This window comes from Belliella filtrata (genome assembly GCF_022549775.1).
Taxonomy (GTDB): domain Bacteria; phylum Bacteroidota; class Bacteroidia; order Cytophagales; family Cyclobacteriaceae; genus Belliella; species Belliella filtrata.
Genome location: NZ_JAKZGP010000021.1, coordinates 1 through 57,671, shown reverse-complemented (window position 1 = coordinate 57,671; position 57,671 = coordinate 1). Strand labels below are relative to the sequence as shown.

The window sequence follows — 57,671 nt, the reverse complement described above, 5'->3', positions numbered from 1 at the left end:
TAGCAATCGAGCCAACTAAACTACGACAATTCCATTAAAACTTTAATGAAACCAAAATTAAAATAATGAATATTTACTCAAAATCCTTCATTCTTGTCCTTTTCCTCTTTGTGCATCAGGTAATGGCACAAAAGGACGAGCTGATTCAGCTTACTGATCTTACCAAAATAGTCACTACCTCTTCTCATCAAATCACCCCTGATGGCAAGCATGTAATCTTTGTTAAAAACTTCATAGAAGACAAAGGGAAAGAACAATACGCTTATAAAAGTCAGGTTTTTATCAGCAACCTAGAAGGCGATATTGAAATCCGCCCTTTAACATCTTCTGAATACAATGTATCCTCCTTTGCACTTTCACCAGATGGCAAACACCTAGCATACACCAAAGCAAAAGATGGAAAAGCTCAAATCTGGCTTTTGCCTATGAACGGCGGTGAAAGCTATGTCCTAACTAGTGATAAAAATGGCGCAAGTAATCCTCAATGGTCACCTGACGGCAAAAAAATACTGTACTCAAGTACACTACCACTATGGTCAATCGATGGTAGACCTGAATGGGAACATCAAAGACCTGGTAGATCCTATGGAGATGAACCAAACTACAAAGCAATCAATGCTGGCATAGGCGCAGAAGAGATCAAACCTAATCCTGATGGTAATTTGGAGGAGCTTAGAGCTTGGCTAGCAAAAAATGCTTCTAAAAATGATCCTAAAGTCATCGATAGGTTAAACTTTCTAGGTGAAAGGGACCTGAGTCCTGATTTATATTTTTCTCACTTGGGCGTCTTTGACCTTGAAAAGAAAACATCCGAAGTACTTACTCAGGGTTTCCAAAGTTACTTCGGTGCCACTTGGGCACCTGACGGAAGCTATATTCTTGCGTCCTCATTGAAAAATGAAGAACATCCAGATTTGACATCTCATACCGAAATCTGGAAAATCGATCTTGGTACCAAAGCTTCAGAGGTCTTTTTCAAGCTCGAAAATCACAGAGTTGGTAACCCCAAATTCTCGCCTGATGGGAAGTGGATATTGATCAATGGTCAAAACATAGAGGAACCTAGCTATAACCAAAGCATGATAGGCCTCATCAAACCAGATGGCTCAGGCTTCAAATGGCTAACTGAATCCTTAGATAGAAGCATCTCAAGTGGAGAGTGGACAGCTGACAGTCAGTCTATATTCTTCACAGGTGGAAATCAAGGAGGTAATTCTCTTTGGAAAGTGAACATCAGCAATGGAAAGATTGATCCTATCATTACTGGACCAGTGGGTATCAGTAACTTGAACATCGTGGGTCAAAAAATGGTCTATTCTCTAGTGAAAATCGAAAATCCATCGGAATTCTACACAGCAAACCTTTCGAACAAATCTCCAAAACAAATCAGTAAGTTCAACGAAGATTGGCTAGCCAATAAAAAAATATCCAAACCTACAGCACACCAAATCAAAACCAATGATGGTTTCACCGTTGATTATTGGGTAATGCCTCCCGTAAATCAACAAGAAGGAGTCAAATACCCAACTGTACTACAAATGCACGGAGGCCCATCAGCAATGTGGGGACCAGGTGAAGGATCTATGTGGCATGAGTACCAAGTCATGGCGGCCATGGGATATGGTGTAGTATATGCCAATCCAAGAGGAAGTGGTGGCTATGGAAAAGCATTTCAAAAAGGAAATTACCGAGACTGGGGTGACGGACCATCTTCTGATGTACTCGGATCTTTAGATGATGCCGCTAGTAAGTACGCTTGGATAGATCAAGATCAATATTTCCTTACAGGTGGATCTTATGCTGGCTACCTGACAGCATGGATTGTCGGTCACGATCACAGGTTCAAGGCAGCATTCTCTCAAAGAGGTGTATATGAACTCACTTTCTTCTTAGGAGAAGGCAATGCTTGGAGATTAGTTCCAAATCACTTCGGATATCCATGGGAAGAGGGTGTAAAAGAGATCATGGATTACAACAGTCCTCAAACATACGTTCAAAACATCCAAACTCCCCTACTCATCAAGCATGGTGATGTAGACTACAGAACAGGAGTAAGGCAGTCAGAACTTCTTTACAAAAGCCTAAAGATTCTTGGTAAGCCAGTAGAATATGTGAGATACCCGGAGGAAGGACACGAGCTCTCTAGATCAGGAGCTATACACAGAAGAATTGACAGAATAGGAAGAATCATGGAATTCTTCGAAAGATATGTAAATCACCCGTAATGTAAAAAATGCAGAATATCATGAATAAAAAATTAATTTACCTTTTCCTTGCAATATTCTTCATTTTTGAAGCGCAAGCACAGGAAAATTCAAATCCCAAACCCATGCAATGGAAAGATATCCCTGCATGGAAATCCATTTCTACAGGTTCATTCAAAATGTCACCTAATGGGAAATGGGTAGTCTATGGAATCCTACCTGTCGAAGGTGACGGAGAACTGATCATCCAAAACACCAATGATCCTTCTGATAAAAAATCATTTGCCATAGGGTCTACCAATATGCCAAGTGTTTCTTTTAGTGATGATAGCAGATGGATCGCTTTTAAGGAATACCCTAAGGAAAAAGAGAAAAAAGCTAACAAAGGTAAGCCTCTTCCTGAAAAAGTCATTTTGATTGATCTAAAAGAAGACAAAAAGCAGGAATTTGAAAAAGTAGGAAGCTACTCCTTCAACAATATCGCTTCAACACATTTGGTATTGAACCTTACAAAAGAAGGAAGCAGTGGTGATGCCAAAGGCTCAGACCTACTTTTGGTAGCTTTGAAAACAGGCAAAAAGCAAAACCTGGGCAATGTATCTGAATTTTCATTTAACAAAGCTGGAACTCACCTCGCTTACACTGTTGATGCGGCAAATCAATCCGGTAATGGTGTATATTTGATGAACCTTACAAGCAATTCTACAACTGTACTGGAAAGCGATGAAGCCACTTTTAAGTCAATTAATTGGACAGAAAAAGGGGATGCATTTGCACTTCTCAAAATGGTCAAGGACAAAAAGTACAAGCAGGAGCATGGTAAACTCATTGGGGTAAAGAATATCAACAATCCACAGCTCACCATATACGATCCAGCGAAAGATAGTGTGAACTTCTCCCAATCCTACACCATCAGTGCTAACAGGAGACCTCAATGGTCTGAAGATTTGACTAGAATCTTCTATGGAATTCACCCATTGGTTTTAGCGAAAAAAGAGGACGAAAAAGCTGGAAAAAAATCTGACAACAAAGATTCTTTGAAACTAGCTGAGTCTGAAAAACTTCGAAAAATACTAGCTGACACTACAATCAAGAGTATGGCTGACCTACAAAAAGCCATTGCCAAAAACGATAGCAGTAAAGCTTCACCTTCAGGAAAATCTGACGATCTGACCAAGCCAGATATGGCTATATGGCATTGGCAAGACACCAGACTTCAATCCAGACAGCAGGTTCTTGAGAATCAAGACAAAAACTACAGCTTCTGGGCGATGTATCAAGTAAGTAATGGTAAACACACAGCTCTTCAAGACAGCACCATGAAGGAGCTGACCATTTTACCAAAAGAAAAGTATGCCCTTGGAGCTGACCAATCTGCCTATGAATTGGACATGAACTTGGATGGGCAAAACTATCGAGACTTTTACATTGTAGATTTGAGCACAGGGGAGAAAAGCACATTCCTAGAGAAATTCTACCTCCCTTCATTTGGCTCTTTCCCTAGATCATCAACGGATGGGTCAAAGCTACTTTATGCTTATGATGGACACTTCTACATCTATGATATTGTCAGCAAAACAAAAACTAATATTACTGAGAAAATCGACGTGTCATTTGTCAATGATGAGGATGATCACAATGTGATCAAACCTATGCAAAATGCACTTGGCTGGAGTAACGATAGCAAGTATATCTTATTACGTGACGGATGGGACATTTGGCAAGTCTCTACAGATGGAAAAAGTCAAGCTGTCAACTTAACCCAAAATGGTAAGGAAGAAGGCATTAGATACCAAACAAGATTTATCCTTGATGAAGAAGAAAAAGGATATGACTGGAAAAAGAAACAGTACTTTAGAACTTATGGTGAACATACCAAGAAAAGTGGAATAGCCTCAATCGACCCTGGAAAAGCTGGACTGAAAGCTGGTGCCCAATCCCTTCTATGGGAAGACGCAAATATCAACAGGCTATCAAAAGCAAAATCAGCTGAAACCTTCTATTATACGAAAGAGACATTTAATAAACCGACCTCATTCTATTTGACGAATAGTCAGTTAAGTGAGCACAAACCTTTGACAGAAGGTAAGACAAATGAAGTTGAATATGCTTGGTCTACCGGAGTCAAATTGGTTGATTATGTCTCTGATAAAGGGGCTAAATTGCAAGGAGCACTGTTCTTACCAGCCAACTATGAAGAAGGCAAAAAGTATCCAACTATTGTGTACTACTATGAAAAGCTCTCACAGACACTTCATAACTATAGCACGCCTGGATTCAGCGGTACTGGCTGGAATCCAAACATATACACCAGCAATGGCTATGCGGTGTTTATCCCAGATATCGTATACACGATGGATGATCCTGGCATGTCTGCTGTATGGTGTGTGATTCCAGCTGTAAAAGAGGCGATCAAAACAGGTGTTATTGATGAGAAAAATATCGGAATCCATGGACATTCTTGGGGAGGGTATCAAACTTCCTTCTTAATTACACAAACAGACATGTTCAAAGCAGCAGCAGCGGGTGCTCCATTGACCAACATGATCTCTATGTACGACTTGATCTACTGGAATACTGGAGGAGGAAACATGTCAATATTCGAATCCTCACAAGGTCGATTCACAGGTGGGCCGTGGGAAAACTGGGATTCTTATCAAAGAAACTCTCCAGTATATCATGTGAAAAATGTAAACACACCTTTACTTATGCTTCACAATGATAAAGATGGCGCCGTAGATTTTACTCAAGGAATAGAGTACTACAACGCCTTGAGAAGACTGAAAAAACCAGTAATTATGGTTCAATACAAAGGTGAAAATCATGGTCTATCCAAATTAGAGAATAGAAAAGATTATAGTGTCAGAATGATGGAGTTTTTCGATCACCATCTGAAAGGGAAAGAAGCTCCTGATTGGATATCCAAAGGAGTCGACAAACTTAATCTTGAAGACCACCTTGATGCTAGGGTATTCGGGAATAACTAACATTTAAGAACTTGTAAATATGATTATTTTCATTTTAAACAATACTTTAAACATAATCACTTCAAAAAAATACCTAGAAGTAGGTATTTTTTAGTGAATTTTTTATCTACATATTTGAGATACTTTAAAGAGTAAATCTATAAAGTGTTTAAGTTTTAAGTGGGATCAATGTGATTCATAAAAAAAGTCTTTGCTAGTGGCAAAGACTTTTTTAATTTTTTAATTCCAAACTATGAAGAACTATTGCCAACCTCCACCAAGCGCTCTGTAAAGTTTTATTTTGGCTTGGATCTGGTTTACTTGTAACTCTACCCTATCTATCTCTGCATCTAAGGCTCTTTGTTGTGCGTTTGTGACATCAAGGTAATTTGCATATCCCACAGAAAACATCACATTTGAATTTTCAACCGAACGTTGCTGTACTTCCACTTCATTTTCCTTAAGTTTGAATTGAGCCTCAAATTGTTCAATGGCATTTACCAAGTCTAAAACTTCCAAATAGCTTTTGAAAACAACCTGCTCATAGTCAAGCATGGCAATTTTTTGATTGGCATTTGCTATCTCATATCCCATTCTGATACTATTTCTATTGAAAATAGGTGCAGAAAGTCCACTTCCCAGCTGAAAGACAGTGGATGCGGGATTGAAAAACAACTTCCCAAAGTCAAAAGCATTGAATCCTGCCATACCAAATAAATTGAATGAAGGGAAAAACGCTGCCCTGGCTCCAGCAACATCAGCTTTGCTGGCATGCAACTCCAACTCCGCACTTCTGATATCAGGCCTATTATTGAGCAGTTGAGAAGGAAGGCCTATTTGGATTACTTTATCTCCTATACTAACCTGATCTAGTCTGTCTCTCTGATGATCAAATTCATAAACACCCAATAAACCTGAAAGCATCAATTCATAAGACCGTTGCTCTCTTTTTCTTTGAATCAATTTCCCTTTCGAATTGATTAATAGTGCTTCAAATTGATCAATTGCTAGCTGATTTTCTTTCCCAGCTTCTTTCATCTCTTTGGCAAAATTGAATGCCACTCCTTGAATCTGAATGTTTTTCTCAAGGATCCTCAATTCTTCATCAAGGCCAACAAGCATATAATATACATTGGCAACTTCCGCAATCAACCAAGTTTGCACATGATTTGACATCTCTTCTGATGCCATCAGGCGGGCATAGGCTGCTTTTTTTCGGTTACGGTATTTACCCCATACGTCTAATTCCCAGTTGAATTCCGCACCGACTAGAAAATCCCTGTAAGGATCTGGAATCATTTTATCAGCTGGAACAGTTGGGGATAAATTTGAGTCTGCATTTCCCACTCCATCCATCGTATATTCTCCAAATCGACGTGTTGAAGCTCCTGCTATAGCATTGACTTCAGGTAATCCTCCTGCCTTTGCCATCCTAAAACTTGCTCTTGCTGCCCTGATGCGTTCAAGTGTCTTTAAGTTATCTTGGTTATTTTCTAAGGCTGTTTGTATAAGTCTCTTGAGGTTCTCATCTTCAAAATACTGCTTCCAGTGTACTAAGCCGACATTGTTTAAGCTATCGGAATAGCTCTCAGTAACTTTTTCAAACTTAGTAGGAATGCCTAGATTCTCTTTTGAAGAAGTGATTTTCGCTGGGCTGCATCCTATCATCACACTTAGGATACTCAAACTGAATGCTATTACGCTATATTTAATTTTCATTATAATTCTTTTTGATGATCGATTGTGGTAGGGTTACGTCTAAACTTGGTGGCCATTGTCTCGAATACAACATATAATCCCGGAATCAAGAAGACACCTATCAAAGTCCCTATCAGCATCCCTCCTGCTGCAGCTGTACCAATCGTCCTGTTTCCAATAGCTCCTGCTCCAGAGGCAATGGTAAGCGGAATCAACCCACAAACAAATGCAAAAGATGTCATCAGGATAGGTCTTAATCTTTCTACACCGCCATTGATTGCACTTTGTAAAATAGACAAACCCCTAGCCCTGTTTTGGATGGCAATCTCAATGATTAGAATAGCGTTTTTACCTAGCAATCCTATCAACATCACCAGAGAAACTTGAGCGTAGATATCATTCTCTAAGCCCATCAACTTCAAAAACAAGAATGAGCCAAATATACCTGCCGGCAAAGACAAGATCACAGGTAAAGGCAGGAAGTAACTTTCATATTGTGCTGCTAGCAACAAATACACAAACAACAAACAGATCAAAAATATATAAACAGCCTGATTTCCAGAAGCTATTTGCTCACGAGTGATTCCCGACCAATCCGTATCGAAGCCTCTAGGCAGAGTCTCTGCTGCTACTTCCTCCACTGCTTTGATAGCATCACCAGAAGAATATCCAGGTGCTGCATCACCACTGATCAGGGCTGAGGTGAACATATTGTAGCGGGAGAGCTGTTCTGGACCATAGACTCTCTCCAGGCTGATAAAGTTAGAATATGGCACCATCTGTCCCCTATCATTCTTGGTATACATGCTAAGGATAGATTCTGGAGTAGTTCTATATTCAGGAGCTGCTTGAATCATCACTTTATACATTTGTCCAAACCTGATGAAGTTGGATGAGTAAAAACTCCCCACATAGCTCTGAAGTGTTTCCATAGATTCATTCACAGAAACACCAAGTTTAGCCGCCTTATCATGATCTACATGAATGATATACTGAGGGAAATTTGGTTCAAAATTGGTGAATACCCCTTGAAGTTCTGGCCTTTCATTGAGTGCATCTACAAATGCTTGAGAAGCTTCTGCCATCAATTCCAGACTTCCTCCTGTTCGGTCTTGAAGCCTTAGCTCAAATCCTGAGGCATTACCAAATCCTGGCACTGGTGGTGGAGAGAAAAACTGAACATCAGCACCTTTAATATGAGCTACCCTTTCCTGATATTCTGCAATTAGGTCATTTACATTTTTGTCTCTATCCCCCCAGTTTACAAGATTGATCATCCCCATACCATAAGATGCCCCTGCAGTCTCTGTAAGCAAAGAATATCCAGCTAGGGTAGAAATGGTCTCTACCTCTTCTAATGGCAAAAGACTTGCTTGGACTTGATCCATAACCACACTGGTCCTCTCAACAGTGGCACCCGGAGGTGTAGTCACATTGACATAGATCATCCCTTGATCCTCATTAGGAATAAATCCCCCGGGAACCATTGAAATACCACCTGCTGTCAAGACAAAGAAAAGGATCAAAGCACCAAATGTAACTACCCTCCTTCCAGAGATATTTTTCAAAACCCAAGAATACTTTGTACTCAGGGCATCATATTTTTTATTGAAGTTATAGAAAAATCGCTGCATCAATCCTTTTTTGGGATTATGATCCATATCATTTGGTTTCAACAAGAGTGCGCACAAGGCTGGTGAAAGTGTTAGGGCGTTGATACCAGATATCACGATAGCTATAGCCAAGGTGAGGGAGAATTGCCTATAAAAAATCCCGACAGGTCCCGAAAGAAAACTTACTGGTATAAACACCGCTGACATCACCAATGTGATTGCTACAATGGCACCACCTATCTCTTTCATTGCCTCCAGTGTAGCATCCAAAGCATTTAGCTTGAGGTCATGCATCTTGACGTGAACAGCTTCTACCACAACTATGGCATTATCCACGACAATACCAATAGCCAACACCAGGGCAAACAAAGTCAGCAAGTTGATTGAGAACCCGAACATTTGCATAAAAGCAAAAGTCCCTATCAATGATACTGGCACAGCAATCGCTGGAATCAAGGTAGATCTAAAATCTTGTAAGAAAATAAATACAACAATAGATACCAAGAGAAATGCCTCGATCAAGGTTTTTACAACCTCTGAGATAGAAGCGTCGAGAAACCTAGAAACATCATAAGAATAATTATACTCCATACCTGGTGGAAATGAGCTGTCTTGGAGCTCCTCCATTTTGGATTTGATATTGGCGATCACTTCTCGTGCATTGGAACCGGGACGCTGCTTGATCATGATAGATGCTGAAGGTCTGCCATCCGTCATGGATACCATATTGTAATCTTGAGAATCAAATGCGACTTCAGCAACATCACGTAGCTTCAGCAATGATCCATCAGGCAATGCTTTCAAAGTAATATTCTCGAAATCTGAAACCTGATTAAACTTCCCTGTGTATTTCAATACATATTGAAGAGCCTGTGGATCTCTGTCCGAAGAAATCCCTGATTTACCTGGTGCAGCTTCTACGTTTTGATTCCTTATGGCTTCTGTAACATCTTGAGGGCTTAAGTCATAGGCTACAAGTCTGTCTGGATTCAACCAGACACGCATGGCATAGTCCCTTGATCCCATGATCTGCGCAAAACCTACCCCATCTATCCTCTTGAGCTCGGGCAGAATATTGATATCTGCAAAATTATAAACAAACTTCTCATCTTGGGTAGTATCAGCAGTCATCAAATTCAGGTAAAGAAGCATACTATTTACTTCCTTTTCTGTTTGAACCCCTGCACGAATTACCTCCTCTGGAAGCTCATCTAAAACAGTCGCTACCCTATTTTGCACATTGACAGCTGCTTGATCTGGATCAGTCCCTACTTCAAATACCACATTGATCAAGGTGATACCATCATTAGTATTAACTGATGTCATATAACTCATCCCTGGCACACCATTGATCGCTCGCTCAAGTGGCGTGGCTACGGCCTTGGACAATACCTCCGCATTGGCACCTGTGTACTTTGCAGTCACTGTCACTGATGGTGGTACAATCTCGGGAAATTGAGTTATTGGCAGTGAAGTCAATGCCAACAAACCCAGCAAAGTAATGAACACAGAAATAACGGTCGATAAAATCGGCCTTTTGATAAATAATTCAAACATAGCTCAATACTTTATTAAGATTGTAAAGAATTGATCAATGTATCGTAGGCATCATCCTCGGTTACTTCAAGAGGAATGATCTCCATACCATCTTTGAGTTGCTGAATACCTTCATAGATGATCCTATCTCCTGGCTCAAAACTATCCGAGACATAATACACACCAAATCTTTGAATTGGAACAAAACTCCTTACTCGAACTTTGTTGTTCTTGTCCAAAATATACACGTAGCTATAATCCTGAATTTCAAAAGTGGATTGTTGTGGAATCAAGAACATCCCTTCCAAAGTACTATTCATTTGTATCTTACCACTAGCACCGTGCTTTATCAATTGATCTGGATTCGGAAATCTTACCCTAAAAGCTATAGATCCAGTTCCTTTCTCAAAATCAGCCTCCATGGTTTCCAATTTGCCGGAAAAAGCATATTGCTCACCATCAGATAATATCAAATTCACCGTATCATCAATGATTGTAGCTGTGTCTGCCTCAGCTACAAGCTTGTCACGCATGTATTTGAGATACTCGTTTTCAGTCACCTTATAGTAGGCAAATACCTCTGTGATATCTGTAATATTGGTCAATAAATCTCCCGCTGTAACCAGACTACCCGTTTTATGTGGAATTCTATCAACAATCCCATCAAATGGAGCCTTAATAGTTGTATAAGACAAGCCTGTTTGAGCGTTTTTAAGCATAGACTCTGCTTCTAGTATGGCTGATTGTGATACTGCATTTTTGGCCTTCGCAAGTTCAAGCTCAGACGATGAGATGATTTTTTTGTCCACCAATATCTTCAACCTTTCCACTTCGAGACTGGTTGACTTAGCTTCAGCATTAGCTTGCATAAGTTTGGCATTGGCCGAATTGACCATTTCATTGAACTCATTGGAAGTCAATTTGAACAATGGTTGCCCTTTTTTGACATATTCACCTTCATCGACATATATTCTATCGACAAATCCTTCGACTTTTGCCCTTACTTCTACAAATTGAACTGCCTGCAAATCACACACATAAGTTTTGGGAACTTCGATAGTTTTAGGCTGTAATTCTAATACAGGAACATTTGATAGTGCAATATTGGCTTGGTTTTTACCACTTCCTGATTGACAGGCGGAGATGGCAATAAATGAAAGTAATGAAATACTATAGATTACCTTTTGGAAAATCACAGAAGGATTTGCCAATAGGAAAGCTTTTAAACCTTTTGGTTTCATGATTATATTTATATAAATGGATTAGACTCCCTAATGTAAAAAGGGAAATTTGAATGGTATTAATCGAAATAAAAATCAGACTCTAATCAGGGTGCGTTGGAAGTGATGATCTTATCCAACAAGACATTTAAATATGGTATAATTCCCTCAAATTGAAAGAAAAAAGTTTGTACAAATTCTGTTTTGGGGGCAAGTGTAGGCACAAGGTAATCGAATACCTTGATCAATTCCATACGCTGAACTTTATCTAGCTTTGAGTCTGAAAGATTTCTAACCACTGAAGTGGGAAAATCTACATAATCAAAATCAACTTCATCTACAAACTCGCCAATATATACTGGCTCTTCTTCTACCTCAAAACCATCACATACAGCCAATGAAATGAAAAATACAGCCAACATCACAGCCAATAGCTGAATGTAGATTTTGCACATATTTCTCACTTTAATAATCATGTCGCAAAAGTATGCAATTATTTAGTTAAGTTGAGATTATTTAAACCAAAGGTGATAAAATAATTTTAAGTACAATTTCATGGTTAAATAATCCTTACGACCTTTACTCAAATTTCATGCAAAAATCATAAGATGGAAAAAGACTTAAGAATAATATATATGGGTACACCAGAATTTGCTGTACCATCATTAGAAATTTTGGTTAAAAATGGCTGGAATGTAATTGCTGTCGTCACTGCACCTGACAAACCTAAAGGTCGTGGACAAAAAATGATCCCTTCAGCTGTCAAGTCTTCTGCCACAAGTCTTGGAATCCCTGTGCTACAGCCAACCAATCTTAAATCCCCTGAATTCCTTGATGAACTCAAATCTCTCCAAGCTGATATTCAAGTAGTAGTCGCATTCAGAATGCTTCCCGAGGTCGTTTGGAATATGCCTCCCCATGGCACATTCAACTTACATGCCTCACTATTGCCAAATTACAGAGGTGCAGCCCCTATCAACTGGGCAATCATCAACGGGGAAAAAGAAACTGGAGTAACCACATTTTTCCTCAAACATGAAATCGATACTGGGAGCATCATTTTTCAAGAAAAAGAAGAAATCCATGAAGAAGATAATATTGGTTCCCTTTACGAAAGACTGATGCAAAAAGGTTCTCAATTGGTTCTCAAAACTATAGAAGCTATAGCAACTAAACAGGTTCACCCTACCCCTCAAGACGAATCAAATGCAGTCCATCACGCTCCTAAAATATTCAAAGAGACTTGCGAGATTGACTGGAACAAAGATGCAATTTCCATTCATAACCTCATCAGAGGCCTATCACCATACCCCGCAGCTTGGACAACCTTACACGATAAAGTTTGCAAAATATTTAAAACTTCTGTCAGAGAAAATGAATCCAAAAGCCTGAATACAGGAGCGTTTTCTTCTGATGGAAAAACGTACTTGACCTTTCAAACAGCAAAAGGAAGTATCGATATCCTTGAGCTACAGCTAGAAGGAAAAAAAAGGATGAACATAGAAGACTTTCTAAGAGGTTATAAAATAAACGAATAGAAGTCGCAAAAATAATAAACAAAACACTTAACAATCGTCCATGAAATACCAACATTTATCATAGGTAAATCAAAAAATCATGAACATTGTCAATGAGCTAGTCAGCCAATATGGATATGAAGAAGATAGACTCACATTACGCATGGCCAATGTGAGTCGAAATGGCTCTGCTATCAATCATTTCTCAATATCCAATCAGAAAGTCCAGTAGCAGACGAAAGATGAGCAGAATTACTTCACCTGTCAGAGCGTACGCTACAGCCATACACAAAAGACCAAAAAGCATTTAAACCAATTCAAAGTGATCGAATTTAAAAATTAGCCTTGCTTTTCAAGTTTGGGGAGAAGGTATTTGGATCCATGGACTTGTTTAGAGGTTGGCTTCATGATTCATCTATTCCTTTGGGTGGCACTAGTCCTATTTCTTTACTTGATACTACGTTTGGTATTGACTTGGTCCATGATGAATTAGGAAGGATTCAGCACGGTATTTTTTCATGAGCGTTTATAGGATTACAAGAGCTAAATATGCAGAAGACTTAAGTGGTAAAGGAGACAGCATATATGGTGATCGATGGAATTCCAAAGGAAAACCAGCAATCTACTCAGCAGGATCGATTTCATTAGCCAAGTTGGAGGTTACCGTCCACATGGCAACCCAAAAGATTCCAAAAGACTAGAAACTGATTGCATTAATTATCCCTGATGATGCTGTCATGTACATTTCCCTAGCAGATTTAAAAATAGATTGGGAAAGCACACCTCCATCCCAATTCAGTCAAGATATAGGCGATGAGTTCTTAAATAAGTATACTGACCTGGTACTGGCAGTACCATCATCGGCGATTGTAAATCAGGAAAACAACTTTACCATCAACCCACTACAGCCCAAGATGATTCAGGTGAAAATAGAATCTATTGATCCAATTAGGTTTGAACCACTAATATTAAATTTATAAACTGAATCAAAAATAATTGCTTGAGATAGCATTCTATCTTATCAGACAAATCATAATAAAAAGCTACAAATTCTCCCTCTATAAAATAATTTCAAAGAAATTTTCGCTTAGCATTTTTCTAAATTTCATACCATAACTTTTGCATTTCATACAAATTGATTCTACTTTTATATCTTATTTAAAACCAATTTGTTATGAAAAAACTTCTAGGATCAATTTTTATACTTTCTCTGGTATTTTCTTCATTTACCGCACAAGCACAGCTGGGAAATAGACTTAAGCAAGCAGCATCAAGAGGGATAGGTAACGCTTTAGAAAAGCGAATGGAGAAGGAAATGGAAAATATGGCTCAAAGACAGCTGGAAAAAGCATTTGAAAACATCTATGGACCAGATATGCCTCAAGGTGGTGGGTTCAATATGGAAAAAATTCTCAGTGGACTTTCTTCAGATGTAGAAACAGCGGAGTCATATGCTTTTAGTGGCTACTCGATCATGGAAATCACAGGTGTAGATGAAAAAGGCAAATCTCAAGATCCTTTTAGAATGAAGACCTACATTGATCAAAGCAATCAGACTGTAGCCATGGAGTTTGAAAGTCAGGAGAAGAAAAAATCCTCAAAGACGATCATCATCTATGATATTGCAAGAAATGCAAATATTTTTCTATTGGAAGCTGACGGTCAAAAGAGCAGCATGGCCTATGGTTATGATTTTGAAAGCATCACCGAAGAAGCTGATCTTAGTGAATGGGAAAAAGAACTAGAAGAGAATGATTTCACATTGGTCAAAACTGGCAACTCCAAAAATATCAATGGGTATAACTGCAACGAATACATTGCAGAATCTGAAGAGGGAAAAGCTACCTATTGGATTACAGATAGACCTATCAGTGGAAGTGGATCATTTTGGGGAGAAGGTAATCCACTGATGGGCAACAAAACATATCAGGATAAAAACACCAAATTAGGCAATCTTCCAAATGGACACATGATGGAAATGATTTTTGAAGGTAAAAAAGACCAATCTAAAAGTGAGATCAAAATCATAGAAATCAATGAATCTTCTTCTCAGAAATTTGACATGGAAGCTTATCCAAGTTTATTCAAAACAACGCAGATGTAGTAGAATCTCGATAGTAAATTTTATGCTGTATTTCACTCTGTCCCAAAATGCAAAATGTTCATTCATAAGGTGTTTTGGGACATCCTTTTTTTTTCAAACTCCTGAGTCAGAACAATTGTATCTTCAGACGATATCTAACTGACGACATTGATTTGCTCATTTGATTTTTTTGCAATCGAAAACCTTGGTATCTTGTAATCTTATTTAAGAGATCCACAAAATTGAAAATATCAATAATCGTAGCAAAAGCCGATAACAATGTGATTGGCAAAGACAATCAATTGATTTGGAAGTTATCAGCTGATTTAAAATTATTCAAAAAACATACCACTGGACACCATATCATCATGGGTAGAAAAACCTTTGAGTCCATGGGCAACCCACTTCCGAACAGGACTTCTATTGTAATCACAAGGAATTCAGATTATAGCGTTCCAGACAACCACCATGTGGTAAACTCCCTCGAAAGTGCCATTCAATTATGTATTGGAAAACATTTAGATCAAGTGTACATCATCGGAGGTGCCCAAATATACAAAGAGGCGATTTCTATATGTGATGAAATGCTCATCACTGAAGTAGATGCTAGCCCAGATGGTGACGCATTTTTCCCTGAGTTTAACAAAACCGAATGGAAAATAGTATATGATGAGTACCACAGCAAGGATGAAAAAAATGAAAATAATTTCAGGTTTGCTATCTATGAAAGAATCCATTCTATAGTACAATGAAACAAATCAAAGCAGAGATAATAGCAATCGGAGATGAATTGCTCTATGGGCAGATTGTAGACACCAATAGTCACTGGATCAGTCAAGAACTCACTAAAATCGGCGTGAGGGTAATCCAAAGAACAACCGTAGGTGACCAAAAAGAATCCATCTTAAAAGCATTTGGAGAAGCAGAAAAAAGGGCTGATGTCATCCTTATCACTGGTGGTCTCGGCCCTACCAATGACGATCTTACAAAGCCTTTGCTTGCCTCCTATTTTGGATGTGATATTGCTTTGGTACCTGAAGCACTAGAAGCAGTCAGGACATTTTTCGAAAAGCGAGGTCGAGAACTCACCCCTCTCAATGAGCTACAAGCACATCTACCAACCAAGTGTACTTATGTACCAAATGAAGTAGGAACAGCTCCAGGGATGTGGTTTGAAGAGAATGGAACACAGTGGATGTCAATGCCTGGCGTGCCTCATGAAATGAAAAAACTGATGGAAGACTTTGTTCTTCCAAGAATCAAGGCAAGCCATGATCTACCTATCATTTATCACAAAGTAATCAAAACTGTAGGTATCGGCGAAAGCTGGCTGGCAGACTTGATTAAAAATTGGGAATCTTCATTACCGGAACACATTAAATTGGCCTATTTACCTTCTCTTGGTCAAGTAAAACTAAGGCTCACCGCATTTGGTGAAGATTATGATGAATTGCAAGCTGATGTAGAAACACAAATAAACCTGGTCAAACCACTGATTAATAAATACATATTCGGTTACAACACCGAAACATTGGAAGAAGCAGTGGGAAGACTTTTGAAACAGGCAAATAAAAAAGTAGCTTTGGCTGAGAGTTGTACAGGCGGATACATTTCGCATTTGGTTACCAGCGTACCTGGGAGTAGCAAATACTTTCAGGGAGGAATTATCCCTTACCACAATGAGTTCAAAACTAGCTTACTTTCTGTAGATACAGAGGTACTAAAAAATCAAGGTGCCGTAAGTGAACCTACAGTAATAGCGATGGCAGAAGAAGTAAGAAAAAAATTCAATGCTGACTTTGGTTTAGCAAGCAGTGGCATAGCTGGACCCGGTGGTGGCTGGAAAGAAAAGCCTGTAGGAACGATTTGGATCGCTTGTTCGAGTCGAGAAAAGACAATTACCAAGAAGCTTCAACTGACCCAAGATCGTATGCTGAATATTCAACTGACTGCTATTGCAGCTTTAAATTTACTGAGACAAGTTCTAACCAAGCAAACAGAATAAAAATATTGTATTTTGATTTTGTAATCCATAAAATAAAATTTAATTTTAAATCTCAGAAATAAACCCAATTAAATAATAAACTATGGCAACTGTAGAAATGGTAATGCCCAAAATGGGTGAAAGCATAATAGAAGGCACTATACTTAACTGGCTGAAAAATGAAGGTGATAAAATCGAACAGGATGAATCTGTTCTTGAAGTAGCCACCGACAAAGTAGACACAGAAGTACCCGCTACCCATGAAGGCATTCTTCAGAAAATCCTAGTAAAGGAAGGAGATGTAGTAGCAGTAGGTTCACCTATAGCAATCATAGAAACTCAAGAAGATCAGCCTAAGTCTGAAGAAACCCCTGCTGCGAAAGAAGAGAAAAGTAAAGAGAAAGAAGCATTGGTTTCCAGTGCTCCTGCACATACAGATTCGTTGGTTTCGCAAGACTCAAATACAAACGCAGGAGATGATGGCAGGTTCTACTCCCCTTTGGTACTGAGTATTGCCAAAGAAGAAAAAATATCCAAAGAAGAGCTCTCTAGGATCCCTGGAACTGGTAAAGATGGTAGAGTATCAAAGAATGATATGCTCGCTTACCTCAAAAATAGAAGTATTTCAACGGAAAATGTAGATCCAAAATCTGCTCCAATTCCACCAGTTCAAAAAGTAGTTGTAAGCATCTCCTCTCAGGATGAAATCATTGAGATGGACAGGATGAGAAAGATGATAGCACAAAGAATGCTTGACTCCAAGAGAATTTCACCTCATGTCACATCTTTTGTTGAGGCAGATGTAACCAACATAGTACTCTGGAGAAACAAAGTAAAAGATAGCTATAAGAAAAAAGAAGGTGAAGCGCTTACCTTCACTCCTTTCTTTGTCCAAGCTGTAGCTAAGGCAATTAGAGATTTTCCAATGATCAATATCTCCGTAGACGGAGACAAAATCATAAAGAAAAAAGACATCAACATTGGTATTGCAGTAGCTTTACCTTCAGGAAACTTGATCGTTCCAAACATCAAAAATGCTGATCAGTTTAACTTGACAGGTTTATCAAAAAAGGTAAATGATCTGGCCAATCGTGCAAGGATCAATAAGCTTGCACCAGATGAGCTTGCAAATGGTACTTATACCATTTCTAATGTGGGTTCATTTGGTAACGTAATGGGAACTCCTATCATCATGCAGCCGCAAGTAGCAATACTCGCTGTAGGGGCCATAACAAAAAAACCAGCTGTAGTAGAAACACCTACTGGAGACGTGATAGCTATTCGACACAAGATGTTCCTTTCACACTCATATGATCATAGGGTTGTAGATGGATCACTAGGAGGAATGTTCGTCAAAAGAGTCGCTGACTACTTGGAAGAGTTTGATCTAAATACAGAATTATAACTCAATTCAAATAAACAAAAAGCGATATCAATTGATATCGCTTTTTGTTTTCAGTTCATAGTGCTTCTTGATAGTAAGTGCTATTTCCATCACTTGCACAGGCTTGGTGAGGTAGCCATTCATACCAATACTGATTGCATTGTTGATATCTTCATGAAAGGCATTCGCAGATAAGCCAATGATCGGGATTGTTGACTTTCCTTTCATATTTCTGATTTGTTCTGTCGCTTCCAGACCGTTCATTTTAGGCATTTGAATATCCATAAATATCAAGTCAAAATCTCTATCTTGGACTGCGAGAACTCCTTCTAAGCCATTTTTGGCTATTTCAATATCGTAGCCCAATTCATTCATCAACATTCGCATGAACTTCAAGTTGGTCTCATTATCCTCAACCAGTAAGATAGACATAGGGTGCTCATTTGCCATATTTACCCAATCGAAACTTTCTAATTCACCTTCCTGGTAATCAAGCTTTACTTCATCAGCATGTAGCTGGAATTGATCATGCCATATCGTGCCAAATACATTAAATGAAAAAGTAGAACCAACTCCAAGCTCACTTTCAATCTCTAGCTCTCCCCCCATAAGCATGATCAATTTTTCTGAAATTGCCAGACCTAAACCTGTCCCTTTGTATTCTCTTGTATTGCTATTATCAGCTTGAACGAATGGCATTTTGAGCGCTTCTATCTTATCATCAGATATTCCAATTCCAGAATCTCTGATAGAAAAATTCAGCATTACATTGCGCTCTAGGAAAACTTCGCCTGTCACCGATATTTCAATCTCTCCACCATTTGGTGTAAATTTGATCGCATTGCCTATCAAATTAAAGAGAATCTGTCCGAGTTTCAATTTGTCCATTTGGACATAATTTGGAATAAACTCTTCAAATGAATACCTCAAGTGAATGTCTTTTTCCTTCACCAAGCCATTAAATATATCAACTATTTTTAGTACCTCTTCCTTCAAATCAAACTTTGAAATATCCAGGCTCATCATACCTGCTTCAATTTTAGAATAGTCTAGGATATCATTGATAATTGATGTCAATGCATTACCAGAATCCTTGATCACGCGCAGGTACTTCACTTGCTGTTCATCCAAGGAGGTGCTTTCCATGAGTGAGATTATCCCAAGAAGTCCATTCATTGGTGTCCTGATCTCATGGCTCATATTTGCCAAAAACTCGGTTTTTGCCTTATTCGCTTGTTCAGCTGCCTCCATTGCCTCTTGGAGACCTTTCTCCCAAAGTTTCTGGCCTGTGATATTTCTAGCAAGTGATATCAACCTTTCATCATCCAACTTAAAAAGCCGCATTTCAAAGATCTTCTTACCACTTTGCATCAAAGTTTCAAACTCAAGCGTTACTAATTTCCCAGTACTTATAACAGTCTCAAAACCTTTGTGTAAGAGATTTTCCACCGATTCTGGGAGAACTTCAGCCATTTTTCTTCCCACTATGGTAGACATGGGAACTGTAAACAACACTTGATCTTGTACATAATAATCCAAAATCTCTCCAGCATAATCACAAATGAGGATATTATCAGGAAGACCTTGCATGATAGATGTAAGTCTTTGATTGCTTTTGATTTGTTCTTGCTCAGCCAGATACTTATCTTGAATATCAGTACAGATTCCCACAATCCCTGCGAAATTCATGGCTTTGTCATACACAAGCCTTTCAAACACCCTAGCCCTAATCCATTCACCAGAGCTCTTTTGGAAATTGAATTCAAAAGAAATACTCTCTTTCTTCGCAGCTATTGCAGACTTTATTAAAGCATCCAAACTTTCAAAATCCTCTTGAGAAAAGTAATTTCTATAATTTTGCAAAAAATCATGTTGGTCGTAGCCAAGCACATCTTGTACTTCAGAACTAACTTCGGTCATTACCCTTTGTCCATCTTGAAAATAGATAAACCCTCTCGACTCTTGCAACAAAAGGTTTTGTTGGCGAAACAGCTCAGATATTTTTTCAGTGTTTCTAGTCAGGGTCTGATTTGCAATTTGCGCATTTTTGATAAATCTAAACAATGTTAAAATCACTATCAAAAGCAAAACAACTAAAATCCCTAACAGGTAAATATAGTTTTCAAATACCCCTGAAGTAATTACTGCCTTATCTTGAACAAAAATCACAGATAGGCTATCTGTCAAAGGGTACAAGGTAAATGGGTATTGATGAATCAAGGCTTCTATAGATTTTCTTTGATTCTCGATTTGAATGCTCCCTTGATAGCTCCCTTTGAAGCCTTGACGGATATCATTATCTATCTCCGAATACAACTTGGATTCAAAAGTGAAATTTTCCACAGTCGTATAATCACTTATCCCTAACACCTTCCCATTTGCATAAAGTAACTTTTCGGAGGAAAGTCCAAGATAATAATTCCCTAATCGATTATTGATGAACCTATCTAGGTCTATTATTGCAACTATACTGATACTGTTCACTGAATTACCAAAAACAATATGCCTGGAATTTTCCCAAAATGGACTATCATCATCATGAACAGTTTTGATAAAATTGTTCTTAGCGTCGAAGTGGTAAGAAACAGTTCTATCAGCGTAATTGATAATTAAAGTATCTACAATATTTCGGTGATTATTAAAAACCCTTCGCGTCCTTCCTTCTAAAGCTACCAGTTCTTTTGCCCCTTCTACATGTACCGCTGGGTCTAAGGTATTGACAAAAAACATCAGGTCATCAAAGGTTATAGAAAATTGACTTTGAACATCTTTCGCAGCCAATTCTACTTGCTTACTAAGAAATTGATGCTTAGCCTTCACTTGACTATCTGACAAGGCATCAAAAAAATTATAGGCTAGAAAAATTATTAGAAACACAATGATAAACCCCGCTCCTACAAACCACCTGTATGCTTCGCTGTAATTTTTGGTATGAGATGCTTGTGCTTCTTTTTTCATATAGTTACATCTAAAATTAACCAACCTGTTCTATCCAAAGGGTAAGCTGTCACTAGAATTTTCTCAGTACTTTTTTGTAAGCTATACTGGTCTCCACCCGAAAGCATAAAATGTGAGATCATCCTTCGGACATCTTTATCTTTGCTTTTGAATAGATTATATTCTTCAAGTCGGAAATTATTAGAAGTAATTGTTTGAATATAAGTATGATTTCTCAAAGGAGGTAAATCTAATGCTTCAATGGCTTTGGACTTACCAGCTATTACGGTTCCTTTTTCATCAATAACTACAAGCTTTTTTTCTGTCTTACTTAAGTAATTTTCCAAGATCACATTCACAGAAATATCAAAAGCCATAACCATTTTCAAATCATCCTCTACATAAACTGGGTTTAGCAAAGATATTACCCACCCTTGTCCTACTGGATCTATGTAAATATCCTTAACCCAAACTAATCCTTTTTCAGGGTTATTTAATTCATCAGCTTCATAATAGAAATTATAGGATGTGACATCTAGATTGGGTTCTATCATCGTCGCTACATCATAGGGTGGATAGAGCCTATTGAACTGAACTTTGCTATTGAAATATACTTGAGAGATAACATTGCTTTCTTCGACTACTTTACGAAACTCTTCATCCATATCATTGGTGAGAAGCATCATCTCCCTAACTGCTTTTTCTGAAACATTAGGAAGTTGTGGGAAATAAAGCGTACATAATTCAGGGTCATGGTTTGGCGCAGAATTGGCGTAATGCCCCACTTTGATATACTTATTCTCTAGCTCAGCACGCTTCAAAACATTGTCTTTGTCCTCATAGAGCGCTTGCACCTTTTCACTTAAGCTCAACAACTCCTCTTCCAAAGCCTGAAAATCGAAATCTATCATTGAAATAATAGCGGTAATTTCCAAAGATTTGCTGTCTTTATCAAGGCGATTATCATTTTTACAAGATTGTAAAATAAATAAAACCAGGAAGAGCAAAGGTGTTAAGCATCTCATAAAGCTAAAGTTACATACTTTCTATTTGATTTTGGAGACACTTGCCCATTTCTTTGAATCTCAACTTGACTTGATCAAAGAAATCTCCTTGATAGAAACTTCCTAGATCCTTTTCATCAAGCACATCCATTTCTGAAACTTTAAATGTTTGCTCCATTGGTCCCAGCTCAAATTTGATCAAATACTTATTATTCCAAGAGAATATAGATACTCGAACATCCTCCTTTTGAAACTCATCTACTACCCTCATGCTTGTCTCCTTACTTCTGAACTGTATGTAATCTCAGATTTCAAAGAAGAAGCTACCGAACAATATTTATCTACCGATAAGGCTACCACCTTTGCAAACTCTTCTTCTGTAGCATCTGGAGAAACCAAAACAAAGTTTAAATGAATGCTTTTGTAATACGCTGGAATCCCTTCATTCCGATCTCCTTCAGCCTCCACAAAAAAATCAACGATGGTTTTTCGCTTCTTTTTCATCATCAATACGGCATCCACAGAACCGCAGCCTGCAAGTGCAGACAATAACAGATCCATTGGAGATTGTGCTTTTTTCTCAGCTGGGTCATACATATCTATCTGAACCTTGTTGCCTTGGGCATTGACAGCTTCATATTCATAATCAGACTTCATGTGTACTGTTACGTTCCTTTTGCTCATACTATTTTTCTGTTTTTTAAGACTTTCTTTGGCTTTATTCCCGCTATTGGGATTAGATCTAAGATTTTAGGGACTAGGGATTAGATTTTTGACCTGACGAGATCAATTGGTTGGTTGTATATCATCCTTCATTCCTTCCTCCTTCTTATTCTCTACATATTCCTCCTATACTGTCCACCAACCTCATAAAGGGCATGGGTGATTTGACCAAGAGAGCAATACTTTGCGGCATCCATGAGTTTTTCAAATATGTTTTCATTTTTGATCGCAGCTTCTTGTAATTTAACCAACCATTCAGTAGAAATTGATTCATTTCTTTGTTGAAGGTTCTGTAAAGTAGAGATTTGCGCTTCTTTTTCATCTAATGTTGCTCGAATCACCTCTCCTGGGGTCACTGTAGGAGAACCCTCTGAAGAAAGAAATGTATTCACGCCAATGATAGGATATTCACCTGTATGCTTAAGCATTTCATAATGTAAACTCTCCTCCTGGATCTTCCCTCTTTGGTACATAGTTTCCATTGCTCCCAACACGCCACCACGCTCAGTAATTCTATCAAACTCCTGATAAACCGCCTCTTCGACCAAATCCGTGAGCTCTTCTATGATAAATGCTCCTTGAATTGGGTTTTCATTTTTGGCCAAACCTAGCTCTTTGTTGATAATTAACTGTATCGCCATTGCCCTCCTTACAGATGCTTCAGTAGGTGTGGTGATTGCTTCATCATAAGCATTGGTATGCAATGAATTACAATTGTCATAAATGGCATAAAGTGCCTGCAGGGTAGTACGGATATCATTGAAATCTATCTCTTGAGCATGCAAAGAGCGACCAGATGTCTGAATGTGGTACTTCAACATTTGAGACCTTTCATTGGCATTATATTTCAGCTTCATGGCCTTAGCCCAAATTCTCCTTGCTACCCTACCAATTACAGCATACTCTGGATCTATCCCATTTGAAAAGAAGAATGATAAGTTTGGAGCAAACTTATTGATATCCATACCTCTGGAAACATAATATTCCACGTAAGTGAACCCATTGGAAAGCGTCAAGGCTAATTGGGTGATCGGATTGGCTCCAGCCTCTGCAATATGGTAACCTGAAATGGATACAGAATAGAAATTTCTAATTTGATTTTCGATAAAATATTGCTGCACGTCTCCCATCAGTCTCAAAGAAAACTCTGTGGAGAAAATACAAGTGTTTTGTGCTTGGTCTTCTTTCAAAATATCTGCCTGCACCGTACCTCTTACCTTGGCAATGGTATCGGTTTTGATCTTGGCATATACTTCCTCTGGAAGTACCTCATCACCTGTCACGCCAAGTAGCATAAGTCCTAGCCCATCGTTTCCATCTGGTATGGATCCATGATACTTTGGCCTATCTACACCCTTTTCCGCATACATGGCATCAATCTTTTGATTCACTTCCTCTTCCAGACCTTGTGCTTTGATATAAATCTCACATTGTTGGTCGATCGCAGCATTCATAAAGAAAGCTGTCATCGTAGCTGCAGGACCATTGATTGTCATGGAAACGGATGTCATTGGGTCAGCCAAATTGAAACCTGAATACAATTTCTTGGCATCATCAAGACAGCAAATATTCACACCAGAGTTACCAATTTTACCATATATATCTGGTCTATAGTCAGGATCTTCACCATATAAAGTCACGGAATCAAATGCGGTCGACAATCGCTTTGCCGGCAACCCCTTTGAAACATAATGGAATCGCTTGTTGGTACGCTCTGGCCCACCTTCACCTGCAAACATCCTCGTAGGATCCTCTCCCTCTCTCTTGAAAGGAAACACACCTGAGGTATAAGGAAACTCTCCAGGTACATTTTCTGTCAGCCCCCACTTCAACAAGTCTCCCCATGCTTCGTATTTCGGCAAGGAAACCTTGGGAATACTTGATCCAGAAAGTGATGTACTGAAGGTTTTTACTTTAATCTCTTTATCTCGAACTTTGAATATGTAATACTCGTCCTTGTATTGTTGTGCTTTTGAAGGCCATTCCTCTAGCCATTTTTTGTTTTTAGGATCCAGTTCCAGCGCTACAGATGCATATACCTCCTCCAACTCTTTGATGAGTCTATCTTGGTCAGGTAAAGAAAGACTTTGAATTGTTTCTATGGACTTTTTGATACTAAACAGCTTTTGAGCCACTTCTTTCTGCCCATTGACCCATGCATCATAGCTTCTGTTATTCTCCGCAATCTCAGATAAATAGCGTGTCCTTGAAGGTGGTATAATGTAAACTTTCTCAGACATTTCTCCGGTCACAGCGAAAGTGCTTTGAAGATTTACACCTGTCTTTTCGACCAATTTATTGATAACAGCCTTGTAGAGACTGTTCATGCCTGGATCATTGAATTGAGAAGCAATGGTACCATATACAGGTATATCTTCATCTGCAATCTCCCATAGGTTATGATTTCGCTTATACTGCTTCTTGACATCTCTAAGGGCATCTTGAGCACCTCTTTTGTCAAACTTGTTCAAGGCAATCACATCAGCAAAATCCAACATATCTATCTTTTCCAACTGTGTCGCTGCCCCATACTCAGGCGTCATCACATAGAGAGACATATCAGAGTGCTCAATGATCTCTGTGTCAGATTGACCAATTCCCGATGTTTCCAAAATGATAAGATCAAACTCAGCCGCTTTGACGATATCGACTGCATCTTGCACATATCTTGAAAGTGCCAGATTGGATTGTCTTGTCGCAAGAGATCTCATATAAATATCAGGATGATTGATCGCATTCATCCTGATACGGTCGCCTAGTAATGCTCCACCAGTTTTTCTTTTGGAAGGATCTACAGATATGATTGCCATGGTCTTCCCTTTGAAATCAATCAAAAACCTACGGACCAACTCATCTACCAAGGATGATTTCCCCGCTCCACCTGTACCGGTAATACCTAAAACAGGAGTAGTGCTTTTTTGTGAAAGCTTTCTCACTTCCTCTAGGATAGATTTGGTCTCCTCAGGGAAATTTTCTGCTGCTGAAATCAACCTTCCCAAAGCCTTTTTGTCAGTTTTCTGAAGACTATCTAGCCCCTTATGGTCTTTTCCTACTGGAAAATCAGACTTCTCGATGAGGTCATTGATCATCCCTTGAAGCCCCAGAGACCTCCCATCGTCTGGAGAGTATATTCTAGCTATGCCGTAATCATGCAGTTCTTTGATCTCTTCTGGAAGAATTGTCCCCCCACCTCCACCAAATAGCTTAATGTGTGAAGCTCCTTGCTCTTTGAGCAAATCATACATGTATTTGAAAAACTCAACGTGACCTCCTTGATATGATGTAATTGCAATGGCTTGAACATCTTCTTGGATAGCACATGCGACAATCTCTTGTACTGACCTATTATGGCCCAAATGTATCACCTCACAACCCGTGGACTGGATAATCCTCCTCATGATATTGATAGCTGCATCATGCCCGTCAAAAAGCGAAGCTGCTGTAACTATTCTGATGTGATTCTTTGGTTTATAAATTTCCTTTACGATTGACATAAATCTGCTTTGGGTTTACTTCTTTTCTATTTCTTGCTTTTGAAATGTATTCAAAATCATGTTCATTTTGGCTTGCGAATATAAGAAAAATAGAGGACTCAAACCTTTCATTATAGAAGTGTTTCAGAATAATCTTCTGAAATCAAATCATTTATTTTCCTGACTTTTATCATGCTTTGTCAACTTTAGAGGCCTTTACTTTGTTGCATGAAAGGAATTGATCTTCATGATTCTCAACATCAATTATACCTTCATGCCTGTAGTTAATCCATTTTAAAGCCCATATTATGTATCTATACACCACCGCATCTGAAGCTGTCAAGCATATCAAAAGTCATCAGCGCATATTTATACACGGAAGTGCTGCTACTCCCTCCTACCTTCTCAAGGCCTTGGCAGATAGAAAGGATGAATTGAAACAGGTAGAGGTTGTATCTATCTCTACACTAGGTGCTATGCCCTTAACAGACCCTTCATGTAAGGGAAGTTTTTTCATGAACTCTCTTTTTGTATCTGAAAATGTACGCCAAGCTGTCAACAGTGAGCAAGGTGGTTATGTACCAATTTTCCTTAGTGAAATCGGAAGACTTTTCCGAAATGATATATTACCGATAGATGTGGCAATTTTGAATGTATCCGAACCAGACGCCCATGGATATTGCTCCTTAGGTGTATCCGTGGATATTGCAAAACCAGCTATTGAAACAGCTAAAGTCATCATCGCTCAAGTAAACAAGAGAATGCCTCGAACACATGGTGACGGACACATACATTTCTCAAGATTTGCTGCAGCTGTAGAGGTGGATGAACTTCTCCCTGAAGTGAACTATGGGGACAAAATCGGTGAAAATGAACTCAAAATAGGATCATATATAGCTGAAATGATAGAAGATCGATCAACACTCCAAATGGGAATCGGAGCTATTCCTGATGCAGTGCTCCAAAAACTAACTTCTCATAAAGACCTAGGAATCCATACTGAAATGTTTTCTAATGGGGTGATTGAACTTCTAGCCTCTGGAGCAATCACAAATGCCTACAAGAAGAAACATCCTGGGAAAATTGTTTCCTCTTTTGCTATCGGAAATCAATCCATGTATGAGCAAATACACGACAATCCGATTTTCTCCTTTCACGAGGCGGCTTATGTAAATGATACTGCTGTCATCCGAAAAAATCCTAAAGTTGTGTCTATCAATAGCTGCTTAGAAATGGATCTGACAGGTCAAGTTTGTGCTGACTCGATAGGAAGCTATCATTATTCTGGTGTTGGGGGACAAATGGACTTTATGAGGGGGGCTGCCTTGTCAGAAGGAGGGAAACCTATCATGGCGCTCTCAGCTGCTACCAGAAAAGGCACCAGTAAAATCGTTCCATTTCTCAAACAAGGTGCAGGTGTAGTGACCACGAGAGCACATATGCACTATGTGGTCACAGAATATGGAACTGCTTATCTCTATGGCAAAAATTTAAGACAAAGGGCTTATGCCTTGATGAATATCGCCCATCCTGACCATAGAGAAGAACTGGAAAAAGCCATAATCGAACGATTTGGCAGCTATGTATACCCCATGAGTTAAAAGCAACTTCATAGCTCAAGAGAGCGCAAAGGAAAAACGCTAAGGGCGGAAAGAGAAATTTCACACTAAACTCTTGGCGCTCTTAGCGAAACCTTATAACTCTTCATGGTAAAAAATTTAACTTTCTTCTCAGATCTTTGTACTTAATACTTTATACAAACAACTAGTACCAGCCTGTTGGCTTGGGTTTGCGGAGGACATTTCGGAGTAGCGCACCAGAAAGTGCTGGAAAACTTCCGATGACAAACCCTAATACTCCAGTAGCTACGAAAATAAGAAAACTACCCTCCAATCCCATTAAAGTAGCCATACGCTCTGGTAGGTCTGATTGTGTAGTAGCAGAAATCATAAGTGCTTTGACGAACCATACCAATGCCAAAGCAAGACCGCCTGCAAAAAAGGAACTTAACCCTGAAGAACCTACCAAATACGCAAGTGAAAAAATTATAAACATGATAAATGGAAAGGTAAGCCAAGTGCCTAGCATGATCACAGCAAGAAGGGATAAAACGAATAATATGATGAATTTCATAGGTCTATTTTTTGAATTTTAACCGAGCCTTTATTTTTTAGGATCATACTCAGCAAATCTTAACATTCAGCAATTTTTCAGCGGACTTCATTCAGTATACAAGCTATTTAATTGGACTTGGACTTGAAAGTACTTGTAAATAAAGGGTTTCTAAATGAATCCTGCTTATTGAGCCTGAAGTCAACATATTCACCTTTTGCCCAAGACGCAAGGAAAGTATTATAATACTTACTTCCAGGATTACCAGACTGTCCTCCTGGATAAATACCATGAGCTATTGGTTCTTCAGCCATCTCCACTACCATCCTCCAGCTGGCACCATGTCGCTCTGAAGTTGCATTGAGAATTCCAGCTCCTCCACCAGTTTGAATGTTTTGGTAAGAAAAAGCTTCAAAGGCAGGTACCAAGTGTTTGACAGAGGTATTTTTATAAGTCCCCCAAGTATAATCTCCTTTCACCTTGGCTAACTTCTCAAGCTGAACTACCATAGAATCATAACTTATTTTGAGGTGATCTACCACCGTTTCTCTTTTTGGAGTTGCTCTGATGTCAAATATAGAATCTTTAGCATCTTTTGACATCAACTGAACAGTCTGATAATAATTCGGATACACTACAGGAACCCCTCCTTCATCCAAAATTCCCCATATACTTTTGTACAAATTCCTCCACCACAGGTGGAAAATAGTAGGAGCTGATTGTTGTGGGTTGGTATAAAAATCCCATTGTGAAAGCTCATTCCAATACTTTTGATCAATCATCCGTATATTCACTGAGTCTGACGCAATTAAAGTCATCATCAATGGTGTAGCTTCTGCAGCGAGTAAGTGATAATTGTCAAATTGCAAACCCATCATGTCTTTCACAGTAATCTGGTTCATCTCTTCAAGTCTCTGATTGAGTCTTCTGTTACGATAGTGTTCATAACTGTGGTCAAAGACAAAGTATGGGTATGATTCAGCAACAGGATGTTGGTTTGCTGATGACACAAAACCTCGTTCAGGATTAAGAGTAGCTGCATTATGCTCATTGGGCACAAACCCGGCCCACTCCATCTGAGGATCATTTCCATCCATAAAAAACATGCCTTGACCTTGCCATTTTAAAGGGAATCTCCCTTGAACTTTCATGGCTATATCTCCACTTTTGGAAGCAAACACAAAATTTTGAGCTGGTGAAGTATAGTGATCAAGTGCTGCGATATAATCAGCATGATCTCCCCCTTTGTTCAACATCAAAAAAGTCCTCTGCTCTATAGAAGGCATGTGAGCGGTCCACTTCAGGGCATAATTGACATCTTTCCTTTCAGCACCAAAAGACTGGTCATAAACCACAGGACCATGATGTGTATAGATGACCGTGTCCATTTTGCTAGGCTCACCTTTGATCTTAATCTCCTCTACGCGCATGATAGACTTCACCCATTGGTCATTATAAAGATACTCTGACCTGTCTGAATCTTTGAATGTAATGGCATACCAGTCTCGGGTATCCCGGGTAGCATTGGTGACTCCCCATGCTATATTTTCATTGAAACCAGAAATCACTCCCAATGCACCTGGTAAAGTAGCACCTTTCACACTAAAGTCTGGTGTAGATAGCTGCATGGCATACCAAAGTGAAGGCAGATTCATACTCAAATGAGGATCATTTGCCAAAATGGGATTTCCAGAGGCCGTTTTTGATCCTGATACAGCCCAATTGTTTGACCCAGTCCCTGGAGTAGGTTGAGGTAAAGCTTGAAGCAAAATAGAATCACTAGGATACTGCAAATCCTCAGGCTGCTCCACAGCAATAGGTTCAAAATCCCACAAATGAGTTGATTCGATCACGGGATCACTTTCTTCTGGGAAAAGTGGATAAAGCTTCTCAAACAAGTCTTTACCTAGCATCGCTCTAAGATTAGTGTATTCTAAATCTCGATCTCCCACGAGCATATCTGCCATGTACTTCAAAAGCAATAAGGACTTGTATGGCGACCAAGGCTCAGGCTTATAGTTTAATATCTTGTATTCGATAGGAAGAGTTGCTTCTGCCAATTGATCAATGTACTCATTGACCCCATCTGCATAAGCATTCAAATAAAGAAAAATCTCGGGATCTTCTTGCTCTAGGTAACTTATACCTTGCTCTGCTGCAAAAGGCAAGCCCTTTCGCCGTGTAGTTCTGTCAAGCTCTAGTGCCATAGAACCTACTATTTCTGAAAGCCTTCCAGCGGCTGCTAAAGTTTGGAAATCCATCTGCCACAACCTATGCTGAGCTGTCACATATCCCTGTACTTTATAAAGATCTTCCTCATTGTTCGCATAAATATGAGGAATTAAGAATTCATCATAAACTACCTCTACCTGCTCTTTTAAATTTGAAATGGTCAATTCATCCTGAGCCTGTTGATCTTCCGAATAAGCATTCTGCCAAAACCCATGATAAGGATCGAGCAGTTTCCCTAATGGTGGAATCTTATCTATCTGCATGGAAAGCAACAGTCCTAAGATGATCGTAAGGATAAAAAAGAATGCAAAGCTTATATATTTCATAAATGCGTTATTCTGAGACCTTAAGATAGGTAAAAAAAGTAAATTTATCTTGTGTCTTGACTCATGTATCTTGTTTCTTGAAAATTTAAAGGAGGAAGGAGGTGAAGGAGGAAGGAGGAATTAGGGTTGATATATATGCTAAAGCGATATTATTTGATATTTGCTTGCAGCGATATATGCTTGCTTCGAATATTCGTGAAAAAAGAGACTGTAGCGTCTTGATGTCTTTCGTATCTCGATGCTTGTTTCCTGTTTCTTGCTTTTTGTTTCTAATCCCTGAAATACGCTTGAGCGATATACAGTAGATTTATGCCTGCGGGGATATTTGCTCGTTTATAGAATATTCTTGCAAAAAATTAAGAGTGTCGAGTCTTGGGTCTTGGGTCTTGTCACTCACTTATCGCTTCTCATATTTCTTTTCTCGCATCTCACTTCTAAAACTAAGGCTGTTTACCAAAAAGATATATCAGGCTGACTTGGGAGTGTAGGGAGAAGAGGTTTTCTCCTCTTGGAAACTCTGGGGTGGAATCGGGAGCGAGTTGCCATTGGTAGTTGAGGGAGTTTACAAAATTGATGTTCGAGCTGATAATCAAATTATCAAACTGCCAATCTGCCAAAAGCCTAGCAGAAAGGTCTACCCACCTTCCCTGTTCTGAAGGGTCTAAAAATCTCTTTTGATAAATATCTTGATGTCTATTTAGTCTTTCTAATCTAAGACCAAGCTTCTTAAAGCCCTTTACCCACGCACCTTCTAGGGTTTGCACATTACTACTAGGGCCTATTCCTGGTCCTAGCATTTGCCCTCTGTGGGTAAAACCATGCCTAACCGGAATATGACCTCCCCAATTTTGACCTCCTCCCAAATTTGGATACCTCACTAGAATATTAACTGATTCTTGTTGCTGTAATACTTCACCTCTTATTTGATAATGAGCATCATTTGGTGCATTAATCAGTTTTTGAAATCCAAAAAGATAAGCTCTGGCATGCTCTGGGTTTAGGATGGCTTCTCTCCAATTCCAGGCATGATCTCTTCTTCCATACTCAAAATACAATTCTATTTTAGCTTTAGGGTTTACATACCGAACATATCCAGTCAGCTGCTGGTCTCTACCTGCTTGGTCGAAATCTCCTGAATCTGGGGAATCTCCAACCAATCCTTCTTTTTGTAAACCCATAAAAATAGGGAAGTAATCTCTAATTGAACTACCCAAAGTCTGGCTATATTGCTGATAAACTCTAGATATTCCGATAAAAAACCCTGGCACCCATTTAGGACCATAGACTATATTTATACCATTCATATATCTCCAATCTCTTCGGAGGGTATTGCTAATTGGTGATTCAAAACCTGAACCTTCTAGTTTTCCCATAATAACTTGCCCCTCAAAAGTTCCCAAAAATGTCCTAGCGGGTCTTCTAGTATTAAGTGTCAAATGTTCAAAACCAAAGGCATTGTTTGAAAAAAGTAAAGAATTGAACTGCCCAGGACCCCACCAAATATTCTCTGTAGATGCACCAAATGAAAATGCCCCTGCATTAAGCCTGACACTACTTTGACCTGGTAGAAAGGTGCGATAAGTACCATTGCCAAAACGTTCTAGGTATTCTGTTCCTGTTGATTTTAAAACTCCATAATTATAATCTAAATTTTGAGCAAAAATAAATTCAGGATTAACCTGAAAAGATAAGGGACCTAAACTACCTTGAATTCCTATAGTTGAGAAATTTTGATACCCCTTGGACATGATAAAATTTGAAACCTCTGGATAAGGGGTACTAGAAAAAAAATTACTTGCCAATATTGGATTTAATGATAAAGAAACATGTTTGCTTTTTATAAAATCGTGGAATAATAAATCGTTTATATTATTCAAAATAATTGTATCTGAGTAATTTCTAAAAAAAACTTGAATCCGATTGGTAAAAGAATAATTTGAATTCTTTTCTCCAGAAACCTGAACTCTTCTTAGTTGTTCTTGGAAAACGCTTAAGTTCGAATTCACATCTTGTCCAAATAACAAGCTTATGTAAAAAAAAAGAATTCCAGAAAGAAATATAATCTTCTTCATAAAACTATAGATAACTCAGATAATTTGATTTAACTTTTTCATAACTATGGTAATTATTAATATACGATATTGCATTTAAACCAATTTGCACACATAAGTTATTATCATTTAATAATTCCTCCAGTCTTAATAACAGAGATTGAGTATCATCACATACTATCAGCTCATTACCTGTAAGAAAATTTAAACCGTCTGCTCCAATTCTTGTTGTGACAACACATTTCCCTAAACTCATTGCCTCAAGAATCTTATTTTGAATACCTGCTCCAGAAACCATTGGAGCTATCACTATTTGTGATTTAACTAAAATTTCATAAGGATCATCAACAAAACCAGTTACTTTAACCCCGGGGACACGCTCAAAATTTCTAATTTCCTTTGTGGGATAGGCACCTATAATATTAAACTCTAAATCATTTAACTTACTCTTAAGTTTAGGGTACACTTTATACATAAAATACTTAATCGCACTAATATTTGGCTCATAATTCATTTTACCTAAAAAAGAAAGACTGAACATTTTAACATCAACATCATCTTCTACATTTTTAGTTTTTACAAAGTTTCCAATTACCTTTATTTTGTCATTGCCTATGAATTCTTTATCAACTTGAGAAATAACAATTACTTTATCAAATCTATTAGAAATATCTATCTCATACTTACACACCCTAGTTGATTCAATATTATAAATTAATTTCCAAATTCCAGAAGAACTTTCCTTAGCTTTAGAATAATTTAACCCTATAGAATCAACTAAATCAACTACTTTAACTAGATTAAATCTTTCAAGGTAATTTGTCATTCTAATGTGAAATGAAAATAGAAACTCATATTCATTTTCACCAACTAATTTATCTATATAATCAGCAACTTTTTTGAAATAATAATAATTCACTTGAAGAGGTAAAGTGTTTGATATCAAACCTATAGCTGTATTTAAAAAATATTTAAATTTTGAAAACTCAAAACACTTTATAGTTTTGGTATACTTTTTTAGCTCATCTAATTCTAAAATCTCTCCATCCTTTTCTTTTAAAAAGATTAAATCAATGTTATACTTTTCACTTAAAATTTTTAAAGTATTAAATGTCCTAACTCTATCTCCCCCTATTAGTGGAAAAAGAGGTCTTGATGAAATGACCAGGATTTTTTTCTTAAATATCATCTTCAATTACCTTTTTTAAAGATTTATCTCAATTTATTAGAACTTACATTACTTACACCGCTAAAAAATAATAAAACAAGTATAGTTAAAAATAAAGGAAATGAATAGCTGTCTAATTGTAAAGAAAATGCCAAAAACATACAAAAAACAATTTGCAAACCTACATTTCCCTTTAAACTTTTACTAAGTTTTACTCCAAAATATAAAATATAAGTTCCAAAAAATAAACCAAATTCAGCAAGTATTTTAGTATAAAGATTTTTAGGACTTGTACGTATTTCACCTATGACAATAGGGTGAATTTGAACATTATTCACAACTTGTGGATAATCATTTTGAATAAAATAAGGAAATAAATAATAACTGTTCTCTCCTCCAACACCAAGAAAATAACTTTCCTTAAATATCAAATAACCTATATAGGGATTAATAATTCTCAAAAAAATTGAATCATCAATTGCTATTAACTTAATAAAAATACTACTATCTTTTAGAATACTTATAATGGCGAGAAGTCTATTTTGAGTATATTCTGGCATTAAGCCAAATAAACTATAAAATATTACTAATACTATCCCTATCAGCAACATCATTTTAACAATAGCTCTTTTTCTAAACAAAAAAACAAATAGAACAGGAATTATAACAACAGTCAATAAACCGAACGTTGAGCCGACAGCTAAAAAAAGTAAAATTAAAAAAGGTAACAACCTTTTATAAATCACTCTATATTTACCAGTCGAGAAATAGTAACCTATAATAATTACTGATAACAAATATACTGAAGCATAAGCAGGTTCACTTGAAGTTAACTGTATTCTTTGTGTAATTTTACTAACAAAAAGCAATGATATACTCTTTGAAACTGAACCTAACCCTACAAATGGAAAAAACAATTGAATAAGCCCTAATAAAATCGGGATATAAGAGGAAATCAGAAAATAATTAGAAAATTTCTTCCAAATTTCAGACCTATTCTTTTCGTCTAATGAATTGTAGTAATCAGTAACAAAGAACACAAATAGAAAAATCAACAATAAGTTGTAAAGAAATTTCCAACTACCAATTAAATCTTCTATTATAAAAGCACTGACAAAAAAAGACTGTAGAATTAATAAAAGGACAAAAATTAAGGTTTGGAAAGTATTTATTTTAAGAATGAATTTTGGTTTAAAAAAAAAGAAAAAATATAGTAAAGCTGGATAAATACATAAAGGTTTTATTACTCCACCTGGAGCAAAAGGGAATGAATCAAATGGCAAACATAGAATGAATGAAAACCAAATTCTTTCTCTCAAAATACACTTTTTCAAAAGAGGACTCATCTTCCTTTTTGCAATCTTTTATATGCCTTTAAATACATTAAAGTGATTATTTCATTACTGAAATATTTACTATAATCAAAACAAGCTTTTGACATTCCTAATACTTTATCTTTAGAGAGCGTTGTAATTAAATTCTCTAAATCAAAAATTAAATTATTTGGATCTAATAAAAACCCTGTTCTATTTTGGTGAATAATTTCTTTTAGACCTCCCAATTTAGTTCCTATGACAGGTTTTCCATATGAATAAGACTCTACAACTACTCGACCAAATGGTTCTTTCCATAGAGCAGGATGAATCAAAACATCTACACTGTTGAAAAATTCATCTTTACTTTTAAAACCAACAAAATGTATGTTATCAGAACTTTTACTCTTCAAAAAATCTAAATATCCAATTTTATATTCGACTCCTGCAACGATCAATTCATGATTTATATCATTTGAAAATACTTCAATCAATTCCTCAATTCCTTTCTCGGGTCTTAAGGCACCGAAAAAGCCATATTTTATTTTATCACCACAAGAAGATTTTGCAAGAGACGTTTTGCTCCCAATAGAATTGTATATAACTTTAGTTTCACTTGATGAAAAGTACGATTCATCCAAATGTACACTTTTCATAAATTCACTAATAAAAACAATAGTGTTTACATTCTTTGATTCTATTTTCTTTGGGTAAGTATAAAATTTACAAAATTTACATTGATCATTACAAGACCTACCTGATTTAAACATACTCGATTTTGCACAAATCAAATAAAAGTCTCTAGTGGTATGGACTAGAGGGATTTTCAGCGTTTTTATCAATCTAAATATAGAAACAGAAAAACCTGCAATATTATTAGTGTGTATTATATCTGGATTAATCTCTGAAATTACTCTTTTAACTTTAAAGGATGTAAAAGGGTTATAAATGTCTATTAATCTCCAAAGAATTTTACTAATTGTACTTTGCTTACTCGCTTCAAATCTCCAAAAAACATTTGGTATATATACTTTAATTACATCTATACCCTCCCAGGTATATCTTTGATTTTTCTTGGATGTAGCCAGAACATATACTTGATGCCCATTTTCTTTAAGACCCAATGCTAAACTTTGAACTGAAAACTCTGCTCCTCCCAAGTTATCTGGATGGAAAAGAGTATTTATAAGTAGTATCTTCATCTAAAAAAACATTAAGCTCTTTGATGGTCAGTCAAGTTAAATAAAATTCCAAGTTTGAAAATTGTTCCATAGATTTTTAAAAAATATGCAACGTAACCTGCCTTGATTTTTTGAAAAAAAGTCATGTTTTTAATTTTAAACAATTTCTTCAATGAAAATGGAGGTAAAAACCCAATAATGATTATTTTTAGAAAAGTTAGAATAAATGAATTTTTTTCGATTAATATTTCTCCACCAGCCACTCTTCTTTTCTTTTTCAACATCATTTTCATATTACTTCTAGCTGGATGATTTACTAGTACATCTCTTGCATATTCTACATCAAGTCCATTCCTATGAGCTCGCCATCCCCAATCAATATCCCCTCCTGATAACAAAGATTCGTCAAATAAACCAACTCTTTCAAAGCTACTTTTCCAAGTAATCATATTAGCAGTTACTGAAGTTCCTCTTTCGGCATTGAATTTTTGATCAAAAGAGAAAGCCTTTTCAAACAACTCTATTGAACTTATGTTTTTAGATTCAAAAAATAGTTCAACATGCCCTGCTAGACGCTTATTGGAATCCCTTAATCGCATAAAGGCATTACTGAGCCAGTCTTTATCACATATACAATCTGAGTCAGTGAATGCTAGTATTTTTCCTTTAGAAGCTTTGATAGCAGTATTTCTAGCAGCATAGGAACCCACTTTTTCTTCCTTTAACAATATGCAGTTATAAGGTAATCTTAAATTCTTGGGAGGAAAATCCTCAGGATCGTTATTAACAACTATAATTTCAAAATCATCTAAATTAAAAGACTGTGCCTCCAAAGAATTAAGACAAAGTTGAAGTCTATCCCACTCATGATAAGTAGGAATAATTACGGAAAAAGTAATCATATTCATATTTTAATTAAATAGTTTTCTTTTAACCTGCTTGCGGCATATATTCTAGCTATAGAGGTATTTCTATCTGGGGAATTATTACTCAAAGGTTCTTCAATATTTAAAAACGTATTTTCAAACTGAAGATTCAACCAATTATTTGCAACTGTTGTATTTTCTAATAAACTTTCAAATCCGAAAGCCAACTCAATACCAGAAGTATTATAGAAATATCCATATTTAGAATTTTTTAAAGTAGACCTAAAATTATCAGATTCAGTAACAGTCAAAATCTTTTGAATCAAGTTGGATTCCCACAATTCATGTTTTGGACGACTTACTTTAAGCATAGCTAATGCGTATACATTAAATGCATGATAGCCTACTGACTTAGAGTATAAACCTGATTTGTAAGAAGGAACTGCGTTTTTAGCTCTTGATTTTACTTGACCTAAAAAAGATCTAAGACCTAAATTTAAATATTTATACAAATCTCCCATTGAAGATTCATGATAAATTATGTTGTCTCCATATAATTTAACCTTCGATACAATTTTATCCAGAAAAATATCTACTGCTTCTAAAGCAGCAGGAGTTCTTGAAAGCATTCCTGCAGAAGCAGCAAACCACAGTTGATGATTAAAGGTCCCATCAAAACCTAGTATATCTCCGTTTATTTCGGTTCGATTCCAAAGTCCAATTCTATCATCAAACTTATGAAGAAAAAAAACTTCTTGAGCTAAACTATAGCTTTCTTCATCATCAAAACATATTGATGCTTTAACCAAAGCTTCAATGCACCATGCTTGACCAACTAATCCATTACACGAATCTTTCCCTATTTTATCTCTATGATAAAAAGTTTTAAAAAAGGGTCTACTTTTATCACTTTTTAAGTACTCCATACATTTAAGAGCTGATTTTTTAAAAGTATCATCATTAGTTTTAGAATATAAATCACTTAAAAAAAATAGTACGTGTGCTGTGTTCCTTACTGGAGTTTCTGGATCATTATAAGGTCCATTATGACCAGAAGGGAAAGAACCATCGATATTTTGCATTTTTAAAATTCTGGTTGATGCTTTTAATAATAAATCATTTAATCGGATTTCCATTTTTCAAATTATGTTTAAATTAATTTAAAAAAAATAAAGTCTTATCAAGAATACAATTATCGCGTTTTGAGATAAAAGATAATTAATATTTTAATTTCTACAAATGTAAAGAAAAGATCAGGTGTTAATTATGTGGGAAAATTACTTGTTTTACCCTTTCATTCTTAAGATACCGACAATATTAGCAAACCCCATGGTCCATTTCACTACTTGAGCAACAACTAATAACCTAAAAAAATAGGAGTTAAAAACCTTGCTTTTATTAGAAGTAACTAATCTACGTATATAAAAAGGATTCACTGGTATTATTACAGTTTTAATTGAACTCAAAATTGACGTTCTCATACCCTGTTCTTTCCGAATCAAAGGTTGATGTGTCCCAACCCTCCACTGTTTTCTAATTAATTCTAAAAAATCTCTTGCAGGTTTTCTTACTACAGCATCTTGACAAAATTTTAATTTTAAACCTGCAGAAGTAGATTTAAATGTCCACCTAACGTCAGCTCCAGACCTCACCCCTTCAGGAAATAATCCAATTATTTCAAATACATTCCTTTTTATAAATAAATTGGCTGTTTTTGCAATTCCTTTTGAAATAGATTCTTCCATTTTTATATTCGTCAAAGAATCAAAAATCTTTGCACTAGTAAGTTTTTCTTCAAAATCAAACAACACATTTCCACCGATTATGTCCGATTCGGAATTATTTAGGAATAATAGCCCATTATTAAGCCAATTTGGATCTGGAACACATGTTGCATCAAGTAAAATAATGACTTCTCCAGTGCTTACTTCTATTCCCCTGTTCCTGCAAGAATAGGGGCTATTTAAATTTTTTATTTCTTTTAAATAAATCACTTGATCAAATGATTCATCAATTAATTTTTCGATATTAATATTTGATCCATTATCAACAACAATTGTCTCAATTGAAATATTTGAAACATTCTTTTGATTATAAATCGAATTTAATGTTTTTAACAAATAATAAGAATCATTAAAAACTGGAATCACTATAGATACTTTCAACATTTAGCTTTTATTTTCTTAAACATTTATAATTATTGATTCAGAAGTTTAGGACAAGTTTAAATTTATTTCAGTATCAAATCCCTTCCCTCCTTCTTCATTAGAAAAATTACTACTGTTACTAAAACGCTTATTAATAATTTTAATAGCAAGCTCAATAATATATTTTCAATAACAAAATATTCAAGAGCTAACAAATTAAAAACTAGAATTATACTTATAATCAAGGGATAAAAAAGAGTCTTGTAGAAAGTAGTTAATGATTGATTTAAACCTCTCTTTATTAAATAATAAAAACCTTGAAAAAAATTAATTAAAAATGCACCTATCAAACCATATCCAACTGATTCTAAACTTTGGCCTATAAAAATGCCATAACAAATCCCACTTACCATAAAAATTGCACTTAAGCCTCCTGAATAAAATAGTAAATCCGTTCGATTTATAGCCTGAAAGATTGAACCACTACTTGAAAGAATCATCTGTAAACCTACGGTTAATGCAAGAATTTTAAAAACAGGAATACTTTGCATCCATTGATCACCATATAACAATAGAATTATTTCGGATGCAGAAAAATATAGAAATACAGACAACGGAAATCCTATTGTAGCCAACAATAAAACAACTTTATTATAGGCATTAGAAATTCTGTTTTTATCATAATGGAAATCAGAGAGTACTGGGTGTAATACAGGGGTGATAACGTGAGTTAAATTGCTTACAGGCATCATCATTAGTTGATAAGATTTATCATAAAAACCTAAGGAAGCTGGTGATAAGAATTTTCCAATTAATAAATTATCCAAGTTTCTAGAAAAATAGTTAATAAAATTAAATAAAAATTGAAAAGTAGAAAAACGAAGAATTTTATTGATGGCACTGGTTTTTAAATTAAAAGTAATTTTTATTGGTGATAACCAATAAAAAAAGGCAAATGTGAACATTCCATCAAAAATACTTTTAAAAATTAAAGCATAGTAACTAAAACCTTTAAAGGCAAATAAGACAGCAAAAATTCCGCTAATCAATTGTACAAGTACGTTTATAATCCCTACCTTTTTAAATTTTAATTTTTTTAATAATAAAGCATTTGGAACAATTTTTAAAGCTGAAAAGAAAACAGTAAGTGACATCAGTCTTATCAGGGGTATTAATTCTTTATTACTATAAAATGATGAAATCGGAGTTGCGGTAAAAAAAAATATTAAAGCAAGAATAAATCCAATAATTATCGAAAAAAGAAATATTGACTGCAAATCTTCTTCTTCTAATTTTTTATTTTGAATCACAGCAGGCCCTATACCTGCATTTGTTAAAATATTAAAAAAAGAAATTATTACTGTTATTAATGCAACTACACCAAACTCTTCTGGTGATAGGAGTCTTGCTAGAATAGCTCCAATGACTATAGATATAATTACAGTAGAATACTTTGAAATTCCTGTATACAATACTCCAGAAGTAACTGATTTATAAATTGAACTCACCTATTTATATTAAAACTGTTCCATGAAATCCCTAAGCATTGATTAAGTGACTTGTTGATAAACTTAATCATTCTCTAAAATCGAAACTGCTACTATATTTATTAAAATTACTTATGTATTTACGCCTACTTGCGCATAACCGAACAATTGATAGAATATTGTACTATTTCACACCTTCGGATGACCTTGAGCTGTTGTCTGTGGACGAGTATTCGCATGATACAATGCCTCTTTTTTTAACGTGCAGCATTGCGGATACTAATAAAAACTATTTTACGTTTTCAGTAATGGAATAATCTGATTTAAATATGCTTCTTTGGAAAAATGTTTTTCAAATAACAAATATCCCGCATTACCAATATCGTTAAGCAAATTTCTTTCTTTTGAAAGCATAATGACTTTTTCTGCAATTTTTAATGCTTCCGACTCACAAAATATTATGTTCTCTAAATCGGTAAAATACTCATTCAATGCAGATGTCCTTTGTGAAATTACAGGTAAACCCATTGAAATCGATTCAACAACTTTATTTACCATAACAGTTTTTGCTTTAAAACTATCACCAAAATTACCAAATGCAATATCACAATTATCGATCAGGAAATTTTCAAGTGATTTATCTGCAAAGTTTTTATAATAATCAAAAAAAACATGCGACTCCAAACCAAGATTTATTAATTGATTTTTATATGGTAAAGCTTTTTCCGTTGAATTCCCAAATAAGTAAAGCTTAAAGTCAATATTAGCCAGCTTTAAATATTTAGCCGCTTCAATGATTTTATCTAAGCCATGCAAAGGTAAAAATGTCCCCCACCAACAAAGCGTTATAGTTGAGCTTTTTAAGTTTGCATATGGAAGTTTTGATCTCAGTCTATAATTTGTTGCTAAAGGGATTATTAATGTTTTGTCATAAGCAGTTTGTCTTTCAATTAGATTCAAATAATATTCCCTCTCAGAAGAGTTTAAAAATACAATTTGATTACATACGTCAATTAAATTTTGATCAAGTTTTAATAATTTAGAAGCTTTCAAAGAATTTTCCAATACTATTTTTCTATCATTGACGTAAGTATCTAACATTGATATATAAAATTCTCCAATTACCTTCTTTCTTAACATTTTAGATATGAATTTTTCAACACCTATAAGATTACCCATAGGTAAAATATAGATTATATCTGAAATGACTAATTTATGTAAACTTAAAAACTTATCAAATATCCTGAATATCCTAAACAAAAGTCTTTTGAAAAAACTTTTGTTTGTCGTCATCAAAAATCTCGGATCTGAATGGTGGAAAACATATTCAGGAGAAGCCATTAGAAATTCAAACAATGCTCGTGCTCTAAATGATACAAATGCATCACCAATTAAATAAATTCTTTTATACAAAGCCATATTACGAATCAACCCAATTAATCATATTATTTATACCCTCTGATTTAACAACCTTAGGTGTCCAGCCAATCATATTCTTAGCCTTAGAGATATCAGCAACAAAAACTCGTTGGTCACTTTCTCTAGGAGGTAATTGGTTATATTTCATTTTTATATCCAATTTTCTTTCTAATAATTGGAACAATTCTAATAAAGATGATGAATTATCTATACCTCCTCCGATATTAAAAGCTTGCCCTTTGGTAATTTCAATATTTTCTGCGGCTTTCAAATAAAGAGAGACGCAATCACTTGCATAAAGTAGGTCTCTTACTTGTTTACCGTTACCCGAAATTGTAAAAGGTTCTTTAGCAATTCCATTTTTAATTTCAATTGCTTTTTGAACAAACCAGCCTAACCACCCTTGATCAAAAGTAGCAAACTGACGTCCACCAAACATTGAGGAATGTCGAAATACAACTGTTTTCAATCCATAAATACGTGCAAAGTCTAACATATATTGATCAGCACTGCCTTTTGAAGTCCCGTAAGGCGAGTGGAAATCCAAATTCACATTTTCATCGAAGCCATTAGGTTTATCTACACATTCATAGCGGGTTTCAGTTTCACGATATTCAAATTGCTCCAAATCACCATAAACCTTATTTGTTGATGAATAAACAATTGTACTTTCTGGAGAAAACAAACGTACAGCATTCAGTAGGTTAAAACTACCAACCACATTAACTTCAAAGTCCATCCTTGGATTATTTATTGAAGTAGTCATCGCAACTTGACCTGCAAGATGATAAATAACATCTGGTTTATGTCTCTTAATAATTCTTTCGACATCGTTAAAATTTCGAATATCACTATGAATAAATTCAAATTCACCTTTTGTTCGAAGCCATTCTAAGTTTTGGTAACTTCCAAAACGGTATAAATTATCAAATACGACGAGATCATGACCTTGCATTATTATTTCGCTGGCTATATTGGATCCTAAAAAACCGCACCCTCCAGTAATTAAATATTTCATTTTTCTTGCTTTATAATATTAGTTATTCCTTGTTCTAAGTTGATCATTGGAGACCATCCTAAATTCAATAATTTTTTTATATTAACTTCAACCTTCATCATTTCTCCTTCCCTATAAGGAATACTTCCGAAAGCTAGCTTAGTCTCTATCTTTCCAAAATTAGTTTGATATCTATCTTTTAATTCCTCAAGAAAACTTTTTACAGTATTTAATTGCCCAGAGCCAACATCAAATTCATTAAACATTTGAAGTTTAGAATCTTTATTTAAAACTGTTAAATAAGCTGAAACTACATCATCTATATAGATAAAATCTCTTTCTTGCTCTCCTTCCGTTAGTTTAATTTCTTCTACTCCTTGTTGAAATTGGGAAATTATCCATGGTACAAATTTAGTAGTATCATCGTTTGGGCCATACATATGCTCAAGCCTTAAATTAACCACCTTTATTTTATCAGATTTTTTCTCAAGCCACTCAACAAATTGTTTTTTGGACAACGAGTATACGTTGATGTGTTTTTGCAATAGGGTGTCAGTATTAATAAAGGTATTTACATCAAACTTTAAGCAAAAGTCCAAAATTCTTAATCCAAACATTAAATTGCTATCTACAACTTGCCAAATTGACTCCCCGTTTCGTCCATAATTACAAGCCGTATGAATCACACAGTCTACTTTTTGATCTTGGAAAGCTTTTTCAATTGGATATAAATCTATGTCATAGCTTATATACCTTCCTTCTAAATTTTTAATTCTCCAATTATTTGAAGATGATCTTTTAAGAACTACGACTGTATACTCCTCTTTAATTAAGGCCTCAAGCAAATGGCTTCCCAGAAAACCAGTAGCTCCAGTAAGTAAAATTGTTTTTTTATTCATTAAAAATTCAATCCAAAAAACTCTTCCATTTTCTCTACAATAAAGTCTAAATGTTGTCTATCTAATCCAGGGAATATACCAATCCAGAATGTGTTATTCATTGTAATATCCGTATTTGTAAGCTTGCCGACAACTCTATATTCTACTCCTTGAAAATAAGGTTGCTTTGTAAGGTTTCCTGCAAACAATAACCTTGATCCAATTTTATGCTCATCCAAGAACCTCAACAAATCTACTCTATTGACTCCACTCTCTGGTTTGATCGTTATTGGAAACCCAAACCACGAAGGGTTACTGTTTGGAGTTGCTTGGGTCAATTCCAAATAATCAACAAGAGATTGTAATTTCTCACTTAAGTAATTAAAGTTCTCTCTCCTTTTGCTTATAAAATCATTCACCCTATCCAACTGTGCTAATCCACACGCAGCTTGCATATCTGTGATCTTTAAATTATATCCAGCATGAGAATACACATACTTGTGGTCATACCCGAATGGTAGATCACCATGCTTTTGCTCAAATCTACATCCACAAGTATTGTCGCATCCTGGAGCACAATAACAATCTCTTCCCCAATCTCTAAATGATTCAGCTATGACTTTCAACTCTGCATTATTTGTAAAAACTGCTCCTCCCTCACCCATAGTAATATGATGTGCTGGATAAAAACTTAAAGTACCAATATCTCCAAATGTACCTACGAGCTGGTCATTATATGTGGCACCCAGAGCGTCACAGGTATCTTCAACCAACCACAAATGGTATTTTTTACACAGCTCTGTAACTTTTTCTAAGTTAAAAGGATTACCCAAGGTATGAGCAAGCATAATCGCCTTTGTCTTTGGTGTAATAGCAGCTTCTATCAAATCAGCATTGATATTGTGCGTACTTAGGTCAACATCTACAAAAACGGGGACAGCTCCAAATTGAATAATTGGATTCACAGTGGTTGGAAAACCAGCAGCAACTCCAATTACTTCATCTCCCTTTTTTATTGCTCTATCACCTAGTTTGGGCGAAGTTAGAGTGGAAAATGCCACTAAATTTGCAGAAGACCCAGAATTTACAGAAAGGCAATACTTAACTCCTAAAAAGTCTGCTAATTTTTTTTCAAATGCTTCATTGAATCTACCAGTAGTCAACCATCCGTCTAAGGAAGCTTCTACCATGTTTAGCAATTCACCTTTTCCTAAAACTTTACCCGATGGAGGAATTATAGTTGATCCAGGTACAAATTCTGATTCTTGATATTTAATTTCTGCAAACTTTTCTACCAGTTTGGCAATTTCGTTTCTTATAGACGTTTCGTTATTCATCTTTTAATTATTATAAATATTAATCTCTTCTAAACACTTCTCATGCATATTCTTATTACTCAAAAATGCCAAATTCCACTTATTGATAAGCTTTAACACTTCCCCTATGGACCATTTTGGTTCCCATTTCAAATCAGACTTAGCTTTAGAACAATCTAATTTTAAAAATCTTGCTTCATGTGGCTGCGGGTTTTCATCTAAAAGCCATGACACCCCATCACCCCAGATATCTATCATTTGATCTAGTATCCATTTTACGTTCTTACAATCATCATCATTTGGACCAAAATTCCAAGCATCTGCAAACCTCTTCCCTTCCATAAAAAGACTCTCCGCCAACATAAGGTAACCAGATAATGGCTCTAAAACATGTTGCCAAGGTCTCGTCGCTAAAGGATTCCTAACAACCACAGGTCTTTTTTCATTAAAGGCTTTAACTACGTCTGGAATAAGCCTGTCTAAAGCCCAATCACCTCCTCCTATCACATTCCCTGCCCTTGCAGAAGCTAAAGCAGGAGCATGATCCGTATTGAAAAAAGAATTCCTATAAGCAGCTGTTACTAATTCCGCACATCCTTTACTACTGCTATAGGGATCGTAACCACCCATTGGTTCATTTTCTCTGTAACCCCATACCCATTCCTTATTTTCGTAACATTTATCTGTAGTTACAGAAACAATAGATTTCAAATTCCCACAAGATCTTGCTGATTCTAACACATTTACAGTGCCCATTACATTTGTCATATAAGTATCTACTGGTTCAGTGTAGGATAATCTTACAAGTGGCTGTGCAGCCATATGAATCAAAATTTGCGGATCAAACTCAACCATACTTTGTCTCAAACTATCCAAATCTCTTATATCTCCAATTTGATGATATAAAAGATTTTTGACATTTGCAGTATCAAACAACGAGGGAGAAGTATTGGGGGCTAAAGCGTAACCTTTTACTATTGCACCCATTTGATGCAACCAAATAGCCAACCAGCTACCTTTAAAACCAGTATGTCCTGTTAAAAAAACTCTCTTTCCTTTCCAAAAGGATGGATTTACTTTTCTTACCTCCAATTTTTCCATGGTGCTTTATCTTCTTCCCACAACTCTTGTAATTTAATTTTATCCCTCAGGGTGTCCATAGGTTGCCAAAAACCTTCATGTCTAAAAGCCATCAATTCACCATCTTCTGCAAGAGACATCAAAGGTTCTTGCTCCCAAACCGAGGAATCCCCTTTTATTCTTGCTACTACCTTTGGAGAAAGCACAAAGAAACCTCCATTAATCATAGCTCCATCACCTTTAGGCTTTTCTTTAAAACTTTTGATTTCGTCGCCTTGAATATCAATAGCTCCAAATCTTCCTGGAGGATAAGTTGAAGTCATTGTAGCTAACTTACCATGCTTTTTATGAAAATCTATGGATTCTTTAATTTGAATGTCACCAACCCCATCACCATATGTAAAACAAAACGCTTCTTCATCTTTAATATACTCATAAACCCTTTTCAGCCTACCACCAGTCATGGTGTTGTCGCCTGTGTCTACCAAAGTCACTTTCCACGGCTCAACTCTTTTTTGATGTACTTCCATGGAGTTACTTTCCATATCAAATGTAACGTCAGATTGGTGCAAAAAGTAGTTGGCGAAATACTCCTTTATAACATACCCTTTATATCCACAACATATTATAAATTCATTTACCCCATAAGAAGAATAAATTTTCATAATATGCCATAATATTGGTTTACCACCAATCTCAACCATTGGCTTTGGTTTCAGAGATGTCTCCTCACTGAGTCGAGTACCTAACCCACCTGCTAAAATTACTGCTTTCATAAATTTTTAATTTGATTGAACAAAAGAATCTGAAAAGAAACTATTTTCATTTAATCCATTTAAAATTAACTTATTTCTGGTTTGATTTATCATTTCCTCAGAGCCACATGCATAAAACATTGAATTTTCTAAAGCAATTTGTTGATCAAGCAAAATATCCTGTACATACTTTTTTATTTTCCCTTCTCTAGATAGTACTGGAATAAAAAATATCTTCTTATTCGTTGGTGACCAAAAAATCTCACTCGAAAATCTCATCCCCCAAAAGACATAAATATTTTCAAAATCATCTGCTTTCTCTCTGAACTTTTCACTTTCTAAAATACTTTTTATTGGTGCTATACCAGTGCCTGTCGCAAGAAAAACCAAATTTTGTCCCTTTTCATGATCTCTAAGAAAAAATGTCCCTTTTGGCCCTTCAATTCTTAACAGATCATTTATTTTCATTTCGTTAAACCAATAATTACTCATTTGACCACCTTCATAATTCTTGATTAGGAGTTCAATTTTACCTGCATTTGAGGCATTAGCAATAGAATAACTTCTTTTTATTCCTCCTCTTATTACATCAATATATTGACCTTCTAAAAAATTAAACTTTTGATTGGGAGGTAATCTTAAAGTAACCATAACAATAGATTCGGATAAATTTTGGAAGCTATCTATTTTTACTGGGAATGTACGAGATTTTACAAGCCCATAAGCACTCAAATCCTCTGCATCTAGCCAAATATCTGAAACAGGTTTCCTAACACAAGTAAGTATATAGTTATTATCACGTTCAAGTGAACTTAAGGCAAGTTCATTTTCACATATCTCAGTTTCCCCCTCAATAACCTTAAACTTGCAAGATGAACATCTTCCTGTTAAACAACTATGATTAAGAAAGATACCGTTTTTTAATGCTGCATTAACAATGGTTTCATCCTTTTCACACTCGAAAACTTTATTGTTTAAGAAAATTTTAAACATTATTTATCTTGATTAAAATTTTAACTCATCCCTTTTTAAATGCACATAATATTGAAAATTCGTCAAATTCAAGACTACAATATCTTCAACTAAGCCTCTCGGGCAAATATCTGGTCTTTAACCAAATTATATTTTGAATTTGGAATAATTGACAAAAAAAGACTTACTTTTATTGGACTTTTATTCTTCTCAAATAACTATTAATCCGCAATTGAATTGATTTATAAAACTAATCCAGGATCATCCTGTTCCAATTTTTCATAAACTTTTTTAACATCTTGTGCATTTTCCTTGTTCAAGACCAAAATAGCATCATCTGTCTTGACCATAATAACATTTTTGAGGCCAGTGAATGAGGTGTGTATATCAGTCCCTATTACCATGTTTCCATTTTCGTCAATTGGATGGCCTGTTTTAGCCAAGTAATCGTAGATAGATTCAAAAGACCCCATATCAGACCATTCAAAATCTGAGGGTACAACTTTGATTTTAGCTGTCTTCTCCATCACCGCATAATCCACTGATATAGAAGGAATCTTCATACTCAACGCTTCATCCAAAAATCCATCTTTGGCACTTTCAAAAGCATACTTGGCAGCTTCATAAACTTCTTGTTCATAAGTTGCCAGCTCTTTCAAAAATACACCAGCTTGAAAGCAAAACATACCTGAGTTCCAGTAGAAGTTTCCCTTTTTCAAAAAGGATTCAGCAGTTTCCAAATTCGGTTTTTCCCTAAAGCTCTTTACATCTTCCCCATTTGCTTCGATATAGCCGAAGCCAGTTTCAGGCTTGCTTGGCTTCAGTCCAAAAGTAACAATATATCCAGCAGTTGCCAGTTCAATTCCTCTCTGAATTTTATCCTTGTAAGCATCTCCTTCATTGATCAAATGATCTGAAGGAGTTACAAAAAGTATATCGTGTGGTTCAACTACTAATGCAGCGAATGCTATTGCCGCAGCTGTATTGCGAGGACAAGCTTCTATAATCTCATGATACCCTGTCTTACCAAGGTTATTTAAATCCTTTCTAGAAAGTTGATAATTATCTTTGTTGCCGACTACAATAATTTGGTCACAAACTCCTGAGTTTCTACTTATTGTTTTTTGGAACAGTGTTTCTCCTCCAAAGATGGGTAAGTATTGTTTTGGTCTACTTTTACGAGAAAGTGGCCACAACCTTGATCCTACTCCACCAGATAGAATTACATTAAAAACCTTCATTCGATTATAATATTATCATTCAATACCTATCAAAGTCGTGCATCAACAATATCCTTTGACATCACTGATTTCACATCAAATACCACTTGATTGCTTGACTTTTCTATTTTCCAAGACTTAAACTCTTGATGAGCTACGGCTAAAATCACAGCTGCATAAGTATAGACTTCTTCTTTTACCTCACTCTTGCAAATTTGTATGCCATACTCATGTAATACCTCATTTGGGTCTGCCAAAGGATCATAGATGTCTACATCCATATCAAAAGACCTAAGTTCATGATAGATATCTATTACACGGGTGTTTCTCACATCTGGACAATCCTCTTTGAAAGTAAATCCAAGGATCAAAACCTTAGCATCAACTACTTGTAGATTCTTTCTCATCATGTGCTTGATGGTCTCTGTAGCCACATGTTTGCCCATAGAGTCATTGAGCCTTCTACCTGCTAGGATTATCTCTGGATGGTAACCTACTTCCTGTGCTTTTTGTGCCAGATAAAATGGATCTACTCCTATGCAGTGACCTCCCACCAAGCCCGGCTTGAAAGGAAGAAAGTTCCACTTCGTTCCAGCTGCTTCTAGCACTTCTTGGGTATCAATATTCAGCAAGTTAAAGATCTTTGAAAGCTCATTCACAAAAGCAATATTAATATCCCTTTGGGAGTTTTCGATCACTTTGGCAGCTTCTGCTACTTTGATAGAAGAAGCTTTATGCGTTCCTGCAGTAATAACAGATTTGTACAAATCATCCACATAGGTGGCTACCTCAGGAGTTGAACCTGAGGTTACTTTAAGAATCTTGGTTACCGTATGCTCCTTGTCTCCTGGGTTGATGCGCTCAGGCGAGTAGCCTACAAAGAAATCTTCATTGAACTTCAATCCTGAAACTCTTTCTAATAGAGGCACACACTCTTCTTCGGTTACACCTGGATATACAGTTGATTCATAAACTACCACATCACCTCTTTTCAAATGCTTAGCAATAGATTCAGAAGCACTCAACATGGGAGTAAGAACAGGTCTATTATGCTTGTCTGTGGGTGTAGGTACAGTTACAATAAATATATTGCAAGAAGCAAAGTCTTTAGCTACATCAGTTACATTCAAACCTGATTGAAAATCATCAACCTTATCCTTACTAATAAGAACGACTTTTAAATCTTCACTTTGCACCTCCAAAGTACGATCCTTACCCTGACTTAACTCCTTGATACGTTCTTCATCAATATCATAGCCAATCACCTTGTACTTTTCAGAAAAGGCAACTGCCAAAGGTAGACCTACATAGCCCAAGCCAATAATGGCAATTTTCGATTCTGAAAGTGGTTTTAACATGTTATTTTTTATTGCTATTTAAATTTTTATCACGCAGAGGCTCAGAGTAGAGTTTGTTGTTATGTGTTAAGGCGTAAATGCTTCGCGTTAAGCGTTGATGTTTGCCTGCGGCTGCACGTTGAACCTTTAACGTTAAACCCTAAACCCCTATTCCATAATGAACAAAGCCTAGCTCCGCAAGGTACTTTTTATCATAGATATTTCTACCATCGAATACTACCTTTTCATTGAGCAATTTGCCCAAGGCTTCCCAAGATGGGATACGGAACTCAGACCATTCTGTCACCAAAAGCAAGGCATCTGCATCTACGCAAGCATCGTAGGCATCTGTGGCATAGGTAATCTTATCTCCTACATAGATATGCTGTGCTTCTTCCATGGCAATAGGATCATAACCTTTGACTTTTGCCCCAGCAGCGATCAGCTCATCGATAATCACAATAGCTGGAGACTCTCTCATATCATCCGTATTGGGCTTGAAGCTCAATCCCCAAATCGCAAAGGTCTTTCCACTTAGGTCTTCCCCAAAATGTTGTTTGATTTTGTTGACCAAAACGTATTTTTGTGCATCATTTACATCTTCTACTGATTGCAATACCTTAAGTTCGTAACCGTATTGCTTTCCAGTTTTGATGATTGCCTTAACATCTTTGGGGAAACAAGAACCACCATAACCTACCCCAGGGTAGATAAATTTCGTTCCTATTCGAGGATCAGAACCAATTCCTTTACGCACCATATTGGCATTGGCTCCTACTAGTTCACAGAGGTTAGCAATGTCATTCATAAAAGAGATCTTGGTCGCCAGCATGGCATTGGCAGCATACTTGGTCATCTCTGCGGATGGGATATCCATAAAAATAATGCGATCTCCGTTCAATTGGAAAGGCTTGTAGAGTCGCTTCATGATCTTCTCTGCACGCTCATCATCCACGCCAATCACAATTCGATCAGGCTTCATAAAGTCTTCTACTGCTGCCCCCTCTTTCAAAAACTCAGGATTAGATGCCACCGCAAATGGAAGCTCTACCCCTCTTTTGGTCAAAGCAGCTTGAATAGCAGCACGAACCTTCTCTCCTGTTGTCACTGGAACGGTACTCTTTGTAGCCACTACAATGTAATCTGACATCTTAGTACCTATCTCATCCGCCACGGCCAAAACATACTTCAGGTCAGCAGAACCATCTTCACCTGGAGGAGTGCCTACTGCAATAAAGGCAACTTCAGACCCTTGGATAGCTTCTCCTAAGTTTGTGGTGAACTGTAACCTTCCTGAAGCATAATTTCTTTTAACTACCTCTTCAAGTCCTGGTTCATAGATGGGCATGATGCCATTTTTGAGCCCTTCAATCTTATTCTGATCCACATCCACGCAGACCACATTGATGCCTACCTCGGCAAAACAAGCTCCTGATACAAGTCCGACATAGCCGGTACCTACAACTGTGATTTTCATATCTTAATATTGGATTATTTTGTTTGAAAGATGTTAAGCGTTAATACTTCGCGTTAATCGTTAATGCTTGCCTGTGGCAAGGCGTTAAATGTAGGATTGACTATGTTTTACATCTACCTTCGTTGAACGCTTAACTTTTAACGTATACCCCTAAAGACGCTCCCCTTACACTTCCTTCCACTGCTCCTTTACTCCTTTCAAAAACTCGGACCCAAAGACATAAGCTAGGGCTACAATAAAGCCAAGGACAGTAAATATAATGATTATAAGCGGACGCTTGGGAGCTGAGCGCTCGTTTGGTACACTTACAGGCTCTATTACAGAGAATACAGGCGTATCCTTAGCAACCTGTAATTTTGCTTGCTCAACTTGCTTTGCAAGTTCAGTATACACATTAAATACAAAATTATATTCTGCTTCCATACGATCTTGTTGGTTCATGGCAGCAGCTGAAGCAATATTTTGGTTGCGATCACGAAAGCTAGCAAGTCGATTTTGAATCTTTTCGAACTCTTCCTTCTTTTCAGCGAAGCGCTCCTCTGTAAACTTAAGTTGTTCTTTTGCATTGCCTAATTTGTATGCAATCACTTCTGATTGGAGCAGTTTCTTTGTCTGATTTGCCATCTGAGCGGCCATCAATGGTTCGGACATGGTAAAGGAAAGCGCTACAAATCCTTCCTTATCGTTAGGAGTCACAGATAAGCTAGCATCGATAATTCGAAAAATATCATATTCTTCCCTTGTTATTCGTATCAACCCATCATTTGTTGCAACTGTTATGGTTTCGGCCTTCTCTCCTTTTATACCACTCATCAATACGCCAGGCAATCCAATGGTATACTTCTTTACAAGTGATAATATTCCAGGAGAATTATGTTCTAGAATATATGACTTAAAAGTAACTTCCTCACCCAACTCTTCAGGAGTAACTTTTGCTTCAAGTAAGGCCTTTTTGAAAGGAACTGATGAAGTGATTTTAGGGTACAAGGAGGGAGGTATCTCTGCACTCATAACGGTATTCCCAATATTTACCCCTGCCAAAGAAGCTAAACCACCTAGCGCTCCTCCACCTCTGTTGGAATCAGAAGACTGGGGAATAAATGTAGTACTAGCCGTAAACTCATTACTAGAAAATATAGCTACAAATAATCCTACACCAATAAAAATCAAGACAATATATGTAATTAGCCTCCGCTTTGACCAAATTGTCTTCCCTAATGCTAACAAATCGATTTCGTCATTTTCCACTTGACGATCACCATGTTTTTGGATTTCTGACATTTTTACAAATTCAATTTCTTTTAGGTAATATGCTTTCCTATTTCAAGTCTGAAAATTAAACATTAATTTCTAGTCAAATTATTGATGAGCAAGGCCAATGTAGCGAGACTTGTTCCTAAACCTACATAAGCTTGAGCAGACATAGGCTGTCTCTCTGGCCTTTTTGGAACGATAATCTCTGCCCCTGGCTCTACTTTAGGGAAAAAGTTGAAAAACAGAAACTTGCTAGTCCGCCGAACATCCCCATTGGCATAAATCACATAAGACCTCCCTCTTCGAGAATCCTCTGTAAATCCTCCAGCCCTAGAAATATAAGATTTGAAGTTGGTGTGCTCTCTATATCTAGCTGTAGTTGGATACAATACTTCACCGCGCATACGTACTGTTTGAAGTTCCTTTGGGATAGACAATACATCTCCTTCTTGAAGGATCAGGTCATTGTTTCCTCCAGGATTATTTAGTATTGCTATCAGATCTATTCCTATCATTTCTTGGGTTTTGATGGCTACAGTTTCCACACTGTCATCTTCTACAAAACCAATGATAGTTTCTTTTCTAAAATCATCAGCCATCAAGCCTCCTTTTTTGTTGGACTGATCACCTCCCTTTTCCAAGATTTTCATATCGATCCGTTCTAATAGGAGCTTATCAAACTCCGTCCTGTCCAAGCTATCTCTGGCTACATTCTCTTTAACAGAAGTTAGGTTTTCACTTTTAATTTCATTTTCACTTGGAGCATCATAAAATTCATTTCTTCTGATCAAGGTAGCTCCTTTGGCATAGGCAAATTGGTTCAACCCACCTGACCTTTTGAGTAAATCAGATATTCTTTCATTGGCATTGGCTAAGGCATATTCACCTGGATAGAATACTTCTCCCTCTACCCTGACCATTTTCTCTCTTTGAAAGCCAGGACTTCTTCTTACGATCACATGGTCAAAAGGCATCAAGGTCACATCCATATCAGATGCACTTACTTTTAGGTTTTTATCTACATCTATTCTGATGATCTCAGCCAACTTACCAGAAACATCATTCTTAACTCTTCTTGCTATCTCTATCTGTGAAGCAGATGCAGACTCTTTGAATCCTCCAGCTTTCAAAATGATATCGGCGACTTTCATGTTTTCACCATAGGCAAATGCTCCTGGCTTATTTACTTCTCCAGATATCTTAATATAGTACTCTTCTCTGATATCATATATACTTGGAATATTAAGAACATCCTCTCTTCTGAGCACTACATCTTCCGCTGTACCATTGACCACAGCACTGATATCTATGGGAAGTACTTCTAGGGAAAAATCAGGCTTGGTCCTGTAGAGCGTAGCCCTGTTAAGAAAGGCATCTTCTCTCAGTCCATTGGCCTTTGCTATGAGTTGGGTCAAGGTCATTCCCGGTTGCAAGGCGAATGTCCCTGGTCTCATCAATGCTCCCGATACTTGTACCCTATTTTCAAACCTGTTTAAAATCTGTCCTACCCTATATGTATCTCCATCTTGTGGATTGAAAGACTCATAGTTTACAGCATCCACATCTTCCACTCGCTGTTCAGCACCAGTGCTCCTAGTCACAGTAAGCCGCTCACGATAAGCATCTGATTTAAAACCTCCAGTGAAGGCAATCAGGTCATTGATGCTTTCTCCTTGTTTCATCTCAAAAAAGCCTTCTCTACGAACTGGACCAGATATTTCTACACGTGACCTTACTGGAGGTACTATGATCAGGTCATTGTCTCTTAAGGTGATGCTGCTGGAATTTTCTCCTTTGATCAAAAAGTCATAGACATCTATTTCAACCAACAGTTTGCTGTCCCTAAATACTTGAATGTTTCTGAAAGATCCATTTTCATTAGGCCCACCTGCGGCAAAAAGTGCATTGAAAGGAGAGGCAAAGGCAGGAAGCGTATAATTACCTGGCTTGTTCAATTCCCCTGCCATGGCAATAGACACCGTTCTGATATTTCCTAACCTCAATTCCATAAAGGTATTTGGATTGCCTCCTCCTAATCCTGCATATATTTGAGTCAAAGCTGATCTTATCCTTGAGGTTGCTGAAGCAATTGTTGAACCACCGACTTTGATTGGTCCTACGTTAGGAACCATGATATTGCCTTCAGGACTTACCCTCAGGTCATAGGATTGCTGCGAAGCCCCGTAGATATCAATCAAAAGTTGATCTCCTCCACCTATCGTATAATTCTGTGGTGTTGGTACGTTCAAGCTTGGATTGAAATTGAGTTCTCTGTTATGAAATAAGGTATAACCAAAGATCTTTTTCTGTTTTGGACTTAGGTCTTTATAAGGGTCATTTGCTCTGCCTAGTTCGAAATCGAACTCCTCATCCTCTTCCATACCTTCCACTTGTCGACCTTGATACTGAGCATCCCTGCTGTTTCGGTTCGCATTCCCCTTGCCACTTCTGATGGCTGAGATCCTTTGTTGGAGTTTCGATACTTCAGATGCTGGCATTCCCCGTTCCCTGGCCATGGCAAGGACCTGTTGTTCATTCATACCAGAGGATTCTGCCCTTTTCACTAATTGCTCTACCTGGGCATCACTGAGGTTATCTACTTTGACTGATTGGATATCAGATAAGGATTGGGCCATAAGTAGACCAGTAAAAAGAAGAAAATGTAAAAGAAGAATTAATTTTTTCATGTTTGAATCTAAATCACGAATTAAATTTGGATTTTTCCAACCTGCAAGCTACTTATAAATTAATAATTTGCGGTAGTTCAGGAAACGTAAATTACTGGAAATTTTATGTCATTACTCACAGCTTCGCCCTGTCAGTCCCATAAGGACCTAGCGGGTTGATGTAGTGTTAAGACGAAAACTAATTCAAAAAATTGGTTCAGCTGCCAGATTTATAAATCAACATGGCCTCAGGATCTGATATTTGATCTTGTATACTAAAAACCACTTCTTTTTTGATCAGTTCCTTGAGCTTCTCTGAAATCATCTCAAGATAATGCTCATTAAGTTTATCTCCAGTGACTTGTACATCGATCTTTCCAGAATCTAAACCCCTGGCATAATCACCCACAAGTGCCACTTCATGGACATCTCCCATTCTTTCCAAAACTGTTGCCAAAAGCTTATCGAGTCCCAGATATTTTCTGATCAGGTCTTGGATATTGGAAAAGAAAGGGTGATTGGTGTTGGCTTGATAGTCGATCTTATTTTTATCTGCTACTTTGAGGAGATAACCAGCTTCTGAGAGGTTGTTGAGTTCTTTCCTGATAGCGTTGGTAGATTCTCCAAACTCATCAGCCAAGCCCCTCAGGTGTCCCTGATTTTTGGGGTTACTAAAAAACTTAATTAAAAGCTTCAATCTTGTCTTGGAGGTGATTAAAGAATCTAACATGAAACAGCTGACTTAACGAGTAACAAAAGTACTCGCTAGAAAATGATTTGCAAAATTAATTTCCAAAAAAGTTTTAGTGTAAGCAAAACATTTAACTGCATAGGACGCAAAAGAGAAACGCTAAAGGTGGAAAGAGGATTTTCACACTAAACTCTTGGATCTCTTAGCGAAAACTTATAATTCTTCGTGGTAAAACCTTTAACCGCTAGGTATCTATTAATAGAGTAGGAAGATAGGGATTATTTCCCTATCTGTCCTCTCACACCACCGTACGTACCGTTCGGTATACGGCGGTTCTTTAAGTTTTGATTCTAACCTTTTGGTAATAGTCCGACAGGAATACAT

Annotated in this window: 42 protein-coding genes and 1 pseudogene; 11 read left to right on the top strand and 32 right to left on the bottom strand. The window is 36.7% G+C overall.

Annotation, left to right across the window (positions count from 1 at the left end; all coding sequences use genetic code 11):
- The first annotated feature begins 65 nt into the window (after positions 1-65).
- Both MM239_RS09935 and MM239_RS09930 read left to right on the top strand, forming a co-directional pair.
- The gene (locus MM239_RS09935; RefSeq protein WP_241348034.1) at positions 66-2,225 is read left to right on the top strand and encodes a S9 family peptidase; all 2,160 of its coding nucleotides are present in this window, start codon (positions 66-68) and stop codon (positions 2,223-2,225) included.
- Between the two features lie 20 nt (positions 2,226-2,245).
- A complete protein-coding gene (locus tag MM239_RS09930; RefSeq protein WP_241348033.1) occupies positions 2,246-5,191 on the top strand; it encodes an alpha/beta hydrolase family protein in 2,946 nt (981 codons plus the stop codon).
- A gap of 240 nt (positions 5,192-5,431) precedes the next feature.
- Here MM239_RS09930 and MM239_RS09925 read toward each other — a convergent pair whose 3' ends face one another.
- The 4 genes from MM239_RS09925 to MM239_RS09910 form a co-directional block, all read right to left on the bottom strand.
- Positions 5,432-6,889 carry a TolC family protein gene (locus MM239_RS09925; RefSeq protein ID WP_241348032.1) on the bottom strand — a complete coding sequence of 486 codons (1,458 nt, stop codon included), beginning with the start codon at positions 6,887-6,889 and terminating at the stop codon, positions 5,432-5,434.
- A complete protein-coding gene (locus tag MM239_RS09920) occupies positions 6,889-10,038 on the bottom strand; it encodes an efflux RND transporter permease subunit (RefSeq protein ID WP_241348031.1) in 3,150 nt (1,049 codons plus the stop codon). Before MM239_RS09920 ends, MM239_RS09925 begins: the two co-directional genes overlap by 1 nt.
- Before the next feature lie 14 nt (positions 10,039-10,052).
- Entirely contained in the window at positions 10,053-11,258 is a 1,206-nt protein-coding gene (locus MM239_RS09915) for an efflux RND transporter periplasmic adaptor subunit (protein WP_241348030.1), read from the bottom strand.
- Between the two features lie 86 nt (positions 11,259-11,344).
- Positions 11,345-11,692, bottom strand: coding sequence for a hypothetical protein (locus MM239_RS09910; protein WP_241348029.1), 348 nt, complete (start codon positions 11,690-11,692; stop codon positions 11,345-11,347).
- 153 nt (positions 11,693-11,845) lie between these two features.
- On the opposite strand from MM239_RS09910, the gene fmt reads away from it, so the two are divergent.
- From fmt to MM239_RS09870, 8 genes and pseudogenes are all read left to right on the top strand, one after another.
- A complete protein-coding gene (fmt, locus tag MM239_RS09905) occupies positions 11,846-12,775 on the top strand; it encodes a methionyl-tRNA formyltransferase (protein ID WP_241348028.1) in 930 nt (309 codons plus the stop codon).
- A 79-nt stretch (positions 12,776-12,854) separates the two neighbouring features.
- Positions 12,855-12,986 (top strand): hypothetical protein, encoded by a 132-nt coding sequence (locus MM239_RS20985; RefSeq protein WP_262918603.1) that lies wholly within the window; start codon positions 12,855-12,857, stop codon positions 12,984-12,986.
- Positions 12,987-13,099: 113 nt separating this feature from the next.
- Positions 13,100-13,276: an MbcA/ParS/Xre antitoxin family protein gene (locus MM239_RS09900; protein WP_241348027.1), complete on the top strand. Its 177-nt coding sequence runs from the start codon at positions 13,100-13,102 to the stop codon at positions 13,274-13,276.
- Positions 13,273-13,734, top strand: a pseudogene (locus MM239_RS21190) (RES family NAD+ phosphorylase). Before MM239_RS09900 ends, MM239_RS21190 begins: the two are co-directional and overlap by 4 nt.
- A gap of 194 nt (positions 13,735-13,928) precedes the next feature.
- Positions 13,929-14,858: a DUF4412 domain-containing protein gene (locus MM239_RS09885; protein WP_241348024.1), complete on the top strand. Its 930-nt coding sequence runs from the start codon at positions 13,929-13,931 to the stop codon at positions 14,856-14,858.
- 221 nt (positions 14,859-15,079) lie between these two features.
- Positions 15,080-15,589, top strand: coding sequence for a dihydrofolate reductase (locus MM239_RS09880; RefSeq protein WP_241348023.1), 510 nt, complete (start codon positions 15,080-15,082; stop codon positions 15,587-15,589).
- A complete protein-coding gene (locus MM239_RS09875; RefSeq protein ID WP_241348022.1) occupies positions 15,586-16,842 on the top strand; it encodes a competence/damage-inducible protein A in 1,257 nt (418 codons plus the stop codon). Before MM239_RS09880 ends, MM239_RS09875 begins: the two co-directional genes overlap by 4 nt.
- Positions 16,843-16,924: 82 nt before the next feature.
- The gene (locus MM239_RS09870; RefSeq protein ID WP_241348021.1) at positions 16,925-18,226 is read left to right on the top strand and encodes a dihydrolipoamide acetyltransferase family protein; all 1,302 of its coding nucleotides are present in this window, start codon (positions 16,925-16,927) and stop codon (positions 18,224-18,226) included.
- 27 nt (positions 18,227-18,253) lie between these two features.
- Here the strand turns inward: MM239_RS09870 and MM239_RS09865 are convergent, their stop codons facing one another.
- From MM239_RS09865 to MM239_RS09845, 5 genes are all read right to left on the bottom strand, one after another.
- Positions 18,254-21,163, bottom strand: coding sequence for a PAS domain-containing hybrid sensor histidine kinase/response regulator (locus MM239_RS09865; RefSeq protein ID WP_241348020.1), 2,910 nt, complete (start codon positions 21,161-21,163; stop codon positions 18,254-18,256).
- Positions 21,160-22,167: a Cache sensor protein gene (locus tag MM239_RS09860; RefSeq protein WP_241348019.1), complete on the bottom strand. Its 1,008-nt coding sequence runs from the start codon at positions 22,165-22,167 to the stop codon at positions 21,160-21,162. The genes MM239_RS09865 and MM239_RS09860 overlap by 4 nt, the downstream gene beginning before the upstream one ends.
- A 10-nt stretch (positions 22,168-22,177) precedes the next feature.
- Positions 22,178-22,417: a hypothetical protein gene (locus tag MM239_RS09855; protein ID WP_241348018.1), complete on the bottom strand. Its 240-nt coding sequence runs from the start codon at positions 22,415-22,417 to the stop codon at positions 22,178-22,180.
- Positions 22,414-22,830, bottom strand: a complete 417-nt coding sequence (locus MM239_RS09850) for an OsmC family protein (RefSeq protein ID WP_241348017.1) — start codon at positions 22,828-22,830, stop codon at positions 22,414-22,416. Before MM239_RS09850 ends, MM239_RS09855 begins: the two co-directional genes overlap by 4 nt.
- A gap of 152 nt (positions 22,831-22,982) precedes the next feature.
- Positions 22,983-26,363, bottom strand: coding sequence for a methylmalonyl-CoA mutase family protein (locus tag MM239_RS09845; protein WP_241348016.1), 3,381 nt, complete (start codon positions 26,361-26,363; stop codon positions 22,983-22,985).
- A 287-nt stretch (positions 26,364-26,650) separates the two neighbouring features.
- Here MM239_RS09845 and MM239_RS09840 point away from each other — a divergent pair, with 287 nt between their 5' ends.
- Positions 26,651-27,943, top strand: coding sequence for an acetyl-CoA hydrolase/transferase family protein (locus MM239_RS09840; protein ID WP_241348014.1), 1,293 nt, complete (start codon positions 26,651-26,653; stop codon positions 27,941-27,943).
- Positions 27,944-28,106: 163 nt separating this feature from the next.
- Here the strand turns inward: MM239_RS09840 and MM239_RS09835 are convergent, their stop codons facing one another.
- The 23 genes from MM239_RS09835 to MM239_RS09725 all read right to left on the bottom strand — a co-directional run bounded on the left by MM239_RS09835 (position 28,107) and on the right by MM239_RS09725 (position 57,326).
- Positions 28,107-28,475 carry a hypothetical protein gene (locus tag MM239_RS09835; protein ID WP_241348013.1) on the bottom strand — a complete coding sequence of 123 codons (369 nt, stop codon included), beginning with the start codon at positions 28,473-28,475 and terminating at the stop codon, positions 28,107-28,109.
- Between the two features lie 107 nt (positions 28,476-28,582).
- The gene (locus MM239_RS09830) at positions 28,583-31,012 is read right to left on the bottom strand and encodes a penicillin acylase family protein (protein WP_241348012.1); all 2,430 of its coding nucleotides are present in this window, start codon (positions 31,010-31,012) and stop codon (positions 28,583-28,585) included.
- 440 nt (positions 31,013-31,452) lie between these two features.
- Complete coding sequence (locus MM239_RS09825) at positions 31,453-32,760, bottom strand: capsule assembly Wzi family protein (protein WP_241348011.1); 1,308 nt, start codon at positions 32,758-32,760, stop codon at positions 31,453-31,455.
- A 328-nt stretch (positions 32,761-33,088) separates the two neighbouring features.
- Positions 33,089-34,252 carry a glycosyltransferase gene (locus MM239_RS09820; RefSeq protein WP_241348010.1) on the bottom strand — a complete coding sequence of 388 codons (1,164 nt, stop codon included), beginning with the start codon at positions 34,250-34,252 and terminating at the stop codon, positions 33,089-33,091.
- A gap of 23 nt (positions 34,253-34,275) precedes the next feature.
- Complete coding sequence (locus MM239_RS09815; RefSeq protein ID WP_241348009.1) at positions 34,276-35,550, bottom strand: O-antigen ligase family protein; 1,275 nt, start codon at positions 35,548-35,550, stop codon at positions 34,276-34,278.
- Positions 35,551-35,573: 23 nt separating this feature from the next.
- Positions 35,574-36,746 (bottom strand): glycosyltransferase family 4 protein, encoded by a 1,173-nt coding sequence (locus MM239_RS09810; protein WP_241348008.1) that lies wholly within the window; start codon positions 36,744-36,746, stop codon positions 35,574-35,576.
- An 11-nt stretch (positions 36,747-36,757) separates the two neighbouring features.
- Positions 36,758-37,633: a glycosyltransferase family 2 protein gene (locus tag MM239_RS09805; protein ID WP_241348007.1), complete on the bottom strand. Its 876-nt coding sequence runs from the start codon at positions 37,631-37,633 to the stop codon at positions 36,758-36,760.
- Positions 37,630-38,727 (bottom strand): hypothetical protein, encoded by a 1,098-nt coding sequence (locus tag MM239_RS09800; RefSeq protein ID WP_241348006.1) that lies wholly within the window; start codon positions 38,725-38,727, stop codon positions 37,630-37,632. Before MM239_RS09800 ends, MM239_RS09805 begins: the two co-directional genes overlap by 4 nt.
- A gap of 150 nt (positions 38,728-38,877) precedes the next feature.
- Positions 38,878-39,759 carry a glycosyltransferase family 2 protein gene (locus MM239_RS09795; protein WP_241348005.1) on the bottom strand — a complete coding sequence of 294 codons (882 nt, stop codon included), beginning with the start codon at positions 39,757-39,759 and terminating at the stop codon, positions 38,878-38,880.
- Positions 39,760-39,821: 62 nt separating this feature from the next.
- On the bottom strand, positions 39,822-41,246 hold the full coding sequence (locus MM239_RS09790) for a lipopolysaccharide biosynthesis protein (protein ID WP_241348004.1): 1,425 nt from the start codon (positions 41,244-41,246) through the stop codon (positions 39,822-39,824).
- Between the two features lie 273 nt (positions 41,247-41,519).
- Positions 41,520-42,644 (bottom strand): glycosyltransferase, encoded by a 1,125-nt coding sequence (locus tag MM239_RS09785; RefSeq protein ID WP_241348003.1) that lies wholly within the window; start codon positions 42,642-42,644, stop codon positions 41,520-41,522.
- A 1-nt stretch (position 42,645) separates the two neighbouring features.
- Complete coding sequence (locus MM239_RS09780) at positions 42,646-43,662, bottom strand: GDP-mannose 4,6-dehydratase (RefSeq protein WP_241348002.1); 1,017 nt, start codon at positions 43,660-43,662, stop codon at positions 42,646-42,648.
- Positions 43,659-44,540 (bottom strand): NAD-dependent epimerase/dehydratase family protein, encoded by an 882-nt coding sequence (locus MM239_RS09775; protein ID WP_241348001.1) that lies wholly within the window; start codon positions 44,538-44,540, stop codon positions 43,659-43,661. The genes MM239_RS09780 and MM239_RS09775 overlap by 4 nt, the downstream gene beginning before the upstream one ends.
- The gene (gene rfbH, locus MM239_RS09770; protein WP_241348000.1) at positions 44,540-45,856 is read right to left on the bottom strand and encodes a lipopolysaccharide biosynthesis protein RfbH; all 1,317 of its coding nucleotides are present in this window, start codon (positions 45,854-45,856) and stop codon (positions 44,540-44,542) included. The genes MM239_RS09775 and rfbH overlap by 1 nt, the downstream gene beginning before the upstream one ends.
- A gap of 3 nt (positions 45,857-45,859) precedes the next feature.
- Positions 45,860-46,936: a CDP-glucose 4,6-dehydratase gene (gene rfbG, locus MM239_RS09765; protein ID WP_241347999.1), complete on the bottom strand. Its 1,077-nt coding sequence runs from the start codon at positions 46,934-46,936 to the stop codon at positions 45,860-45,862.
- Entirely contained in the window at positions 46,918-47,691 is a 774-nt protein-coding gene (gene rfbF, locus MM239_RS09760; RefSeq protein ID WP_241347998.1) for a glucose-1-phosphate cytidylyltransferase, read from the bottom strand. Before rfbF ends, rfbG begins: the two co-directional genes overlap by 19 nt.
- Positions 47,692-47,697: 6 nt before the next feature.
- Positions 47,698-48,663 (bottom strand): FAD-binding oxidoreductase, encoded by a 966-nt coding sequence (locus tag MM239_RS09755; protein WP_241347996.1) that lies wholly within the window; start codon positions 48,661-48,663, stop codon positions 47,698-47,700.
- Positions 48,664-48,884: 221 nt separating this feature from the next.
- The gene (locus MM239_RS09750; RefSeq protein ID WP_241347995.1) at positions 48,885-49,883 is read right to left on the bottom strand and encodes a mannose-1-phosphate guanylyltransferase; all 999 of its coding nucleotides are present in this window, start codon (positions 49,881-49,883) and stop codon (positions 48,885-48,887) included.
- Positions 49,884-49,912: 29 nt separating this feature from the next.
- A complete protein-coding gene (locus MM239_RS09745; protein WP_241347994.1) occupies positions 49,913-51,220 on the bottom strand; it encodes a nucleotide sugar dehydrogenase in 1,308 nt (435 codons plus the stop codon).
- A 139-nt stretch (positions 51,221-51,359) separates the two neighbouring features.
- Positions 51,360-52,676, bottom strand: a complete 1,317-nt coding sequence (locus MM239_RS09740) for a UDP-glucose dehydrogenase family protein (protein ID WP_241347993.1) — start codon at positions 52,674-52,676, stop codon at positions 51,360-51,362.
- A 165-nt stretch (positions 52,677-52,841) separates the two neighbouring features.
- Positions 52,842-53,957, bottom strand: a complete 1,116-nt coding sequence (locus tag MM239_RS09735) for a Wzz/FepE/Etk N-terminal domain-containing protein (protein ID WP_241347992.1) — start codon at positions 53,955-53,957, stop codon at positions 52,842-52,844.
- A gap of 62 nt (positions 53,958-54,019) precedes the next feature.
- A complete protein-coding gene (locus MM239_RS09730; protein WP_241347991.1) occupies positions 54,020-56,617 on the bottom strand; it encodes an SLBB domain-containing protein in 2,598 nt (865 codons plus the stop codon).
- 196 nt (positions 56,618-56,813) lie between these two features.
- Complete coding sequence (locus tag MM239_RS09725; protein WP_241347990.1) at positions 56,814-57,326, bottom strand: helix-turn-helix domain-containing protein; 513 nt, start codon at positions 57,324-57,326, stop codon at positions 56,814-56,816.
- Positions 57,327-57,671 lie beyond the last annotated feature (345 nt).

Excerpts from the sequence above, each read along its gene's own strand:
- MM239_RS09785 (WP_241348003.1), bottom strand. The coding sequence starts at position 42,644 with ATGGCTTTGTATAAAAGAATTTATTTAATTGGTGATGCATTTGTATCA.
- MM239_RS09755 (WP_241347996.1), bottom strand. The coding sequence starts at position 48,663 with ATGTTTAAAATTTTCTTAAACAATAAAGTTTTCGAGTGTGAAAAGGAT.
- MM239_RS09865 (WP_241348020.1), bottom strand. The coding sequence starts at position 21,163 with ATGAAAAAAGAAGCACAAGCATCTCATACCAAAAATTACAGCGAAGCA.
- MM239_RS09775 (WP_241348001.1), bottom strand. The coding sequence starts at position 44,540 with ATGAATAAAAAAACAATTTTACTTACTGGAGCTACTGGTTTTCTGGGA.
- MM239_RS09735 (WP_241347992.1), bottom strand. The coding sequence starts at position 53,957 with ATGTCAGAAATCCAAAAACATGGTGATCGTCAAGTGGAAAATGACGAA.
- MM239_RS09835 (WP_241348013.1), bottom strand. The coding sequence starts at position 28,475 with ATGAAATTCATCATATTATTCGTTTTATCCCTTCTTGCTGTGATCATG.
- MM239_RS20985 (WP_262918603.1), top strand. The coding sequence starts at position 12,855 with ATGAACATTGTCAATGAGCTAGTCAGCCAATATGGATATGAAGAAGAT.
- MM239_RS09860 (WP_241348019.1), bottom strand. The coding sequence starts at position 22,167 with ATGAGATGCTTAACACCTTTGCTCTTCCTGGTTTTATTTATTTTACAA.
- fmt (WP_241348028.1), top strand. The coding sequence starts at position 11,846 with ATGGAAAAAGACTTAAGAATAATATATATGGGTACACCAGAATTTGCT.
- MM239_RS09830 (WP_241348012.1), bottom strand. The coding sequence starts at position 31,012 with ATGAAATATATAAGCTTTGCATTCTTTTTTATCCTTACGATCATCTTA.
- MM239_RS09825 (WP_241348011.1), bottom strand. The coding sequence starts at position 32,760 with ATGTCCAAGGGGTATCAAAATTTCTCAACTATAGGAATTCAAGGTAGT.
- MM239_RS09795 (WP_241348005.1), bottom strand. The coding sequence starts at position 39,759 with ATGTTGAAAGTATCTATAGTGATTCCAGTTTTTAATGATTCTTATTAT.
- MM239_RS09780 (WP_241348002.1), bottom strand. The coding sequence starts at position 43,662 with ATGAAATATTTAATTACTGGAGGGTGCGGTTTTTTAGGATCCAATATA.
- rfbF (WP_241347998.1), bottom strand. The coding sequence starts at position 47,691 with ATGAAAGCAGTAATTTTAGCAGGTGGGTTAGGTACTCGACTCAGTGAG.
- MM239_RS09805 (WP_241348007.1), bottom strand. The coding sequence starts at position 37,633 with ATGAATATGATTACTTTTTCCGTAATTATTCCTACTTATCATGAGTGG.
- rfbH (WP_241348000.1), bottom strand. The coding sequence starts at position 45,856 with ATGAATAACGAAACGTCTATAAGAAACGAAATTGCCAAACTGGTAGAA.
- MM239_RS09925 (WP_241348032.1), bottom strand. The coding sequence starts at position 6,889 with ATGAAAATTAAATATAGCGTAATAGCATTCAGTTTGAGTATCCTAAGT.
- MM239_RS09725 (WP_241347990.1), bottom strand. The coding sequence starts at position 57,326 with ATGTTAGATTCTTTAATCACCTCCAAGACAAGATTGAAGCTTTTAATT.
- MM239_RS09745 (WP_241347994.1), bottom strand. The coding sequence starts at position 51,220 with ATGTTAAAACCACTTTCAGAATCGAAAATTGCCATTATTGGCTTGGGC.
- MM239_RS09915 (WP_241348030.1), bottom strand. The coding sequence starts at position 11,258 with ATGAAACCAAAAGGTTTAAAAGCTTTCCTATTGGCAAATCCTTCTGTG.
- MM239_RS09845 (WP_241348016.1), bottom strand. The coding sequence starts at position 26,363 with ATGTCAATCGTAAAGGAAATTTATAAACCAAAGAATCACATCAGAATA.
- MM239_RS09910 (WP_241348029.1), bottom strand. The coding sequence starts at position 11,692 with ATGTGCAAAATCTACATTCAGCTATTGGCTGTGATGTTGGCTGTATTT.
- MM239_RS09820 (WP_241348010.1), bottom strand. The coding sequence starts at position 34,252 with ATGATATTTAAGAAAAAAATCCTGGTCATTTCATCAAGACCTCTTTTT.
- rfbG (WP_241347999.1), bottom strand. The coding sequence starts at position 46,936 with ATGGAAAAATTGGAGGTAAGAAAAGTAAATCCATCCTTTTGGAAAGGA.
- MM239_RS09810 (WP_241348008.1), bottom strand. The coding sequence starts at position 36,746 with ATGAAGATACTACTTATAAATACTCTTTTCCATCCAGATAACTTGGGA.
- MM239_RS09730 (WP_241347991.1), bottom strand. The coding sequence starts at position 56,617 with ATGAAAAAATTAATTCTTCTTTTACATTTTCTTCTTTTTACTGGTCTA.
- MM239_RS09800 (WP_241348006.1), bottom strand. The coding sequence starts at position 38,727 with ATGGAAATCCGATTAAATGATTTATTATTAAAAGCATCAACCAGAATT.
- MM239_RS09750 (WP_241347995.1), bottom strand. The coding sequence starts at position 49,883 with ATGAAGGTTTTTAATGTAATTCTATCTGGTGGAGTAGGATCAAGGTTG.
- MM239_RS09920 (WP_241348031.1), bottom strand. The coding sequence starts at position 10,038 with ATGTTTGAATTATTTATCAAAAGGCCGATTTTATCGACCGTTATTTCT.
- MM239_RS09930 (WP_241348033.1), top strand. The coding sequence starts at position 2,246 with ATGAATAAAAAATTAATTTACCTTTTCCTTGCAATATTCTTCATTTTT.
- MM239_RS09855 (WP_241348018.1), bottom strand. The coding sequence starts at position 22,417 with ATGAGGGTAGTAGATGAGTTTCAAAAGGAGGATGTTCGAGTATCTATA.
- MM239_RS09885 (WP_241348024.1), top strand. The coding sequence starts at position 13,929 with ATGAAAAAACTTCTAGGATCAATTTTTATACTTTCTCTGGTATTTTCT.
- MM239_RS09740 (WP_241347993.1), bottom strand. The coding sequence starts at position 52,676 with ATGAAAATCACAGTTGTAGGTACCGGCTATGTCGGACTTGTATCAGGA.
- MM239_RS09870 (WP_241348021.1), top strand. The coding sequence starts at position 16,925 with ATGGCAACTGTAGAAATGGTAATGCCCAAAATGGGTGAAAGCATAATA.
- MM239_RS09935 (WP_241348034.1), top strand. The coding sequence starts at position 66 with ATGAATATTTACTCAAAATCCTTCATTCTTGTCCTTTTCCTCTTTGTG.
- MM239_RS09850 (WP_241348017.1), bottom strand. The coding sequence starts at position 22,830 with ATGAGCAAAAGGAACGTAACAGTACACATGAAGTCTGATTATGAATAT.
- MM239_RS09840 (WP_241348014.1), top strand. The coding sequence starts at position 26,651 with ATGTATCTATACACCACCGCATCTGAAGCTGTCAAGCATATCAAAAGT.
- MM239_RS09875 (WP_241348022.1), top strand. The coding sequence starts at position 15,586 with ATGAAACAAATCAAAGCAGAGATAATAGCAATCGGAGATGAATTGCTC.